This window comes from Micromonospora palomenae (assembly GCF_007829925.1).
In the GTDB taxonomy this organism is placed as follows: domain Bacteria; phylum Actinomycetota; class Actinomycetes; order Mycobacteriales; family Micromonosporaceae; genus Micromonospora; species Micromonospora purpureochromogenes.
Window position 1 is genome coordinate 284,964 of sequence record NZ_VIXA01000005.1, and the last position, 56,052, is coordinate 341,015.

55 protein-coding genes and 2 pseudogenes (2 of these 57 running past the window's edge) are annotated in these 56,052 nt (G+C 72.1%); 41 read left to right on the forward strand and 16 right to left on the reverse strand.

From position 1 onward, the window contains the following. From FHX75_RS32340 to FHX75_RS28285, 3 genes are all read right to left on the reverse strand, one after another. Positions 1-783, reverse strand: the 5' portion of a protein-coding gene (locus tag FHX75_RS32340) for an MFS transporter (RefSeq protein WP_484213869.1). The gene continues 21 nt to the left of window position 1, outside the view; 783 of the gene's 804 nt are visible here — the first part of the coding sequence; the start codon lies at positions 781-783; the stop codon falls past the left edge of the window. A 114-nt stretch (positions 784-897) separates the two neighbouring features. Beyond that, positions 898-1,335 (reverse strand): MarR family winged helix-turn-helix transcriptional regulator, encoded by a 438-nt coding sequence (locus FHX75_RS28280; RefSeq protein WP_246158765.1) that lies wholly within the window; start codon positions 1,333-1,335, stop codon positions 898-900. A gap of 23 nt (positions 1,336-1,358) precedes the next feature. Further along, positions 1,359-3,071, reverse strand: a complete 1,713-nt coding sequence (locus FHX75_RS28285; protein WP_154943415.1) for an alkaline phosphatase D family protein — start codon at positions 3,069-3,071, stop codon at positions 1,359-1,361. A gap of 152 nt (positions 3,072-3,223) precedes the next feature. On the opposite strand from FHX75_RS28285, the gene ftsY reads away from it, so the two are divergent. From ftsY to FHX75_RS28320, 7 genes are all read left to right on the forward strand, one after another. Then, positions 3,224-4,405, forward strand: coding sequence for a signal recognition particle-docking protein FtsY (gene ftsY / locus FHX75_RS28290; RefSeq protein WP_154943416.1), 1,182 nt, complete (start codon positions 3,224-3,226; stop codon positions 4,403-4,405). A gap of 7 nt (positions 4,406-4,412) precedes the next feature. Beyond that, positions 4,413-5,276, forward strand: coding sequence for a phosphotransferase (locus tag FHX75_RS28295; protein WP_179803565.1), 864 nt, complete (start codon positions 4,413-4,415; stop codon positions 5,274-5,276). A gap of 231 nt (positions 5,277-5,507) precedes the next feature. Continuing rightward, positions 5,508-6,905 carry an ammonium transporter gene (locus tag FHX75_RS28300; protein ID WP_154943418.1) on the forward strand — a complete coding sequence of 466 codons (1,398 nt, stop codon included), beginning with the start codon at positions 5,508-5,510 and terminating at the stop codon, positions 6,903-6,905. A gap of 25 nt (positions 6,906-6,930) precedes the next feature. Further along, entirely contained in the window at positions 6,931-7,269 is a 339-nt protein-coding gene (locus FHX75_RS28305) for a P-II family nitrogen regulator (protein WP_170285500.1), read from the forward strand. An 8-nt stretch (positions 7,270-7,277) separates the two neighbouring features. Then, the gene (locus FHX75_RS28310) at positions 7,278-9,596 is read left to right on the forward strand and encodes a [protein-PII] uridylyltransferase (RefSeq protein WP_154943419.1); all 2,319 of its coding nucleotides are present in this window, start codon (positions 7,278-7,280) and stop codon (positions 9,594-9,596) included. 95 nt (positions 9,597-9,691) lie between these two features. Then, on the forward strand, positions 9,692-10,816 hold the full coding sequence (locus FHX75_RS28315; RefSeq protein WP_154943420.1) for a sensor histidine kinase: 1,125 nt from the start codon (positions 9,692-9,694) through the stop codon (positions 10,814-10,816). After that, positions 10,813-11,469, forward strand: a complete 657-nt coding sequence (locus FHX75_RS28320) for a response regulator transcription factor (RefSeq protein ID WP_154943421.1) — start codon at positions 10,813-10,815, stop codon at positions 11,467-11,469. The genes FHX75_RS28315 and FHX75_RS28320 overlap by 4 nt, the downstream gene beginning before the upstream one ends. Before the next feature lie 261 nt (positions 11,470-11,730). Here the strand turns inward: FHX75_RS28320 and FHX75_RS28325 are convergent, their stop codons facing one another. After that, on the reverse strand, positions 11,731-11,967 hold the full coding sequence (locus FHX75_RS28325) for a GntR family transcriptional regulator (protein ID WP_154943422.1): 237 nt from the start codon (positions 11,965-11,967) through the stop codon (positions 11,731-11,733). A 190-nt stretch (positions 11,968-12,157) separates the two neighbouring features. On the opposite strand from FHX75_RS28325, the gene FHX75_RS28330 reads away from it, so the two are divergent. Together FHX75_RS28330 and FHX75_RS32060 are read left to right on the forward strand one after the other, a co-directional pair. Continuing rightward, positions 12,158-12,343 carry a hypothetical protein gene (locus tag FHX75_RS28330; protein ID WP_154943423.1) on the forward strand — a complete coding sequence of 62 codons (186 nt, stop codon included), beginning with the start codon at positions 12,158-12,160 and terminating at the stop codon, positions 12,341-12,343. Positions 12,344-12,352: 9 nt separating this feature from the next. After that, a complete protein-coding gene (locus FHX75_RS32060; protein WP_281290848.1) occupies positions 12,353-12,481 on the forward strand; it encodes a hypothetical protein in 129 nt (42 codons plus the stop codon). A gap of 24 nt (positions 12,482-12,505) precedes the next feature. Here the strand turns inward: FHX75_RS32060 and FHX75_RS28335 are convergent, their stop codons facing one another. Beyond that, positions 12,506-13,561, reverse strand: coding sequence for an LCP family protein (locus FHX75_RS28335; protein WP_154943424.1), 1,056 nt, complete (start codon positions 13,559-13,561; stop codon positions 12,506-12,508). A 527-nt stretch (positions 13,562-14,088) separates the two neighbouring features. Here FHX75_RS28335 and FHX75_RS28340 point away from each other — a divergent pair. The 8 genes from FHX75_RS28340 to FHX75_RS28375 all read left to right on the forward strand — a co-directional run bounded on the left by FHX75_RS28340 (position 14,089) and on the right by FHX75_RS28375 (position 24,288). Beyond that, positions 14,089-15,219, forward strand: coding sequence for a glycosyltransferase (locus FHX75_RS28340; RefSeq protein ID WP_154943425.1), 1,131 nt, complete (start codon positions 14,089-14,091; stop codon positions 15,217-15,219). Positions 15,220-15,232: 13 nt separating this feature from the next. After that, the gene (locus FHX75_RS28345; protein ID WP_154943427.1) at positions 15,233-16,435 is read left to right on the forward strand and encodes a glycosyltransferase; all 1,203 of its coding nucleotides are present in this window, start codon (positions 15,233-15,235) and stop codon (positions 16,433-16,435) included. Beyond that, a complete protein-coding gene (locus tag FHX75_RS28350) occupies positions 16,432-17,595 on the forward strand; it encodes a glycosyltransferase (protein ID WP_154943429.1) in 1,164 nt (387 codons plus the stop codon). Before FHX75_RS28345 ends, FHX75_RS28350 begins: the two co-directional genes overlap by 4 nt. 128 nt (positions 17,596-17,723) lie before the next feature. Then, positions 17,724-18,809: a glycosyltransferase gene (locus tag FHX75_RS28355; RefSeq protein WP_170285491.1), complete on the forward strand. Its 1,086-nt coding sequence runs from the start codon at positions 17,724-17,726 to the stop codon at positions 18,807-18,809. 4 nt (positions 18,810-18,813) lie between these two features. Then, positions 18,814-20,286, forward strand: coding sequence for an oligosaccharide flippase family protein (locus FHX75_RS28360; protein WP_170285492.1), 1,473 nt, complete (start codon positions 18,814-18,816; stop codon positions 20,284-20,286). Positions 20,287-20,432: 146 nt separating this feature from the next. After that, a complete protein-coding gene (locus tag FHX75_RS28365) occupies positions 20,433-21,809 on the forward strand; it encodes a tyrosine-protein kinase domain-containing protein (protein ID WP_154943435.1) in 1,377 nt (458 codons plus the stop codon). A gap of 14 nt (positions 21,810-21,823) precedes the next feature. Beyond that, positions 21,824-23,215, forward strand: a complete 1,392-nt coding sequence (locus FHX75_RS28370; protein ID WP_154943437.1) for an O-antigen ligase family protein — start codon at positions 21,824-21,826, stop codon at positions 23,213-23,215. Beyond that, positions 23,212-24,288 (forward strand): glycosyltransferase family 4 protein, encoded by a 1,077-nt coding sequence (locus FHX75_RS28375; RefSeq protein ID WP_170285493.1) that lies wholly within the window; start codon positions 23,212-23,214, stop codon positions 24,286-24,288. The genes FHX75_RS28370 and FHX75_RS28375 overlap by 4 nt, the downstream gene beginning before the upstream one ends. Positions 24,289-24,328: 40 nt before the next feature. On the opposite strand, the gene FHX75_RS28380 is transcribed toward FHX75_RS28375, so the two are convergent. Next, a complete protein-coding gene (locus tag FHX75_RS28380; RefSeq protein WP_154943441.1) occupies positions 24,329-25,042 on the reverse strand; it encodes an arsenate reductase/protein-tyrosine-phosphatase family protein in 714 nt (237 codons plus the stop codon). A 204-nt stretch (positions 25,043-25,246) separates the two neighbouring features. Between FHX75_RS28380 and FHX75_RS28385 the strand changes: the two genes are divergently transcribed. Together FHX75_RS28385 and ffh are read left to right on the forward strand one after the other, a co-directional pair. Continuing rightward, positions 25,247-26,770, forward strand: a complete 1,524-nt coding sequence (locus FHX75_RS28385; RefSeq protein WP_246158771.1) for a sugar transferase — start codon at positions 25,247-25,249, stop codon at positions 26,768-26,770. A gap of 252 nt (positions 26,771-27,022) precedes the next feature. Beyond that, positions 27,023-28,576, forward strand: a complete 1,554-nt coding sequence (gene ffh / locus FHX75_RS28390; RefSeq protein WP_154943443.1) for a signal recognition particle protein — start codon at positions 27,023-27,025, stop codon at positions 28,574-28,576. A gap of 93 nt (positions 28,577-28,669) precedes the next feature. Here ffh and FHX75_RS31040 read toward each other — a convergent pair whose 3' ends face one another. Then, the gene (locus FHX75_RS31040) at positions 28,670-28,831 is read right to left on the reverse strand and encodes a hypothetical protein (RefSeq protein ID WP_170285495.1); all 162 of its coding nucleotides are present in this window, start codon (positions 28,829-28,831) and stop codon (positions 28,670-28,672) included. Continuing rightward, positions 28,828-29,439 carry a 30S ribosomal protein S4 gene (rpsD, locus tag FHX75_RS28395; protein ID WP_170285496.1) on the reverse strand — a complete coding sequence of 204 codons (612 nt, stop codon included), beginning with the start codon at positions 29,437-29,439 and terminating at the stop codon, positions 28,828-28,830. Before rpsD ends, FHX75_RS31040 begins: the two co-directional genes overlap by 4 nt. A gap of 151 nt (positions 29,440-29,590) precedes the next feature. Between rpsD and FHX75_RS28400 the strand changes: the two genes are divergently transcribed. Continuing rightward, positions 29,591-30,670: an amidohydrolase family protein gene (locus tag FHX75_RS28400; RefSeq protein WP_154943447.1), complete on the forward strand. Its 1,080-nt coding sequence runs from the start codon at positions 29,591-29,593 to the stop codon at positions 30,668-30,670. A 118-nt stretch (positions 30,671-30,788) separates the two neighbouring features. Here FHX75_RS28400 and FHX75_RS28405 read toward each other — a convergent pair whose 3' ends face one another. Continuing rightward, positions 30,789-31,385, reverse strand: coding sequence for a TetR/AcrR family transcriptional regulator (locus FHX75_RS28405; RefSeq protein WP_154943449.1), 597 nt, complete (start codon positions 31,383-31,385; stop codon positions 30,789-30,791). 168 nt (positions 31,386-31,553) lie between these two features. On the opposite strand from FHX75_RS28405, the gene proS reads away from it, so the two are divergent. The 12 genes from proS (at position 31,554) to FHX75_RS28465 (ending at position 39,804) form a co-directional block, all read left to right on the forward strand. Further along, positions 31,554-32,960: a proline--tRNA ligase gene (gene proS / locus FHX75_RS28410; RefSeq protein ID WP_154943451.1), complete on the forward strand. Its 1,407-nt coding sequence runs from the start codon at positions 31,554-31,556 to the stop codon at positions 32,958-32,960. Between the two features lie 49 nt (positions 32,961-33,009). After that, on the forward strand, positions 33,010-33,630 hold the full coding sequence (locus FHX75_RS28415) for a ribonuclease FAU-1 family protein (RefSeq protein ID WP_154943453.1): 621 nt from the start codon (positions 33,010-33,012) through the stop codon (positions 33,628-33,630). Between the two features lie 239 nt (positions 33,631-33,869). Continuing rightward, positions 33,870-34,340, forward strand: coding sequence for a 30S ribosomal protein S16 (gene rpsP / locus FHX75_RS28420; protein ID WP_154943455.1), 471 nt, complete (start codon positions 33,870-33,872; stop codon positions 34,338-34,340). Then, positions 34,315-34,575, forward strand: coding sequence for an RNA-binding protein (locus FHX75_RS28425; RefSeq protein WP_172862164.1), 261 nt, complete (start codon positions 34,315-34,317; stop codon positions 34,573-34,575). Before rpsP ends, FHX75_RS28425 begins: the two co-directional genes overlap by 26 nt. A 2-nt stretch (positions 34,576-34,577) precedes the next feature. Then, entirely contained in the window at positions 34,578-35,132 is a 555-nt protein-coding gene (rimM, locus tag FHX75_RS28430) for a ribosome maturation factor RimM (RefSeq protein ID WP_211364632.1), read from the forward strand. Between the two features lie 16 nt (positions 35,133-35,148). Then, positions 35,149-35,937, forward strand: a complete 789-nt coding sequence (trmD, locus tag FHX75_RS28435; RefSeq protein WP_154943459.1) for a tRNA (guanosine(37)-N1)-methyltransferase TrmD — start codon at positions 35,149-35,151, stop codon at positions 35,935-35,937. A 144-nt stretch (positions 35,938-36,081) separates the two neighbouring features. After that, positions 36,082-36,438, forward strand: a complete 357-nt coding sequence (gene rplS / locus FHX75_RS28440) for a 50S ribosomal protein L19 (protein WP_030335223.1) — start codon at positions 36,082-36,084, stop codon at positions 36,436-36,438. Between the two features lie 190 nt (positions 36,439-36,628). Further along, the gene (gene lepB / locus FHX75_RS28445; RefSeq protein ID WP_154943461.1) at positions 36,629-37,510 is read left to right on the forward strand and encodes a signal peptidase I; all 882 of its coding nucleotides are present in this window, start codon (positions 36,629-36,631) and stop codon (positions 37,508-37,510) included. Continuing rightward, positions 37,507-38,139 carry a signal peptidase I gene (gene lepB / locus FHX75_RS28450; protein ID WP_154943462.1) on the forward strand — a complete coding sequence of 211 codons (633 nt, stop codon included), beginning with the start codon at positions 37,507-37,509 and terminating at the stop codon, positions 38,137-38,139. The genes lepB (FHX75_RS28445) and lepB (FHX75_RS28450) overlap by 4 nt, the downstream gene beginning before the upstream one ends. Positions 38,140-38,201: 62 nt before the next feature. Then, positions 38,202-38,678, forward strand: a complete 477-nt coding sequence (locus tag FHX75_RS28455) for an NUDIX hydrolase (protein ID WP_154943463.1) — start codon at positions 38,202-38,204, stop codon at positions 38,676-38,678. Continuing rightward, on the forward strand, positions 38,672-39,484 hold the full coding sequence (locus FHX75_RS28460) for a ribonuclease HII (protein ID WP_154943465.1): 813 nt from the start codon (positions 38,672-38,674) through the stop codon (positions 39,482-39,484). The genes FHX75_RS28455 and FHX75_RS28460 overlap by 7 nt, the downstream gene beginning before the upstream one ends. Next, on the forward strand, positions 39,481-39,804 hold the full coding sequence (locus tag FHX75_RS28465; protein ID WP_007075222.1) for a DUF2469 domain-containing protein: 324 nt from the start codon (positions 39,481-39,483) through the stop codon (positions 39,802-39,804). The genes FHX75_RS28460 and FHX75_RS28465 overlap by 4 nt, the downstream gene beginning before the upstream one ends. A 169-nt stretch (positions 39,805-39,973) precedes the next feature. Here FHX75_RS28465 and FHX75_RS28470 read toward each other — a convergent pair whose 3' ends face one another. Further along, positions 39,974-41,080, reverse strand: coding sequence for a sulfite oxidase (locus tag FHX75_RS28470; protein ID WP_154943467.1), 1,107 nt, complete (start codon positions 41,078-41,080; stop codon positions 39,974-39,976). Between the two features lie 250 nt (positions 41,081-41,330). Between FHX75_RS28470 and FHX75_RS32315 the strand changes: the two are divergent. Next, positions 41,331-41,984: pseudogene (locus tag FHX75_RS32315) on the forward strand (murein hydrolase activator EnvC family protein); the annotation flags it as partial. A 180-nt stretch (positions 41,985-42,164) separates the two neighbouring features. Here the strand turns inward: FHX75_RS32315 and FHX75_RS28480 are convergent. Together FHX75_RS28480 and FHX75_RS28485 are read right to left on the reverse strand one after the other, a co-directional pair. After that, on the reverse strand, positions 42,165-43,346 hold the full coding sequence (locus FHX75_RS28480) for an aminotransferase class V-fold PLP-dependent enzyme (RefSeq protein ID WP_154943469.1): 1,182 nt from the start codon (positions 43,344-43,346) through the stop codon (positions 42,165-42,167). Positions 43,347-43,532: 186 nt separating this feature from the next. Then, positions 43,533-44,696, reverse strand: a complete 1,164-nt coding sequence (locus FHX75_RS28485; RefSeq protein ID WP_154943470.1) for a tyrosine-type recombinase/integrase — start codon at positions 44,694-44,696, stop codon at positions 43,533-43,535. Between the two features lie 326 nt (positions 44,697-45,022). On the opposite strand from FHX75_RS28485, the gene FHX75_RS28490 reads away from it, so the two are divergent. Then, positions 45,023-45,361 (forward strand): hypothetical protein, encoded by a 339-nt coding sequence (locus FHX75_RS28490; protein WP_154943472.1) that lies wholly within the window; start codon positions 45,023-45,025, stop codon positions 45,359-45,361. A gap of 6 nt (positions 45,362-45,367) precedes the next feature. On the opposite strand, the gene FHX75_RS28495 is transcribed toward FHX75_RS28490, so the two are convergent. The 3 genes from FHX75_RS28495 to FHX75_RS28505 are packed head-to-tail and all read right to left on the reverse strand — an operon-like array spanning position 45,368 to position 48,481. Continuing rightward, positions 45,368-46,582 (reverse strand): DNA-processing protein DprA, encoded by a 1,215-nt coding sequence (locus FHX75_RS28495; protein ID WP_154943474.1) that lies wholly within the window; start codon positions 46,580-46,582, stop codon positions 45,368-45,370. Next, entirely contained in the window at positions 46,579-48,099 is a 1,521-nt protein-coding gene (locus FHX75_RS28500; RefSeq protein ID WP_154943476.1) for a YifB family Mg chelatase-like AAA ATPase, read from the reverse strand. The genes FHX75_RS28495 and FHX75_RS28500 overlap by 4 nt, the downstream gene beginning before the upstream one ends. A 22-nt stretch (positions 48,100-48,121) precedes the next feature. Next, a complete protein-coding gene (locus FHX75_RS28505; protein WP_154943478.1) occupies positions 48,122-48,481 on the reverse strand; it encodes a YraN family protein in 360 nt (119 codons plus the stop codon). A gap of 179 nt (positions 48,482-48,660) precedes the next feature. Between FHX75_RS28505 and FHX75_RS28510 the strand changes: the two are divergent. From FHX75_RS28510 to frr, 5 genes and pseudogenes are all read left to right on the forward strand, one after another. Further along, positions 48,661-49,663 (forward strand): annotated as a pseudogene (locus FHX75_RS28510) (hypothetical protein). A gap of 294 nt (positions 49,664-49,957) precedes the next feature. Further along, positions 49,958-50,818, forward strand: a complete 861-nt coding sequence (gene rpsB / locus FHX75_RS28515) for a 30S ribosomal protein S2 (RefSeq protein ID WP_154943482.1) — start codon at positions 49,958-49,960, stop codon at positions 50,816-50,818. A gap of 136 nt (positions 50,819-50,954) precedes the next feature. Further along, a complete protein-coding gene (tsf, locus tag FHX75_RS28520) occupies positions 50,955-51,782 on the forward strand; it encodes a translation elongation factor Ts (protein WP_154943484.1) in 828 nt (275 codons plus the stop codon). A gap of 163 nt (positions 51,783-51,945) precedes the next feature. After that, positions 51,946-52,713 (forward strand): UMP kinase, encoded by a 768-nt coding sequence (gene pyrH / locus FHX75_RS28525; protein ID WP_088963482.1) that lies wholly within the window; start codon positions 51,946-51,948, stop codon positions 52,711-52,713. An 83-nt stretch (positions 52,714-52,796) separates the two neighbouring features. Next, on the forward strand, positions 52,797-53,354 hold the full coding sequence (gene frr / locus FHX75_RS28530; RefSeq protein ID WP_154943486.1) for a ribosome recycling factor: 558 nt from the start codon (positions 52,797-52,799) through the stop codon (positions 53,352-53,354). A gap of 110 nt (positions 53,355-53,464) precedes the next feature. On the opposite strand, the gene FHX75_RS28535 is transcribed toward frr, so the two are convergent. Then, the gene (locus tag FHX75_RS28535; protein ID WP_154943488.1) at positions 53,465-53,704 is read right to left on the reverse strand and encodes a hypothetical protein; all 240 of its coding nucleotides are present in this window, start codon (positions 53,702-53,704) and stop codon (positions 53,465-53,467) included. A gap of 141 nt (positions 53,705-53,845) precedes the next feature. Between FHX75_RS28535 and FHX75_RS28540 the strand changes: the two genes are divergently transcribed. Beyond that, a complete protein-coding gene (locus tag FHX75_RS28540; protein ID WP_154943490.1) occupies positions 53,846-55,144 on the forward strand; it encodes a phosphatidate cytidylyltransferase in 1,299 nt (432 codons plus the stop codon). 104 nt (positions 55,145-55,248) lie between these two features. Then, on the forward strand, positions 55,249-56,052 hold the 5' portion of the coding sequence (gene rlmN, locus FHX75_RS28545; RefSeq protein ID WP_154943493.1) for a dual-specificity RNA methyltransferase RlmN. The gene runs 348 nt beyond the window's last position; the window shows 804 of its 1,152 coding nt (coding positions 1-804); the start codon lies at positions 55,249-55,251; its stop codon lies beyond the right edge, outside the window.

Here is a 56,052-nt window from a genome sequence, read left to right on the forward strand (position 1 = left end):
CTCGACCCGGACGGCGAGCACCGCCAGCAGCAGCGCGCCGGCCACCATGGCCGCGGTCTGCCAGGAGAGCCAGGCGTACCGGTCGCCGGCGAGGGTGACCCAGATCAGCAGCAGCGAGACGGCGGCGGTGATCAGGGTGGCGCCCCACCAGTCGATCTTCGCGGCCCGCTTGACCACCGGCAGGTGCAGCGTCTTCTGGAGCACGACCAGCGCGAGGATGGCGAACGGCACGCCGACGTAGAAGCACCAGCGCCAGCCGAGCCAGGAGGTGTCGACGATCACGCCGCCGATCAGCGGGCCGCCGATGGTGCCGACGGCCATCACCGCGCCGAGGTAGCCGCTGTAGCGGCCCCGCTCGCGCGGCGAGATCATCGTCGCCATGATCACCTGCGCCAGCGCGGTGAGACCACCGGCGCCCACGCCCTGGAGCACCCGGCAGGCGATCAGCTGCCCGGTGGACTGCGAGAGGCCGGCCAGCACGGAGCCCAGCACGAAGATGGTCAGGGAGAGCTGGACCAGGAGCTTCTTGCTGGTCAGGTCGGCCAGCTTGCCCCAGATCGGGGTGGTCGCGGTGGTCGCCAGCAGCGTCGAGGTGACCACCCACGTGTACGCGGACTGGCCACCCTTCAGCTCGGTGATGATCCGCGGCAGCGCGTTCGAGACGACCGTCGAGGAGAGGATGGCGACGAACATGCCCAGCAGCAGGCCGGAGAGAGCCTCCAGGATCTGCCGGTGGGTCATGTCGACGGCGGTCGCCCGGGTGGGCGCTGGCGCCTGGGTCATCGTGACTGCCTCCGGTGGGAGTCGAGAGAAGGAGTTGCCTCGGGCAACCGTGCGACTTGGTTGCCTCAAGCAACAACTTGGCGGACCGGCGCCGTATTCCGCCGGGCGGTCCGGTCAGAAGGTCTCGTTGAACCGGTGCAGCAGCCGGGCGAACTCCGCCACGTCTTTCCTCGGCCAGCTCTCCATCGTCCGGCGGATCTGCCCCAGCCGGGCCGCCCGCGCCGCGTCGAAGCGCCGGGTGCCCTCCTCGGTGAGGCTGATCAGCGCCGCCCGCCGATCGTCCGGGTCCGGGTCGCGGCGCACCAGGCCGAGCCCCTCCAGGCCGTGGATCTGCCGGCTGAGCGTGCCCTTGCCGATACCGAGCCGGACGGCCAGGTCGGTCAGCCGGATCGACCCGGAGCGCCGGAGCCAGAGCAGCAGCCCGTACGCGTTCGGCTCCAGGTTCGGGTGCACCTCCCGGGCGATCTCCCAGGACAGCGCGCGACCCCGGCGCAGCAGCGCGGTCAGCTCGTCCTCCACCGCGCGCAGGGTCTCCGGCAGATGCTCTTCCACGGCACAGAGCGTACGGGTCCGGCTCAGGCCGCCGGGGTGAGCCGCTGCCGGGCGACCTCGCGCAGGTGGCCGTCGCTGGTGGTGCCCTCGATCAGCACCTCGGCCTGCCGGCCGGTGTGCGCCAGCGTGGCCACCGCGTTGCCGAAGTACGGCCCGGCCAGCTTCCGCCAGCGGACGCTCGGCCGGCGTACCCCGGCGGAGCGGGCCAGCGCCCGGGTGGCCGCGGCCGGCCCCGGCGACCAGCCGAGCTTCATCAGCGGGCGCATCCCGGCCGGCACCTGGTTGTGGATCGGGGAACAGGTCAACTGGTGCACCGGGGTACGCACCGCCGGGTCGGCGAACCGGGCCCGGGCCACGTACGAGTGGTGCACGTCGCCGGAGAGCACGCTGATCGAGGCCGGCGGGGCGTACGCCGGACCGGCGCCGACCCGCTCGCCCGGGCTGCCCGGAGCGCCGCTGCCGAGCCGGGCGAAGAGCGCGCCGAGCGCGTCGAAGGAGCGGCTGAAGGCGGCCCAGTGCTCCAGGTCACAGGCGCGGCGGATCCGCTCGGCGAGCCCGGCCAGCCACGGCCGGCGGGAGTCGGCGAGCCGCTCGTTCCACGCCTCGACGTGGTGGATCCCCGGGGGCAGTAGCCAGGGCAGCGAGGAGCCGACCACCAGGTGGTCGTAGACCCCGTGCGCCCGGTCCAGGAACCAGGACCACTCGCCGGGCGGCAGCATGGCCCGGTTGCCCGGCTGCAGCACCCGACTGCACCGGTTGTCCAGCATGACCAGGCGGGTCCGCCCCAGGTCGAGGGCGTAGCTCCACTGGTACTGCACGGCCCGCCAGCGCTCCGTGTCGTGCGCCTCGTCGGCCTCGGCGTCCACCCGCTCGCCGAACTCGCGCAGCACGATCGTGGCGTCCTCGGCGGCGACCACCTTGGCGTAGAGCGGGTCGTCGGCGATCTCGTCCGGGGAGAGGTTGCCCAGGTGCTGGTAGACCCAGTAGGAGGCGAGGCCGCTGCGGATCCGCTCGGCCCACCAGGGCTGCGTGCGCATCTCCGCCCGCCACGACGCGGAGGTGTTCCAGTCGTCGATGACCTCGTGGTCGTCGAAGATCATCACGCTCGGCACGGTGGAGAGCAGCCAGCGGATCTCCGGGTCGCGCCACGACTCCAGGTAGAGCTTGGTGTACTCGTCGAAGCTCACCACCTGGTCGGTGGGGGCGTTCTTCGGGCGCCGGCGGCGCCGCTTGAGCAGCCGCTTCACCGTGGGCGAGGTCACGTCGGCGTAGACCTGGTCGCCGAGCAGCACCAGCAGGTCGGGCAGGCCGGCCGGGTCCGGGTCGGCCATCAACCGCCGGGCGTACGCGTCGAGCGCGTCCGGGGGCAGCCGCCGGGTGGTGGCGTGCTGGGTGGTCTCCCGGCACGAGCCGAAGAGCAGCCGCACCGGCTGGTCGAGGTCGTCGGCGGCCCGGGTACGGATCACGCTGGGCGGGAAGCCGTCGCGCGGCACCGGCCAGGCGACCTCGCCGTCGACCAGCACCTCGTAGCTGGTGGCGCTGTTCGGAGTGAGCCCCTCGACGACCACGAGCGCGTAGTGGTGGTCGTACGCGGAGAAGGTCGGCGCGGAGCCGGCGGCCCCGTCGGCCGTGCGGACGGTGACCACGGCGGGCGCGCTGGTCTCGACCCAGACGGTGGCCCGCGTGCCGACCACCCGCCGCAGCAGGGGGCCGATGAGCAGGCATGGGGCGGGCATGGCGGGACCTCCGAGGTGAGCGGACTTCATCTTTACTACCCCGCCGGCGGTCGCACCACTGCTGGCTGTGGCCGAGCCTACCGCCGGAGCCGGCCGACGCCACGGGGTGCGGTCGATGAGACGCCGCCGCCGCCATCTGACAGGATTTCGGCATGACGGAATACCTCCTCGTCGCGCTCGCCCTGCTCGCGGTGCTGATCCTCGGCGGCCTCAGCCTGGTGGTGCCCCGGCTGCGCCGGCGCCCCGAGCCGCCGCTGCCGAAGACCGAGGTCGACACCCGGGCCGAGGAGGACCTGGCGGGTCCGCCCGTCCAGGCACCCGAGGCCGAACTCTCCACCGGCATCCTGGTCGAGCCGCCGGTGATCGAGGCGCCCGCGCTGGAGGTGCCCGAGCCGACCGCCGGCCGGCTGGTCCGGCTGCGCTCCCGGCTGTCCCGCTCGCAGAACGCCTTCGGCAAGGGCCTGCTCGGCCTGCTCAGCCGCGACCACCTCGACGAGGACACCTGGGAGGAGATCGAGGACAGCCTGATCACCGCCGACGTCGGCATCGACGCCACCCGGGAGATCGTCGACCGGCTCCGCGAGCGGACCCGGGTGCTCGGCACCCGCTCGGCCAACGAGCTGCGCGCGCTGCTCGCCGCCGAGCTGGTCAACGCCCTCGACCCGACCCTGGACCGCGCCCTGCGGACCGCCCCCAAGGACGGCCGGCCGGCGGTGCTGATGGTGGTCGGCGTCAACGGCGCGGGCAAGACCACCACCTGCGGCAAGATCGCTCGGGTGCTGATCGCCGACGGCCGGACGGTCACCCTCGGCGCGGCCGACACCTTCCGGGCCGCCGCCGCCGACCAGCTGGAGACCTGGGGCAGCCGGGTGGGCGCCATCACCGTTCGCGGCGCGGAGCGCGCCGACCCGGCCAGTGTCGCCTTCGACGCCGTCCGCGAGGGCATCGAGGCCGGCACCGACACCGTCCTGATCGACACCGCCGGTCGCCTGCAGAACAAGATCGGCCTGATGGACGAGTTGGGCAAGGTCAAGCGGGTGGTGGAGAAGCACGGGCCGATCGACGAGACACTGCTCGTCCTGGACGCCACCACCGGCCAGAACGGCCTGGAGCAGGCCCGGGTCTTCACCGAGGTGGTCAACGTGACCGGGGTGGTGCTGAGCAAGCTCGACGGCACCGCCAAGGGCGGCATCGTGATCGCCGTGCAGCGCAAGCTCGGCATCCCGGTCAAGCTGGTCGGGCTGGGCGAGGGCGCGGACGACCTGGCTCCGTTCGACCCGGCGCAGTTCGTCGACGCGCTGCTCGGCACCGAGCCGCTCGCCCGGGACGCGTAATCTCGCAGTGACGACTGACGATCGCGCGTTCGCCGGGTGGCGTGACCCTCGCCACGCGCCGCCGGCCCTGGGGAGACCGTACGTGACCTCGCAGGAGATCCCGCTGCACGGCGGGAACGTGAGCACCGTGGTCCGGGTCGGCGACACCGTCCGGCGCAACGCCGGACCGTGGACGCCCTCGGTGCACGCCCTGCTGCGCCACCTGGAGTACGTCGGGTTCACCGGCGCGCCCCGCGCGCTCGGCATGGACGAGCGCAACCGGGAGGTCCTGTCGTACCTGGAGGGGGAGTGCGGGGAGTACCCGCTGGCCCCGCACTGGGTCACCGACGAGGCGCTGGTGACGGTGGCGACCATGCTGCGGATGTTCCACGACGCGCAGTACGGCTTCGCCCCGCCGCCCGGCGCGGTCTGGCGGTCGTTCGGCCCGCCCCCGCCGGACACCGAGGTCATCTGCCACCACGACGCCGCCCCGCACAACGTCATCTGGCGGCCGGACGGCACCCTCGGGCTGATCGACTTCGACCTCGCCTCGCCCGGCGCCCGGATCTACGACGTGGCGTACGCGGCCTGGACCTGGGTGCCGATCTTCTCCGACCGGGACTCGATCACCCTCGGCTGGAAGCACCCGGACCGGCCGCGCCGGCTGCGGCTCTTCGCCGACGCGTACGGGCTGATCCCGCGCGACCGGCACCGGCTGATCCGGACCATCCGCAAGCGGATCGTCGACCACGTCGAGGGCATCCGCCGGATGGCGGCGGCCGGCGAGCCGGCGTTCGTGCGGATCGTGCACAAGGGCCACCTGCGCCGCCCGATGCGCGACCTGCGGCTGCTCGACTACGAGCGGCACGCACTGGAGTACGCCCTGCGCTGACCCCTGTCGAAAACGACGAGAGTGGCCGTTGCGTGCGCGACGGCCACTCTCGTCGTTTCCGGGGCCATGATCGACGTTCTTCACACGCCCGAAACAACCCGTCACGCGTCGGAAATCGAGCGGTGTCGGTTGAGGAAACAGGCGGCGGCGAAGCTTCCCGCCAACCGGCTGACGGGCGATGCTGCCAGGTTCCAGTCGGATGGGAGGACTTCCACACCGAGAGGAGGCAGCGTGGAGATCAACACCGGCAACACCGCCTGGTTGCTCCTGTCGTCTGCGCTCGTGCTGCTCATGACGCCGGGGCTGGCCCTGTTCTACGGGGGGCTCAACCGGTCCAAGGGCGTACTCAACATGATGATGATGAGCTTCTCCGCGATCGGGCTCATCTCCGTTCTCTGGGTCATCTACGGCTTCACCCTCGCGTTCGGCACCAACGACAACGCGGGCGTCAACAACGTGATCGGCAGCTTCACCCAGTACCTCGGCACCGAGACCAGCTTCATCGGCGAGGAGTGGCTCTTCCTCGGCGCGGGGACCGGCATCCCCACGTACGTCTTCCTGGTCTTCCAGATGATGTTCGCCGTCATCACGGTGGCCCTGATCAGCGGCGCGGTCTCCGACCGGCTGAAGTTCTCCGGGTGGCTGCTGTTCGCCTTCGCCTGGTTCACGCTGGTCTACATCCCGGTCGCGCACTGGGTGTGGGGTGGCGGCTTCATCGGTGCCAAGATCAAGGCACTGGACTTCGCCGGTGGCACCGCGGTTCACATCAACGCCGGCGCCGCCGCGCTCGGCCTGGTGCTGGTGCTCGGCAAGCGGCTCGGCTGGCCCCGGGAGAGCTTCAAGCCGCACAACGTCCCGCTGGTCGCGCTCGGTGCCGGCCTGCTCTGGTTCGGCTGGTTCGGCTTCAACGCCGGCTCCGAGCTGACCGTCGACGGCACCACCGCGGTGGCCTTCGTCAACACCCAGGTCGCCACGGCCGCCGGCCTGGTCGGCTGGATCATCGTCGAGTGGCTGCGCAACGGGAAGCCGACCCTGGTCGGCGCCTCCTCCGGCGCCGTCGCCGGCCTGGTCGCCATCACCCCGGCCTGCGGCTTCATCGCCCCGCTGCCGGCGGTGCTGCTCGGCCTCGTCGCCGGCGCGGTCTGCGCGGTGGCCGTCGGCCTGAAGTACAAGCTCGGCTTCGACGACTCGCTCGACGTGGTCGGCGTGCACTTCGTCGCCGGCTGGATCGGCTCGCTCTCCATCGGCTTCTTCGCCACCCTCCAGGTCAACTCCGCCATCGAGGGCCTGGGCGGCAGCGAGGGCCTGTTCTACGGCGGCGGGCTGACCCAGCTCGGTCGTCAGGCGCTGGGCAGCGGCATCGTCTCGGTCTACTCCTTCGCGGTGGCCGTGGTGATCGCGCTCGCCGTCAAGGCGCTGATCGGGCTCCGCTCCGACGCCGAGGACGAGGTCGCCGGCATCGACGTGGCGGAGCACGCGGAGAGCGCGTACGACCAGTCGCCGACCACCGGCAGCGCCGGCGGTGGGGCGTTCGCGCTGGCCGGGCTGACCCCGGGCGCCGCGAAGCCGGCCTCGGACTCCGGCGGCGAACCGGCCACCGAGCCGGTCAGCGAGAAGGTCGCCGGTTAACGTTCCTGGGATGGAGGGGTTGGACATGAAGCTGGTGACCGCGGTCATCAAGCCGTACCAGCTGGACGCGGTGAAGGAGGCCCTGCACGCCCTCGGCGTGGCCGGCCTGACCGTCAGCGAGGTCCAGGGGTACGGGCGGCAGAAGGGGCACACCGAGGTCTACCGGGGTGCCGAGTACACGGTCGAGTTCCTGCCCAAGATCCGGGTCGAGGTGCTCACCGACGAGATGGACGTCGACAAGATCGTGGACGCGATCGTCGCCGCCGCCCGGACCGGCAAGATCGGCGACGGCAAGGTCTGGGTCACCGGGGTCGAGGAGGTCGTCCGGGTCCGTACCGGCGAACGCGGCCTCGACGCCCTCTAGGAGCCACCATGACCTCGTTGATCAAGAGGAATGCGTCAGGAAACACCGACCACGGTGACGCAAACCTCTTGATCAACGAGGTCGGTGGCATCGGGGAGGCGGCGCGGCGGGAGCGGGCGGCGGGGTTCGACGCCTGGCTGGGGTCGTTGGTGCCGGAGCGGGAGGGGATCGCGCTGGTCGCGGTCGGCGGGCTGGGGCGGCGGCAGTGCGCGCCGCACGGCGACCTCGACCTGGTGCTGCTGCACGCCGGGGTGCCCGGCGTCGACGAGCTCGCCGCGTCGCTGTGGTACCCCATCTGGGACGCCGGCGTGCGGCTCGACCACTCGGTGCGCACCCTCGCCGAGGCGCTCTCGGTGGCCCAGGACGACGTCAAGGTCGCCCTCGCGCTGCTCGACGCGCGCTTCGTCGCCGGCGACCGGGCGCTCGCCGACACGCTCATCCGCACCGCCGCCGACCACTGGCGGCGGACCGCCGTCCGCCGGCTCCCCGCCCTGCGGGAGATCACCGAGAGTCGCTGGCGTACCCATGGCGAGCTGGCCTTCCTGCTCGAGGGCGACCTCAAGGAGGCCGCCGGCGGGCTGCGCGACGTGGGCCTGCTGCGGGCCATCGCCACCGCCGGCATCACCGACGCGCTGCGCCCCGCCGTCCGGGCCGCGCACCTGCGCCTGCTGGACACCCGCGACGCCCTGCACCAGCAGGTCGGCCGCCGGGTCGACCGGCTCGTCGCGCAGGAGCGCGACGGCGTGGCCGGCCTGCTCGGCCTGCGACAGTCCCCGCCCGGCGGCTCCGACGACGCGCACCAGTCCGCCCCCGTGGCCAGCGACGGTGACGTGCTGCTGCGCCGGGTCGCCGGGGACGCCCGCACGGTCAGCCACGCCCTCGACGACGCCTGGCGCGCCGCCGACCGGTTGCGCTCCGGCCGCCGCCGGGGCGGCGACGGCCGCCCGGTGCGCCGGCCCGTCGCCCGGGACGTCGTCGAGCACGACGGGGAACTGGTGCTGGCCCGCACCGCCATCGGCGCCCGCCCCGACCCGAGCCTGTCGCTGCGGATCGCCGCCGCCGCGGCCACCACCCGGCTGCCGATCGCCCGGGCCACCTGCGAATGGCTGGCCGCATACTGCCCGCCGCTGCCCGCGCCCTGGCCGCCGGCCGCCCGCGCCGCGCTGATCACCCTGCTCGGGGCCGGTCCCGGTCTGGTGCCCGCCTGGGAGACCTGCGACCGGTACGGCCTGATCGACGGCTGGCTGCCGGAGTGGCCCCGGCTGCGCAGCCTGCCCCAGCACAACCCGGTGCACCGGTTCACCCTCGACCGGCATCTGGTGCAGACCGCGTACGAGGCGAGCCGGCACACCCGCGACGTGGACCGCCCCGACCTGCTGCTGCTCGGCGCGTTCCTGCACGACATCGGCAAGGGGCTGCCCGGCGACCACAGCACCGTGGGGGCACCGGTGGCCGAGGCGGTGGCCGCCCGGATCGGCCTGCCCGCGCCCGAGGCGGCGCTGATCGGCACGCTGGTCCGGCTGCACCTGCTCCTGCCCGACGTTGCCACCCGGCGGGACCTCGACGACCCGGTGACCATCGCCGGGGTCGCCGAGCGGGTCGGCGACACCACCACGCTGGACCTGCTGCACGCCCTGGTCCGCGCCGACGCGGCGGCCACCGGGCCGGCCGCCTGGTCGGACTGGAAGGGGCGGCTGGTCGCCGAACTGGTGGCCCGGGTGCGTACCGCGCTGGACACCGGCGCCCTGCCCGCGCCCCCGGCCCCCGACCCGGCGCTGGTGGCGGGGCCGCTGCCGGTCGTACACCTGACGGAGGACCGGGTGTCGGTGGCCGCGGCGGACCGGCGCGGCCTGCTCGCGACGGTGGCCGGCTGCCTGGCCCTGCACCGGCTGGAGGTGCTGGCTGCGGACGCCTCCACGGTCGACGGCCGGGCCCTGGTCGAGTGCCGGGTGCAGCCCCGCTACGGGCTCGCGCCGGACCCGATCGCGCTCAGCGCCGACCTGCGTCGCGCCGTCAACGGGGACGTCTCCGTCACCCAGCGGCTGCGCGGCCGGGCTCTCGCGGCGCGGGGGGAGGGGGCCGCGCCGCGAGTGGTCTGGCACCGGGAGGCGGCCACCGACGCGGTGCTGCTGGAGCTGCGCGCCGCCGACGCCGCCGGGCTGCTCTACCGGGTGACCTGCGCCCTCGACGAGGCCGGCGCCCAGGTCCGCGCGGCCCGGATCTCCACCCTCGGCGGCGACGTGGTGGACGCGTTCTACCTGGTCGGCGGCTGGCCCTCCGACGCCGACCGGGCCCGGCTCGAAGCCGCCGTGCTGGCCGCCGTCTGACCCGACCGCCGACCGCCGGATACGTCCGGCGGCGTAGCCGCGGTGCCGCGCGCGGGCGAACGACGCCCGCCCGCACCGGGGGCAGAATGACCGGCATGCGCCTGCGGGAACACTCCGGCGGCCGTCGCCAGGAGGCGGCGGCCGACCTGGCGCTGGCCGTGGTCCTGCTGCTGCTCGGCCTGCTCGCCACCGGCCCGGCCGGCCGCAACCAGCCCGGCACCACGCCGGTCGACGCCGGCTGCCTGGCCCTGGTCACGGTCGCCACCCTCGCGCTGACCGGGCGCCGCCTCGCCCCCCGCGCCACCCTCGCCGTGGTCACCGTCGCCGTCTCCAGCTACCTGGTGCTCGGCTACCCGTACGGGCCGGTGCTGCTGACCTTCCTGGTCGCCGTCTACACGGTGGCGGTCCGGCTGCCGATCCGGCCGGCCGCCGTCGCCGCGGCGGCGGCGCTCGCGGTGATCCTGGTGCACGTCTTCTGGTCCCGGGGCGCCTCGCCCGGCCTGCCCGGAGTGCTGCCCGGATCGGCCTGGGTCGTCGTACCGTTCGCGCTGGGGGTGGCGGTGCGGACCAACCGCGAGACCGTCGCCCGGGCGCGGGCCGAGCAGGCCCGCCGGCAGGCCGACGAGGAGCGGCTGCGGATCGCCCAGGAGGTGCACGACGTGGTGGGGCACGGGCTCGCGGCGATCAGCATGCAGGCCGACATCGCGCTGCACCTGATGCCCAAGCGGCCCGAGCAGGCCGAGGCGGCGCTGACCGCGATCAGCCGGACCAGCCGGGAGGCCCTGGACGAGCTGCGGGTCACCCTCGGGGCGGTCCGGCGCGGCACCGAGCGGGGGCCGGTGCCGGGGCTGGCCCGGCTCGACGCCCTGCGGGAGCGGTTGGCCGGGGCGGGCCTCGCCGTCGACCTGCGGGTGACCGGCGAGCCACGGCCGCTGCCCGGCGCGGTGGACCTGGCCGCGTACCGGGTGGTGCAGGAGGCGCTGACCAACGTGCTGCGGCACGCCCGGGTCGCCGCCGCGCGGGTGCGGGTCGACTACGGCCGGGAGGAGCTGGTGGTGGAGGTGACCGACCGGGGCGTGGGCGCGCCCGGCGCGGCGGGACACGGGCTGGCCGGGATGCGCGAGCGGGTCACCGCGCTGGGCGGCTCGCTGACCGCCGGCCCCGGCCCCGACGGCGGCTTCCGGGTGTCCGCCCGGCTGCCGGTGGAGGCGCGGCGGTGATCCGGGTGGTGGTCGCCGACGACCAGGACCTCGTCCGGATCGGGCTGCGCGCGCTGATCGAGAGCGAGGACGACCTCACCCTGGCCGGCGAGGCCGCCGACGGGCTGCGGGCGGTGGAGCTGGCCCGCCAGGTACGCCCCGACGTGGTGCTGATGGACGTCCGGATGCCCGGCGTGGACGGCATCGAGGCCACCCGCCGGATCGTCGCCGACCCGCAGCTGGCCGGTACCCGGGTGATCGTGCTGACCACCTTCGAGCTGGACGAGTACGTCTTCGACGCGCTGCGGCACGGGGCGAGCGGCTTCCTGACCAAGGACACCCCGCCGGCCGAGCTGCTGCGGGCGGTGCGCCTCGTCGCCGAGGGGGAGGCGCTGCTCTCGCCGTCGGTGACCCGGCGGGTGGTGCGGGAGTTCGCCACCCGGCCGGCCCGGGTGCCCCGCCCGCACCCCCGGCTGGACGCCCTCACCGAGCGGGAGCGGGAGGTGGTGGGGCTGGTCGGGGAGGGGCTCAGCAACGCCGAGATCGCCGACCGGCTGGTGGTGAGTCCGGCCACCGCGCGTACCCATGTCAGCCGGGCGATGGTGAAGCTGGGCGCCCGGGATCGGGCCCAGTTGGTGGTCTTCGCGTACCAGTCGGGGTTGGTCTCGGGCTAGCTGTACTGCCCGCCAGGCGTCCGGCGCCGACGGCGGGTAACGCCAACTCCTGCAGGTAGAGGGATCTGGCCTCGGCTGCCGTCACCAACACCTCGTCTACTCGGCTACTCGAGGAGGCGGCCAGGCGGAGCCGTGAGCGCGCCGCTCGGGTCCTGGGCGGGCTGGAGCGGAACACGGCCAAGGAGGGCAGGAGCAAGGCGCTTGCGGCTGCCTGAACCACCCCGGGCGAAGCGGCTCGGACCCCGTGAGGGTCCGGGCCTTTCAGCTCTCCGGCTGCCCGACGTACGTCCCGCGCTGCGGCACGGTGTAGACCAACCCGCGCTCGCGCAGCAAGGCCACCGCTCGCCGTGCCGTGCCCCGTGCGATGCCGTACTCCTGAACGATCGTGGACTCGCTCGGGATGGGCCGGTGGGGCGCAAGCTCGCCGCTGGAGATCCGAGCGGCCAGGAGATCCGCTACCTGCCGATAGACGGGCACGGGGCCGTCGGGATCGATCATGAGGCGACGTTAGCCAACCAGGAACGACTCGGATTCTTTAGCTACGTTCCTAGACGTCCATGCTCGTACAAGCCTACGATCCGTGGCAGAGCCCGAGACAGATGGTTCTTGCGGGCGCGGTGAGCGGTCCGGGTACTTGATCGGGGATCGGTGCCCGGACCTGCCCGTTTTCGGAGGTGGAGCGGTGCCCATGGACGACGGACCGATCACGCCGGCCCTGGTGCTCTGGACGGCCAAGCGGGTGATCACGGCGCACCGGGAGCAGCCGAGCGAGCACCGGGCCACGGGGGGCTGCGGGCAGTGCCGGGACGACGGGTGCGACATGCTGACGTGGGCCCGGGGCGTGGTGCGGGAGCACCGGCGTGACATCGGTTAGGGCGTCGGTGTGTGGGAACGGAAGGGCGGCGTGGAGCGGGACCGGCCCGGCTGGCGGGTGGGCGTCGCCGACGCCTCCCTCGCCGTGGCACTGCTCGCCTTCGGGCTGGCAGTCACCGTGGGTGCCGCGGACGGCTAGGCGCCTCTCTTCATGCGGCGAGGGTCAGCGACCGGGCGCCTTCTGCGGGTGGGCGGCGAGCCACTCCTGAATGGTGTCGTCACGCACCGCGGCGAACATCTCCTTCGCCTTGGCGTCGTCGAGCTTGACCGCCGATCCGGCGTGCGTCTTCAGGTTGGCGCTGGTGTACGGGACCGTGGCGAACTTGATGTTCGCGGGCTTGATGCCCTTGGCGGTGAGCGCCAGTTCCTTCAGGTCGAGGTTCTTGTCGATGGTCAGCGACTCGGCGGCCGTCAGCAGGAGTTCGTCCAGCTTCAACGGGTTGGTCAGCATGCCCTCGGCGGAGGCCTTCTCTGCGATGGCCTTGACGACCAGCTGCTGGTCGTGGATGCGTCCGAAGTCGCCGCCGGGCACGTTCTTGCGCTGGCGCATGAACTCCTCCGCCTCCGTCCCGTCGAGCTGGTGGCAACCCTTCTCCCAGACCTTCTCCGAGAAGGTCGACCGGACCGTGTACGGGATGCAGACCCGGACGCCGTCGACCGCGTCGACCATCTCGTTGATGCTGGCGAAGTTGGCGATCAGCGCACCGTCGAGCCGCACGCCGGTCAGCTTCGTGATGGTCTTCGCCGCGTGCGGCGCGCCGCCGAAGGCGAACGCGGCGTTGAGCTTGTTCATGCCACCGTTCCAGCCCTCCGCGGGAGGCACGTTGACGTAGCTGTCGCGGGGAATGGAGATGATGGTGGCGCGGTCCAGGTTCTTGCTGAGGTGCACCAGCATGATGGTGTCCGACCGCTGCCCCGCATAGCTTCCCTCGTCGGCCTCGCCCTCCCGCGAGTCGGAGCCGAGGAGCAGCAGGTTGAGCGGGCCGCTCTTCCAGCGCTGCTCGTCCTTGGGCTCGGCCGCCCCGCCGAGGAGGTCCTCCTGCTTGGCCTTGCCCTCGTAGCGGTTGACCAGGGCGAACGCTCCGACGCCGCCACACGCCCCGGCCACGAGCAGCACGGCGAGCAGGACGATCAGGGTCTTCTGCCAGCGCTTCAACGCGCGGAATCCCTTGGCCCGAGGAGGCTCGGGCGGGGTGGCTGCGGTCGACGCGTAGTACATCTGATCCTCAATGTGCTGCTGGGTGAAGCTTTTGATCCAACCGGCAATTACCGGTCTTCTCAAGCGCGGAGCCCAGTGGTGACCAGCACATTGGGCATGAACGGCTGATGGGCCGGCGCAGGAAGGGCCGAACGCTTTTTCTATTCAGCCGATCGGGCCATGGGCGTGGCGCTCGCCGAAGCCAATTAGAAACCCCATAAAAGCAGGTAAAACGGGCAGCAGATGTCCCTTTATGTCCCTGTATGTGCCTTACGCGGCCCCGATGTAACGCTTTACGGCGGTTGACATGCGTATCGCGATGAGATGTATTGGCCCGCGTTCGCAGGCGGTGATGATCACTGCCGCACGCCTCCGCGCATGGACTCTGCCGTGCCCCAAGGCGTGCCTCCAGACCGCCGAAACCGGAGGTGCCGGGTGAATTCCGCCACGCCACATGAGGGGACCGTCATCCCTTCCGCCCACTTTGGCGGGATGACGTCCGCAACGCTGGGCGGAGCCGGCACGGCAACGAGAACCGGCAAGCGCTCATGACGACGAACGCCCTGCCACATCAGGGGCTTCCGACCCCCACGGCGCTCGCCGGCAAGTCCGTCGCCCTCGTCCACGAGTGGTTCAGTGCGACGGGCGGCTCGGAGCAGGTCTACCTCCGCATGGCCGAGGTCGTTCCGCATGCCCGGCGGTTCGTGCTCTGGAAGGAGCACGACGTGGCTGAGGGTGGCGAGGACATGCAGGAGTCGTGGATGTCCCGGACCCCGCTGCGGCGGAGCAAGGCCCTCGCACTGCCGGTCATGCCGCTCACCTGGCGCACTCTCACGCGTGAGAGGTACGACGTGGTCATCTCGTCCAGCCACGCCTTCGCGCACACGGTCAAGCTGGGCGACTCGCTGGGGACTCGCTACCTGAGCTACGTGCACTCCCCGGCCCGGTACGTCTGGAGCCCGGAGCTGGACCAGCGCGGAGCGCAAGCGCTTCTCGCTCCAATGCGCCGAGTCCTGCAGGCGAGCGACCGGCGCCTGAGCCGTCACGTGCACAGTTACGCGGCGAACTCCCGTGAGGTCCAGGGCCGGATTCGCCGCTACTGGGGCCGGGAGGCGCGCGTCATCAATCCTCCCGTCGACGTCGACTACTTCGCCGACGCCCCGGAGGCCGTCAAGCAACAGGGGCGCGGCTACCTGCTCGGCGTCGGGCGGTGGATCAGCTACAAGCGATTCGATCTCATGCTGGAGATCGCGGCCGAAGTCCGGCTTCCCCTGGTTCTGGCCGGCTCGGGGCCGGAGGAGGCGGCGCTTCGCCGCCGGGCGGAGCGGCTGGATGTTCCGGTCACCTTCGAGATCCGGCCCACCAACGAACGACTGCGGGAGCTCTACTGGGGTGCCCTGTGCCTGCTCTATCCGGGGCACGAGGACTTTGGGATGATTCCGGTCGAAGCGCAGGCCTGTGGCACGCCGGTGGTCGGCCTCGCCCGCGGCGGGCTCCTCGAGACGGTGGAAGATGGCCAGACCGGTTATCTTGTCGATGGGTTCGAGCCGTCGGCCTATGCCGCGCGGGTACGCCGGGTGGCCGAGCTGTCCACCGAGACGGTTCTCGCCAACGCACAACGCTTTTCCGTGAGCGCCTTCCAGTCAAGTCTGGCGTCCTGGATCGCCGATAACGCCTGAAGGGCTTGGTTCTGTGTCACATTCCGCCGAAGGGCATTCGGCTGCGGTCAACGTCCTCGTGCTCGGCACCGCCGAGTGGGATTCGCCCATCGCTACCAACCAGCACTATGTGGTCCGGGAACTCGCCCGCGCCTTCGATGTGACGTTCGTCGAGTCGTTGGGGCTCCGCCGGCCGAAGCTGGAGCCCCGCGACCTGAAGCGGATGGCGCAGCGGTTGCACAGGTCCATGTCGAGCGTCCAGCGATCCGCCCGACCCAGGCCGGAGAACGTCCGGATCGTCTCACCCGTCGTGGTGCCCCTTCATCGCGCCCCGACCCGGCCCGTCAACCGGGCGCTGCTGCACCGCTCAGTCTCCGACTGGGTGAACAGCAGCGGCCCCCGCGTGCTCTGGACCTTCACCCCCGTGACGTACGGGCTGGAGGCCCTGGCCGAGCTGACGGTGTACCACTGCGTGGACCTGCTGGCCGAGTTCCCCGGCATCGACGGTGCGGCCGTCCGGCGAGGGGAGGAGAAGCTCTCCTCGCGGGCTGCTCTGGCGATCGGGACCAGTCACGCTGTGGCCGACCACCTCACCAAGGTGGGATTCCCGACGGTGCGTCTCTTGACCAACGTGGCCGACACCGTCGTGTTCGAGTCCGCGAGCCTGCCGGCGGAACAGCGGCGGCCCGCGGCGCTCTTCGCCGGGAACCTGTCGCCGCACAAGCTTGACTTCGACGTGCTGAAGTCCCTGGCCACGGCGCTCAAGGGGCGTGGCGAGCTGCTGCTCGCCGGTCCCATCGCCGCCGGCGGCGGGGGCTACGACCGGCAGGTCGAGGAGCTGACGAGTCTGGGAGCGCGGTACCTAGGCGTCCTCGACCTTCCGGCCCTCGCGGAGGTCGCTGGTCAGTGCACCGTCGGTCTGATCCCCTATGCCCTCAACGCATACACCCAGGGTGTCAGCCCGCTCAAGTGCTACGAATACCTGGCGTCGGGCATGGCGGTTGTCAGCACCCCCCTGCCTGAGGTCCGCAAGGTCGCCGACGGCAACCCGCATGTCTCGGCAGTCGAACCACAGGAATTCCTCGACCGGGTGCTCGCCGCGCTCGATCCCCCCACGGACAGTGCCCGCCTCGACAGGATGGTGCGTGCTCGGCAGGGAAGCTGGTCCGAACGCGGCCAGCTCCTGCGTGATCTCCTTGCGTCCCTGCTGACGCCCTCGACGAGGAAGTTGCCATGAGAGTCCTGTACGTGACGTGGCGGTTTCCAAAGCTGTCCGAGACCTTCGTGATGAACGAAGCGCGGGAGTTGTTGGCGAAGGGCGTGGACGTCCGTGTCGTATCGCTCCGGACGCCGGAATTCCCGCCGCCGCCTGACCTGGCGGAGCGCGTGCTGCAGGTGCCGGCGATCGATCTTGGGCGTGGCCTGCTGTCACCGCCATTGCGCGACATCTATGAGGACGACTACCGGGTGAGGCTGCTGGCGCCGGCCTACGCCAAGGCGATCGTCCGAGCCCTGGGTTCCTGGCGGCCGGACGTCGTGCACTGTCATTTCGTCAACCGACCTGCGCCCATCGCGCTGAAGGTCGCCCGAGACATGGGTGTTCCCTGCACGCTGGTCGCGCACGCGGGCGACTGGATCGTCGACTGCACCCCGCGCGCCTTGGCGAGCAAGGTGGAACACGCCGACCATGTTTTCACGATCAGCCATGTGACTTTGAAGTCGTTGGCCGAGAAGATCGGGGGCGCGGGCACCGAGAAGATGAGTGTCCTGCGAGCCAGCTACCGCTTCGCTCCCTCATCGACTGATCTTGACCTGCCTCCGCGATACGTGATCTCGGTGGCGCGGCTCGTTCCCAAGAAGGGGCTCGACATCGCGATCAAGGCGATAGCGCGGGCGAGGGCGAACGGTGCCGAGATACCGCTGGTGATCATCGGTGCTGGCTCGGAGCTGGAGGCACTGCGGGATCTGGCGGCCCGGCTGCATGTCGGCGACCTCGTCCGATTCCTCGGAGCACGGCAGACCGGTGAGACGCAGAAGGCAATTCTTGGCGCTCAGGCCATGCTCCTACCGTGTCGCGTGCTCCCTGACGGTGACGCCGACGGAATCCCCGTGGCGCTGATGGAGGCCGGCGCGGCTGGCATAAGTGTCATCACTACGCCGGTAGCCGGAATTGGTGAACTCATCCAGGACGGCGTCAGCGGTTGTCTCGTCGCACCAGAAGATGTCGACGCCGTGTCGGACAAGCTGATCGAGTTGTGGCGGGACGGCGCGAAGCGGGAGCGGATCGGCCGCGCGCTACAGGCAGCCGTACGTGAGGAGTTCGCGCCTGAATTGCAGGCGTCTCGGTTGATCAGCCAATGGTCGACGCTGGTCGAGAACCACGCGAGGCGTCCGTGACTAGTCGTCCCCTGCGGGTGTTAGCTGTATCTTCCTTCCTTCCCTACCCCGTCGATCGTGGCGATCCGCAGAGGGTCTTCAGGATTCTGCGAGGTCTGAGCGGGCTGCGGCTAGCCGACGGCACTCCCATGTTCGACGTCCGGCTGGCCAGCGTCCTCCGGCATGATTCCTCGCCCGGCGATGTCGACTCCCTGCACGAGGCGTTGGGGATTCCCGTGCACGCCGAGCCCTCATCGTGGCCGTCACCGAAGCGATCGGCCAGTCGCGCCGCGAGCTGGGTGTCGGGGGGAATCGTCGGCACTCCCAACTGGATTGTCGAACGCAGGTCGCAGCGGCTGGCTAGCCACCTCTCGTCCGCCTCCGCCGATGTCGGCCTGATCTTCGGTGAGGCTGCCGGCGTCTACGCAGGGCAACTGAGGGGGAGAATGCTGGTCGTCTGGGACAAGTCCAACGTTCTCGGCGCATCTTCCCGTGAATTGTGGGCTGGTCGGGCGATCCGCTCGCGCCTCGCCGAAAGTTCCGCTCTGCGCTTCGAGCGTCGGGTCCTTCCCACGGTGGACAGGGTGACCGTCACATCGGAGGTCGAGGCCCGCCGACTGCAAGCGGCGTACCAGCGGCAGGCGGATGCCATCGTCCCCTCCCCGATCGACGTCTTTCCGCCAGCATCGTGGGGGCGAAGCCGACGGATCGGATGGATGAGTTCGTTCTCCTACTCGGCCAATTCCGACGGCCTCATCAAGTTTCTCCGGGATGGCTGGCCGAAGCTGGCAGCCAACGGATTCACGCTCGAGATTGTCGGCGTGGGGAGGTGCTCGAGCGGCCTACGCGACGAAATCGCGAGGAGCGCAAACGTCTCCCTCCTGGGCTTCGTTGAGAATCTGCACGACTGGATGGACGGGCTGCAGGCGGCTGTCATACCGCTGTGGGCCGGTGCTGGTGTGAAGCTCAAGACCCTGCACTGGCTGATGTCCACAATCCCGACCGTCGGCACGAGCGTGGCCTTCGAGGGAATTCCGGTCGTCCCCGGCAAGCACGCCGCCGTCGCGGACGGCCCCGAGGAGATGGCGGCCGAGATACTTCGGCTCGATCAGTCGGAAACCGCAGTGGTGGAGACAAGGGGAGCGGCGGCTCGCAGGCTGATCCTTGAGGGCTTCAGCACGGAAACCGTCGTGGCCGAATACGGCCGTCATCTCCAGAAGTGGCACGCGGGGTGACACGTTGAACGTTGCGGTCAGTGCAGGGGGACGCAGAATAACCACCTCGGCCGTTCTACAGCTTGTCTCCCGATTGTCGGGTGCAGCTGCCGGCGCGGTGGCCAGTGCCTTTCTCGCACACGGCCTTGGGCGCACCGACTTCGGTTGGTTCGCCTCCACCCTCGCCATCGTCAGCCTGGTGAACCTCGCGGCCGATCTGGGCCTCACGCAGACGGTCACGCGGCAGATCGTGATCAACCCGGGCGGCGAACGTCGCATCATCGAGGCGGCACTTCTCGTCCGTCTGTCCCTGGCCGTGTTCATGCTGATCTTCGCCACATGGTGGGCGGTTCACGCGGACGGGGCGCCGAAGCTGTCGATGGCGCTTCTCCTCGCGGCTGTGCCCATCAGCGCTCTCAGCGTGTATCAGAGTGTGCTTCTCGCCAGGCTGAGGCCTGACGCGATCGCCCTCGGCAACATCGTCCAGAGCCTTGTCTGGACCGGTGGCTGCGCGGTCGCTCTCTTCCTCAACGCCTCCGCTGTCGCGTTCGCCGCGATCTTCGCCGGTGCGACGCTGCTGCAGATGGCCCTGGTGGCGCTCTTCGCGCGCCGGCATCTGGCCGACGCCGACGCCGACGCCGACGCCGACGCCCTACCGCGAGTCCGGATTCGGACCGCGACATCACTGCTCGCGGCGTCCTGGCTGGTCGGGGTCGGCTCGCTGGCCTGGGCCGCCTTCAACCGAGGACCACTGCTGATCGTGGTGTCCCTCGCCGGCCCGGATGCAGCAGCGGCCCTGGGCGCGGCCGCACGATTCGTGGACGCCGCCTACCTGCTGCCGACGATTCTCGCATCGATGCTGCTGCCGATAGCGACCAGCCGGTTCCGCGTGGGCGAGGAACTCGGAAGCATCATCCGAGCGTCGATCGGATGGATCACGATCGCTGGGACGCTCGTCGTGCAGTTCACGGCCGTCCTCGGTGAAGGGATCGCGGCGTGGCTGTTGGGGCCTGGGTTCTCGGACCTGGGCCTCATCCTGACGATCTGCTTGGCGGCCACCATCCCGTTCGGCTGGGATTGCGTCTGGGGGACGGCCCTCATCGCCGCCGGTCGGGGGAGCACGATGGCGTGGACCGGCCTCGTGGCCGTCGTGATCAGTCTCGGCGGATCCGCCCTCTTCGTTCGTGAGTACGGCGCGATCGCCGCAGCAGTCTCGATCCTGGTGGCCCAGGCGACGCGGGCACTATTGCTCGCCGTGGCCCAGGATGGTCTCGCGGCAGTGCGTTTCCCGTACTCGGGTGTGATCGGCCTGATGGTCTTGACGCTGGTGATCTGCTGGCTGGGGCTTGATGCCGTGGGCCCACGCGAGACCGTCGAGCGGGTGGCCATCGCGCTCACCGGTGCTCTGGGCACGCTGGGGATGGCGAAGGTCGCGGGTCTCTTGCCGGCCGGCGGTGTGGGGCGGTACCTCGGGAAGGGGACCCGGATTCCCTCATGAAAACCGCTGATCGTGTTCATCGGTGTACTCCGCTGGCCGATTCGACGGTGGCGGCGCCGACGGTAAGCTCAGCCGGTTGCGGGCACCCGACCTGTTCGTAATTGTGTGTGGGCGGCAGACTGCATCGCCCTGAGTCCAGGAGAAAAATGAGCCTCGCTGATTACATACGCCTGATTCGCGCGCATTGGATCATGGTTGTTCTGGCGACTGCCTCGGGGGTCACTCTTGCTGCGATCCATTCGGCTACCCAGAGTCCCGTGTACGAGGCGACCGTGCAGCTGTTCGTGTCGGCGAGCGGCAAGGAGGGAGACAACAGCCAGCTCAACCAGGGCGGAATCTTCAGTCAGCAGCGGGTGAAGTCCTATGCGGCTCTGGTCGCCAGCCCCGATGTCGCCCAGACCGTCATCACGTCACTCGACCTCCCTTACACGCCCGCGGAACTCGTCAAGAACATCGAGACGGAGACCCCGCCCGATACGGTACTGCTGGACATCACCGTCCGTGACGGTTCCCCTGAGCGTGCCCGAGACATCGCCAACGAGATCGCCGAGGAGTTTCCCCGCCTCGTCGACAAGATCGAGACGCCGAAGGGCGAGACGAACTCCCCGGTCAAGGTCTCCGTCACCCAGCAGGCCACCGCTTCCGACGAACCCGTCGCTCCGCGTACCAAACTGAACGTGGCGCTCGGCCTGATCCTCGGCCTCGGCCTCGGTCTGGGCGGTGCAATCCTGCGGGGGACATTTGACCGGACCATCCGCGGCAAGAGAGACGCGGAGCAGGCGGCCGGTGCCCCGGTCCTCGGTGCGGCGCCGCAGGATTCCAAGAAGAGCCGGAACCCGCTGATCGCGGATGAGCAGGCGACGGCACGAGCGGAGGCGTTCCGGCAGCTGCGTACCAACATCAGGTTCCTGTCCATCGACCGCCGAATCACCAGCTTCGTGGTCACCAGTTCACTGCCCGCCGAGGGCAAGACGACAACGGCGGCGAATCTGGCGATTGCCCTCGCTCAGGCCGGTCAGGCGGTCGTGCTCGTCGACGCTGATCTGCGACGGCCCAGCGTGGCCGACACCTTTGCGCTGTCGAACGGAGTTGGGCTCACCAATGTCCTGCTGGGTGATGTCGGTGTGAACCAGGCCATGCAGCAGTGGCGGGGGGATCTGCCGTTGTACATCCTCCCGGCCGGGCCGACGCCTCCCAACCCCAGTGAATTGCTGGGGTCTACCCGGTTGACCAAGGTGGTCGCCTCGCTGGAGTCAGCGGGCATGACCGTGATCTTCGATTCGCCGCCCCTGCTGCCGGTGACCGATGCGGCGATCATCGCCCGCATGACGGGGGGCGCCTTGGTGGTGGCCCGGGCAGGCTCGACCCGCACCGACCAGCTTGCCACCGCCGTGCAGTCGCTGCGCAGCGTGGGCGCGCCCGTGCTCGGTCTCGTGGTCAACCGGGTCAAGCCAGAGAAGGCCATCCTCCAGAACAGCTACTACAACACGCCCGCCCCTCGGCGTTCCCGCTCCAAGAGCTGAGTCACCAGCCCGCCATGACCTGGTCTGAGTTCGGTGCTCTGGTCGTAATCGGATGTGCCATTGTCCTTATAGGGCCATGGTTCTACCTGCGCGCCGGCGGCAAGAGGGCCACCGTCGCGATGCTCGCGTTCGCGCTGGTGGCCGTAGAGGAGTTGTTCGCCAGTGCGAGAAACGCTCAGGAGGGTGCCCTCGAAGCGCCTTCGATCGTTGCGGTGGGTCATCAACTGCACAGCGTCTCGGCATTCGGGTTTCCGCTCCTCGTCCTGATTGCGATCGCCGCCGCTCCGCTGCTCGTCGGGCTGTCCGCCGAGAAGAGGTTCCCGCTCGCATATCTCGTGCCCGTCGGCCTTCTCATGGCAGCCGCCGCTTTCTCGGGCCTCATCAACGGGGGCCCGACGTCCGCCGCTAAGGGCGCGAGTGTGGCCGTGCTCATTCTCGTCGGAATGGTCATCGGAAGGCACCTGCGGGACTTGGACGATCGGGCGGTGGCCCGAACGCTGCTGGCCGTGATGGCGGTCAAGGCGGTCGTTGCCGCACTCGTCACGGCCGGCGTCGGGGCAAGAAGCTCACGCTTCGTCCTGTATTACGACTCGGTGACCCCGGCTGTCGCCGCCGCGATCCTGCTGGCGGTATTCCTACGGCAGAAATGGGACCGGCTGCACATCTGGTTGGCATTGACGGCGAGCGTCGTACTGGTGCTCAGCCCGCGACGCACGCCCCTGCTCGCGCTGGTCGTGTCGAGCCTGCTACTGCTGGTCGTGGCCCGTGGAGTGCGCGTGATCAAACGGGCGCTGGTCGTGGGGGCGTTGATGGGTCTCGGCCTGGTGTTTTCGTCCTACCTGCCGGAAAGCCTGCGCCAGCGCATCGAAAGCGGTCTCGGCGTGCTGACCGGATCGGAACAGGAAGACTCAGCAACTGGCCACTTCAACGACCTGTACAGGGGATGGGAGTTGGGTGTCAACGCACCCTTCTTCGGACTCGGCCCGAACGCGCGGCAACCGCTGGGCCTGGCCGCCAACAAGGCTAACGCTCTCTACATCCACGACGAGTTCCTGCATATCTGGGTAGGTCTGGGCCTCCTGGCGGCGCTGGCCCTGTGCGCTCTGGTGATCCTGTCGACGGTCCAAGCGGCGCGCACGACCCGGCAGGCTGCTGCGGGCGGTGCGTCACTGGTCGAGTCGATTGCCGCCTGTTTTCTCCTGCAAATGCCCGTCGTGCTGGTCTTCTTCCCGTACCTCAGCACTACCACGAGATGGCCCATGCTATTCGGGCTTGCGGCAGTGGTCGTGGCGGGATTCTGGGCCGCCGCTCGGGGGCCGGCCCAATCCCCGGGAGCGACGACATCGGCAACCAGGGTGACTGCGGCGGTTGTTGTGCACCAAGCGAACGGCGAAGGAAAAGCATGACAGCGAAATTGAGTATCGGCATCGTCTCCGTGTCGGAAACCGCAGGCGGGGCGGAGGCGCACACGCTAGCCCTCGGTCAGGGCCTTGCCGAGCGCGGCCACACCGTCGTCCTCCACGGTCGCTGCCCTGGCTGGGAAAGCACCGCACTTCCCTGGACGGTGCCGAGCTTGGGCCCCAAGTGGTCACGTCGGACCCTCCTCCAAGGGATCCTGCGTGTTCCGTTGGAACAGCGGGCAGTGCAGGCCCTGCCTCCGTCCTCCACTTACTACATGCAGTTCAAGAGAGAACAGATCGCGCTGACCCGGACGCTCGCCCAAAGGGCTCCCGTCGTGTGGACGGAGCATGGGCGGTGGACGGGAGCCCTCGGTGGGAGGGCCCTTTTCGCCGCCTACGCCCGGGCGGCGCGGCACGTGTCTCGCATCGTCTGCGTAAGTGGCGAGGTGGCACAGGATCTTCACGACGTCGTGGATCCGGAGCGGCTGGTGATCATTCCGAACGCCATCGACACTGATCGGTGCACTCCCTGTCCCCCCGACCAGAAGCGCCATTTCCAGCAGCGGCTGCTTCCGGCGCACCTCCAGGACCGACCGGTTGCCGTACTCGCCTCACGGCTACATCCCGCGAAACGTCACGAGCGCGCCATCAAGGCGGCGATTGCCGGCGGCATCGCGCTCGTCGTGGTGGGCGACGGACCGGATCGGACTCGGCTGGAGGATATCGCCGGCGGCAGAGGTGACATCGTCTTCATGGGGTGGCGCGACGACACGGTCGATTTTCTCAGGGCCAGTGACCTCTACCTTTACTGCGGCGCCGACACCGACGGTACGTCCTTGGCCGTCCTGGAAGCCGCATCCTGTGGGCTTCCGGTAGTCGGCTTTGACGGAGACCCCGGAAGCGATCTGGTCTCCCGGTGCGGCGGCCTGCTGCTGACGGACACCGATGAGCTGACGCCGGATCGCGTCGACGAACTCCTGTCCACGCCCGGCGGCGGACGTGACTACGTCACCAGGATGCACGGAATTGACACCTGGCTCGATTCGTACGAGCGAATCTTCCTTGATGTCGCCGCATGAGCGCTGACGTCCCCGCCTAACTGAGCGGCGTCGGGGCTAGCTACACCACGCCGAGGATCGTCTCGATCGCCTCTTCGATCTGGTCCGCCGCGACGCGGTAGTCCTGTCTGGTGCCACCCATGGGATCGGCAATGTCGAAACTCTCGGGCGGTAGCGGCTGCAGGTAACCGCGTCGCTGCTTGGCCACCCGAGCCAGGTTGGCCGCCCGTTCGACCGCGTAGCGCCCGGGCACCTCGTCGGGTTTGAGCCCGCGCACCAGCCACGCCAGTTCTCGCCAGGTGAACGTGTAAGGGAGGGCCTGGGGCACCTGGGCGACAACCTCGTCACGATGCTTGCGAGTGGCGGTGAGGACGAGGTGCGCACGTGCCACAGCGTCTAGGTCGAGCAATTGGGAGAGGAAATGGTCCGCGGGCACACCGCGGCGTTCCAGCTCGGCAATGGCGAAGGGCTGCATCGGCCGGTCGGGCGGCCCCTGGGTACCGCCGCTCGTCACAAAGATCGAGTCGGCTGCCCGGCCGTATCGGTCCCGGAGGCCGGCCTCCATCAGCCGTAGGGCAATTGGTGACCGGGCCTGGTTCCCGGTGCACACGTGGATGATGCCCCCCATTGCAGACCTTCCCCCATCGCCACGGCCAGCAGGGAGAAGGATACCTACCGTGCGGGCCGCGGCCTCCGGGGTGTGAAGCCGGGCACGTGCATCTATCGCCGCAGGTGGTTTCAGGGACACTCTCCGTAATGGATCTCGCCGCACCATCGAAAGCGTGATTCAGATCCGCCTTCAGGGCGGATAACCGGTCCACCGAACAGCCCATGGGGTCCGCCTTTTCGCTGCTGGCGGCGGCTTCCGCCTGGGTTAAGATCACGAGCGCTGCATGCGGGGAGATTCGCATTTGGAGTAACGTGCACGTCCCCGGCGGCGCTCGTCACAATGACGCGTGGCTCAGGCCCGCGGATTGACGTGCCATTCGCGGGGGAGACGCGCAAGGTGGGTTCTGGACAGCAAAATTTGTCGACGACTGTGTTCATGCCTCCGGTTCAGATGAGCCGGGGCGCGGTCGATGCGGAGACTCTCGACCTGCGCATACCGCCCGGCGGGCTACGGGCAGGCGGCGTCCAGCCTCCACCGGCGGCGACTCCTGAGCGACCGACGATCGGCTATCTCCGGGCCTGGATGCTCGTGCTGCCCGTGGACCTCGTCCTCATGCTGGCTCCGGTGCCCTTCAACGCCGATCACTGGCGTGGCCTGACTGTCATGGGTCTCCTGACCATCGCCCTGCTGGCCTCCGGCGGCCTCTACCGATCCCGGCTGCACCTGTCGATCCTCGACGAGGCGCCGGTGATCCTCAGCCGTTTCCTCGTGGCAGCGGCGCTGGTCGCCTTCGTCGCGGCCCTTCGGCACGAGAGCTTCGCCAACTTCGGAAGTCTGCTACGCGCGGCCACGGTCATGGTCGTACTGCTGCTCGTCGGCCGAGGCCTGACGATGTGGACGATCATGATGGGCCGCCGGCGACGGATAGTCGGTCACGCGACCATCCTCGTCGGCAGCGGCCCCGTCGCGGCTGACCTGGCCGAGGTGCTGGCCCGCTACCCCCAGTACGGGCTGCGGGTCGTGGGTTTCGTCGACAACCCGCACCGCACCGGTCACGCGGTGCGCGACCTGACGCACCTCGGTGACCTGGACGACCTCACCGCGACGATGGCGCGGGCCAAGGCTGACGTGCTGCTCATCGCTGACCCGGACATCACCGACAGCCGATTTGCGGGGCTCCTCCGCCAGGCGATGGCCACTACGTACGACATCCTCGTCGTGCCGCGGATGCATCAGTTCCAGACCCAGACCGCGCGGCCGGACCACGTCGGGGCGATCCCGGTGATGCGGATCCGCCCGCCTCGGCTGAGCGGCTGGCGGTGGGCCCTCAAGCGATCGGTTGATGTCGTCTTCAGTGCGCTGGCGCTTCTCGCACTCGCTCCGGTGCTTGCCCTCTGTGCGGTGGCGGTGCGGATCGAAGGCGGGCCTGGGGTCCTCTTCCGTCAGCAGCGGGTGGGCCGGCACGGCAAGCTCTTCGAGGTCCTGAAGTTCCGTTCCATGCGTCCCGCCAGCGAGGCCGAGTCGCAGACCACCTGGTCGGTGGCGAACGACAGCCGGGTGGGGCCGGTGGGTCGCTTCCTGCGGCGGACGTCGCTCGACGAACTGCCCCAGCTGTGGAACATCCTGCGGGGCGACATGACGTTGGTCGGCCCGCGCCCGGAGCGGCCGCACTTCGTGGAAGTGTTCTCCGCCGCCCACAGCCACTACTCGTGGCGGCACCGGGTCCCCGCCGGTCTGACCGGGCTGGCTCAGGTCAGCGGACTGCGCGGCGACACCCCGATCTCCGATCGGGCGCGCTTCGACAACTACTACATCGAGAACTGGTCGCTGTGGTTGGACTTCAAGATCCTGCTGCGGACGATCCGCGAGGTCATGGTCGCCGGAGGCCGGTAGTCGGGCAGCCCGGCGTGATGCAGGGGCTTGATCATTCTCTCGATGTCGTGGCCTCGAGCCACGACGACAGCCACTGGCTCCGGGTCGTAGCGCCACGCTGCCCAAAGGCGGCGCGCGGGCGGGGCAGGCGTGGATCAGAGGCTGCCACGGTGCGGGGCGCGGGTGCGGGGCGGCGGGCTACCCTTGCGGTGGCCGGTTCCTGCACCCCGGCCGCGTTGTGCCCGCCGTAACACTGACAAACGGGATGTTCGCGTGTTTGACACCTTGAGTGACCGCCTGTCCGGGATCTTCACCAAGCTCCGCGGCAAGGGTCGGCTCACCGACGCCGACATCGACGCCACCGCGCGCGAGATCCGCATGGCGTTGCTGGAGGCGGACGTCGCGCTGCCCGTGGTCAAGGGCTTCATCGCCAACCTCAAGGAGCGGGCCCGCGGCGCGGAGGTCTCCGAGGCGCTCAACCCGGCGCAGCAGATCGTCAAGATCGTCAACGAGGAGCTGATCAACGTCCTCGGCGGCGAGGGGCGGCGACTCCAGTTCGCCAAGCAGCCGCCGACCGTGATCATGCTGGCCGGCCTCCAGGGTTCCGGTAAGACCACCCTCGCCGGCAAGCTGGCCCGCTGGCTCAAGGCCCAGGGTCACCAGCCGCTGCTGGTCGCCGCTGACCTCCAGCGCCCCAACGCCGTCGGGCAGCTCCAGGTGCTCGGTGGCCGCGCCGGCGTCGAGGTGTACGCCCCGGAGCCCGGCAACGGCGTCGGCGACCCGGTTCAGGTCGCGCGCGGCTCGATCGAGCACGCCAAGCGGGCCGCCCGGGACATCGTCATCGTCGACACCGCCGGTCGCCTCGGTATCGACGCCGAGATGATGCAGCAGGCCGCCGACATCCGCGACGTGGTCCAGCCCGACGAGGTCATCTTCGTTGTCGACGCCATGGTCGGTCAGGACGCCGTGCGCACCGCCGAGGCGTTCCGCGACGGCGTCGGCATCACCGGTGTCGTCCTGTCGAAGCTCGACGGCGACGCGCGCGGTGGCGCGGCGCTGTCGGTCCGGGAGATCACCGGGCAGCCGATCCTCTTCGCCTCCACCGGCGAGAAGCTGGAGGACTTCGACGTCTTCCACCCCGACCGGATGGCCAGCCGGATCCTCGGCATGGGCGACGTCCTCACTCTGATCGAGCAGGCCGAGCAGGCCTTCGACGCCGATCAGAAGGAAAAGATGACCGCCAAGCTGATGGGCGGCGAGCAGTTCACCCTGGAGGACTTCCTCGACCAGCTCATCGCGGTCCGCCGGATGGGCCCGATCGCCAACGTGCTGGCCATGATGCCCGGCATGGGGCAGATGAAGGACCAGCTCGCCGAGCTGGACGACAAGCACTTCGACCGGGTCACCGCGATCATCCGGTCGATGACCCCGGCCGAGCGCACCAACCCGAAGATCATCAACGGCTCCCGCCGGGCCCGCATCGCGACCGGCTCGGGTGTCACGGTGATGGACGTCAACCAGCTGCTCAACCGTTTCGCCGACGCGCAAAAGATGATGAAGCAGATGGGCGGCATGATGGGCCTGCCCGGCGCGGGCCGGCGCAAGGCGACCAAGTCGCCGAAGAACAAGCGCAAGGGCACCAAGGGCGGCGGTCGGCCGCGTACCGGGGCGGGCGCCGGGCTGCCGGGCGGCTTCCCGGGCGGCATGCCGCAGCTCCCGCCGGGGCTGGACCCGGGTGACCTGGCCGGCGGTCAGGGCCTGCCGCCGGGCTTCAAGCTCCCGAAGATCGACTTCAACAAGCTCGGCAAGGGCGACGGCAAGCGCTGACCCCGGGCGGCCGGCGCGCGTCGCCGGCACCCGGGTCGCCTCGGGCCGGTCAATTCGGCCGGGCGGCGGTCGGTACCGCCACCCGGCCCCGGGTCACCGGTCCCGCGACCGCTTCGGTGGACGCTGACCCAGAATGCTCTCCCGCCGTGCCTCCTTGTGCTCGGCGCGGCGCCGCTGCCGCGGCGTCAGCGACGGCCGGCCACTCTGCCGCAGGTAGTTGGGCACCCGTCGGTCGTTCGGAATCGGCATGCTCATCGCGCGACCTCCTTGTCGGGATGGACGGCGAGGGGGATGTCCCGCAGCGCGGGCACCTCCTGCCGTTGCGGCTCCCGGGTCAGGGTCGCGGTGAGCCGCTCGGAGCTGACCTCCAGGTACGGCGGCGCGTCGCCCTCGGCGTGCTCCGCCACGGCGATGGCGACCGGCGCGCGGCACTGCCGGTCCGGGCGCACCTCGATGGTCTGCCCCGGCTGGATCAGGTACGACGGCCGGTTGACCTTGCCACCGTCGACGGTGAAGGTGTTGTGGGCGACGAGATCCCGCGCCGCGTCGACCGAGGGCGCGAAACCGGCCCGGTGCACCAGCGCGTCGATCCGCTGTTCCAACTGCCCGACCAGGTTCTCCGTCGCGTCGCCCGGCCGCCGGCCGGCCGTCACCACCGCGCGGGCCAGCTGCCGCATGCGCAGCTCGTACGCCGCCCGGACCTGCCGCTGGTCGTTGTCGCTCAGCTGGAACCCGCGCGGAGCGCGCCGCGGCCCGCCGCGGACACCGATCGGGTGCCGCTGGCGGCGCATCATGTAGCCGTACGCCGGATGCAGCGGGACCTCGTCCGTGGGCGAGGGACGTACCTTCGTCCGGACAGCCATCTTTCCTCCCTGACCTCTCGGGGTCCGACCACCGTCCACCGGCACCGGGTGAGGCCGCCCCACCCCATACGGGTGAGCCTGCCGGGGTGACCGCCGGGGCGGCGCCGGCCCGGCGCGGCACGGCGGGGGGTGATCCGGTAGGACTGTGCACATGGCTCTGCATGTGCGCGGTGTGCTCCTGCCGGACGACGAGGTCCGGGATCTCTGGCTGGTCGGCGACCGGGTCACCTTCGAACCGGTGCCCGGCGCCGAGACCGTGGTGGACGGTGGGTACGTGCTGCCCGGCCTGGTCGACGCGCACTGCCACATCGGCATCGCCCGGGGCGGTTCCCCGATCACCTCGCTCGACCAGGCCCGGGAGCTGGCCCGGATCGACCGGGACGCCGGGGTGCTCGCCATCCGGGACGCCGGCTCGCCGTACCCGTACCCGGAACTCGACGACGAGCCGGACCTGCCGCGACTGGCCCGCGCCGGGCGGCACGTCGCCCCGCCGAAGCGCTACTTGCGCGACATCGGCGTGGAGGTCGGCGCGGCGGAGGTGGCCGCGACGGTGGCGGCCCAGGCCGCCGCCGGCAACGGCTGGGTCAAGCTGGTCGGCGACTGGATCGACCGGGGCGTCGGCGACCTGGCGCCGTCCTGGGACGCCGACACGATGACCGCGGCCGTCGCGGCCGCGCACGCCGCCGGGGCCCGGGCCGCCGTGCACACCTTCTCCGAGTCGGCCGTGGAGATCATGGTGCGCGCCGGGGTGGACTCGGTGGAGCACGGCACCGGCCTGAGCCTGGACCTGATCGACCTGATGGCCCGGCAGGGCACCGCGCTGATCCCCACGATGATCAACATTCGGACCTTCGGCGGCATCGCCGACCAGGCCCGGGCCAAGTTCCCCGGGTACGCCGACCACATGGTCACCCTGCGCGACCGCTTCCCCGAGGTGGTCCGGGCCGCGTACGAGGCCGGCGTGCCGATCTACGTCGGCACCGACGCGGGCGGCGGCATCGACCACGGGCTGGCCGCCGAGGAGATGCTGCTCCTGCACGAGCAGGCCGGCATGTCCGCCACGGACGTTCTCGCCGCCGCCTCCTGGGGCGCCCGCGCCTGGCTCGGTTTCCCCGGCCTGGTCGAGGGCGGCCTCGCCGACCTCACCGTCTACCCCGAGGACCCCCGCCGCGACCTGCGCGTGGTCCGCACCCCCTCCCACACCATCCTCCGCGGCCACCCCCTCCCCTGACCCCCGCCCGCCCCCGCCCTGGCGCGCACTTTCACGGAAAGCGTGGCTATTCCGCGGCGCTTAGCCACTCTTTCCGTGAAAGTGCGCGGATCTTGGAGGGGGAGGGGCGGGACGCCGGTCAGGGGGTTGCGGCGGTGACGAAGAGGTGGAGGGCCAGGTCGGCCAGGGAGGAGGCGGTCTGGTCGATGGGGGCGCGGGGCAGGACGATGTGGCTGACCACGAGGCGGACGACGGTGTCGGCGGCGAAGGCCAGGGCCGCCGGATCGGCGGCGGGCAGGTGGTCGCCCGCCCAGTCCAGCAGGGCGCCGGAGGCCTCGGTGAGCACCAGTTCGGCGCGGGTGGTCAGGTACGGCAGCAGCGCGTCGGAGCCGCCCCGGGCGCTGGTCAGGATCGCCTTGATCAGCGGGTTGCCGGCCGCCTCGGTCAGGGTGTGCCAGATGGCCGCGTACGCGCCGGTCCGCACGTCGGCGCCGTGCTCGCGGAGGGCCGCGCGGACGTCGGCGACGAACCGGTCCACCTCGCGCCGGGCGAGCGCCTCGGCCAGCCCCGCCTTGCTGCCGAACTCGTTGTAGACGGTCTGCCGGCTCACCCCGGCGGCGGCCGCCACCCCACCCATCCGTACCCCGTCCCAGCCGGACGCGACGGTCTGCGCGCGAGCGGCGTCGACGATCGTGTCGCGCAGCCGCTGCCGGGCGGAATCCCTCAGCTCACCCATGGTGGTCGAAGTCTACGATCGCCGACCCGCCCCGACCTCCGCCCCGCGGGCCCCGCGCCCGTGCGACCGGCCCCCGGGCCCGGGCCGTCCGGTCGTGCGGCGACGCGGACGCGGCGCGCCGCCTCCCGGGCGCAGCGGCGGGGCGGACGCCGCCTAGGATGTGCGGTCATGGCACGCGTGCTCACTCCCCGTGCGGAGGACTTTCCCCGCTGGTACCAGGACCTGATCGCCAAGGCGAAGCTGGCCGACAACGGCCCGGTCCGCGGCACCATGGTCATCCGACCGGCCGGCTACGCCATCTGGGAGCGGATGCAGGCCGAGATGGACGCCCGGATCAAGGCGGCCGGCGCGGAGAACGCGTACTTCCCGCTCTTCATCCCGGAGAGCTACCTCAAGCGCGAGGCCGAGCACGTCGAGGGCTTCTCGCCGGAGCTCGCCGTCGTCACCCACGGTGGCGGCAAGCAGCTCGCCGAGCCGGTGGTGGTGCGCCCCACCAGCGAGACGGTGATCGGCGAGTTCATGGCCAAGTGGATCGACTCGTACCGGGACCTGCCGCTGCTGCTGAACCAGTGGGCCAACGTGGTCCGCTGGGAGCTGCGCCCGCGGATCTTCCTGCGGACCAGCGAGTTCCTCTGGCAGGAGGGGCACACCGCGCACGCCACCCGCGAGGATGCCCGCGCCTACGCGCGGCGGATCCTGCACGAGGCGTACGAGGACCTGATGGTCAACGTGCTCGGCATCCCGGTGGTGGTCGGTCTGAAGACCACCCGGGAGCGCTTCGCCGGCGCGACCGCCACGTACACCTGCGAAGGCATGATGGGCGACGGCAAGGCCCTGCAGCTCGGCACCAGCCACGAGCTGGGGCAGAACTTCGCCAAGGCCTTCGACATCAGCTACTCCTCCGCCGAGGGCGGCCGGGAGCACGCCTGGACGACCTCCTGGGGCACCTCGACCCGGATGCTCGGCGGCCTGATCATGGCTCACGGCGACGACAACGGCCTGCGGGTGCCGCCGAAGCTGGCGCCGGTCCAGGCGTACGTGATGATCGTCAAGGACGGCGAGGGCGTCGCCGAGGCGGCGGCCAAGCTCCGTGACGGCCTGCGGGACGCCGGTGTCCGGGTCGCGCTGGACGACCGCACCGACACCGCGTTCGGCCGCCGGGCCGTCGACGCCGAGCTGCGCGGCTATCCGGTACGCGTCGAGGTCGGCCCCCGCGACCTGGCCGCCGGCAACGCGGTCGTGGTCCGGCGTACGGACGGCTCGAAGGCCCCCACCCCGGTGGCGGACGTGGTCGGCGCGGTGCTGGCCGCCCTGGAGGCCGACCAGCGGGTGCTGCACGACCAGGCGCTGGCCCACCGCGAGTCGCGCACAGTCGAGGTGTCGACGCTGGCCGAGGCGATCGAGGCGGCGGCCACCGGCTGGGCCAAGGTGCCGTGGTCGGCGGTCGGCGTGGCGGGTGAGGCCGAGGCGAACGGTCAGGGCGTCACGGTGCGCTGCCTGCTCCGCGCCGACGGCTCGGTGCCCGACTCGGAGGACGAGTCGGACCTCATCGCCATCCTCGCCCGCGCCTACTGAGGTGCGCCCGGGCGGTCCCGCCGACCGGTTCGCGCCGGGTCGTCTGATCATGCACCGCAACGTGCGGCACGGCCGGATCGGTTGGGTCCGGCCGGGCCGGGTGGTCAGCGACGACGAGCGCGGCCTGCTGATCTGGATCGCCCGGGACACTCCGGTCGCCCACGAGGTCACCGAGGCCGGCCTGGGCATGCGGGCGATGCCCTTCGCCGAGTGGATCTCCTCGTCGTACCGGCTGGCGCGCGGCCGATGGAGCGGCCCGCCGCTGCTGAAGTTCCTGCCCACCGGGGCGGCCCACTCGGTCTGGTGGTTCTCCGACGCGCGGGGCCGGTTCGCCAACTGGTACGTCAACCTGGAGGAGCCGGGCGTCCGCTGGGACGACGGCCAGGTCGCCGGGGTCGACGTGGTGGACCAGGACCTCGACGTGGTGGTCTACCCGGACCACAGCTGGCGGTGGAAGGACGAGGAGGAGTTCGCCGAGCGGCTCGCCTTCGGAGACGACTACTGGGTGGCCGACGAGGCGGCGGTGCGGGCCGAGGGGGAGCGGGTGATCGCCCGGGCCGAGGCGGGGGTGTTCCCGTTCGACGGCACCTGGTGCGACTTCGTTCCGCCGCCGGACTGGGACGTACCCGACGAACTGCCGCCCGGCTGGGACCGTCCGCCGGTCCGCTGACCGTGTTCCGCGTCACCAGTCACGCCGCGTCGGGTGACGTGTCCGGGTCCGGTGTGAGAGATCGGCGCCGGATCTGGCAGAATGGGTCGCTGGTATCCGGCGCGCGTCCGGCGCCCTCTAACCCGGGCGTGTCGCCAGTCCACCGAGCTGTCTCCGGCCCAACCCCACTGTGCCGGTCGGCGCTCACCCGTGCACCGCCCGTACCGGGCCGGTGAGATCGCAACAGGAGCGAAACAACTGTGGCCGTAAAGATCCGGCTCCTGCGGATGGGCAAGATCCGCAACCCGCAGTACCGCATCGTCATCGCCGACTCGCGCACCAAGCGCGACGGTCGCGCGATCGAGTTCGTCGGCGTGTACCAGCCGAAGGAAGACCCTTCGGTGATCGAGGTCAAGTCGGACCGGGTCCAGTACTGGCTCTCCGTCGGCGCGCAGCCGAGCGAGGCGGTGCAGCGTCTGCTGGAGCTGACCGGTGACTGGCAGAAGTTCAAGGGCCTGCCGGCCCCGCCGCCGCTGAAGGTCGCCCCCGAGCGCGCCGACCGCAAGGCGGCGTACGAGGCCGAGGCGAAGGCCGCCGCCGGCCTGGCTCCGGAGACTCCGGCCAAGCCGGCCAAGAAGGCCGCCAAGGCCGAGGCTCCGGCCGAGGCGCCGAAGACCGAGGCTCCGGCCGAGGCCCCGGCCGCTGCTGCCGACGCCGGTGAGCAGGCCTGACATGCCGCTGCGTCCCGCGCTGGAGCACCTGGTCAAGGGCATCGTGGACCACCCGGACGACGTGCGCGTCCGGATGGTCGACTCCCGTCGGGGCAAGCGGCTCGAGGTCCGCGTGCACCCCGAGGACCTCGGCACCGTGATCGGGCGGTCCGGCCGGACCGCCAAGGCACTGCGCCAGGTGATCGGCTCCATCGGTGGACGCGGAGTACGCGTCGACATCGTCGACTCGTACTGATGCTGCTCATCGTCGGCAGGATCGGCAAACCGCACGGCATCCGCGGTGAGGTCACCGTGGAGGTGCGGACCGACGAGCCCGAAGCGCGTTTCGCCCCTGGTTCGGTGCTGCGCACCGAGCCGGGGGCGACCGCTCCGGCCAACCCCGCCCCCGGTCCCGGCGTTCCGTTCAGGGTCCCCGCGGAGCTGACCATCGAGGCGGCCCGCTGGCACCAGGGCCGGATGCTGGTCGCCTTCGAGGGCATTCTCGACCGCGAGGTCGCCGAGGCGCTGCGCGGCACCCTGCTCGGCGTGGACAGCGCCGACGTCGCGCCGCCGGAGGACCCGGAGGAGTTCCACGACCACCAGCTGGTCGGTCTCGCCGCGGTCACCCCGGCCGGCGAGCACCTGGGCGAGGTGGCCCGGATCGACCACGCCCCCGCCTCGGACCTGTTGGTCCTGCGCCGCCCCGAGGGGCGTACCGCGCTGATCCCCTTCGTCAAGGCGATCGTCCCCGAGGTCGATCTCGCCGGCGGTCGCGTCGTGGTCGACCCGCCGGCCGGTCTGCTCGACATCTGAGACCGGAGCCACCCCCATGCGCGTCGACGTCGTGTCGATCTTCCCGGAGTACTTCGCCCCGCTGGACCTGTCGCTGATCGGCCGGGCCCGGGAGAACGGGACGCTGCGGCTGGCCGTACACGATCTGCGGAGCTGGACCCACGACGTGCACCGCACGGTCGACGACACGCCCTACGGCGGCGGCCCGGGCATGGTCATGCGGCCGGAGCCCTGGGGCGAGGCGCTCGACGCCCTCGCCCCCGACGAGCTCAGCCCCGACGGGCACACCCTGCCCCGGCTCCTGGTGCCCTCGCCGGCCGGCGTCCGGTTCACCCAGGCCATGGCCCACGAGCTGGCCGCCGAGTCGCACCTGCTCTTCGCCTGCGGCCGGTACGAGGGCATCGACCAGCGGGTGCTGGAACACGCCGCGACCCGGATGCGGGTCACCGAGGTCTCCCTCGGCGACTACGTGCTCTTCGGCGGCGAGGTGGCGGTGCTGGTGATCCTGGAGGCGGTCACCCGGCTGCTGCCCGGGGTGCTCGGCAACGCCGGCTCGCTGGACGAGGAGTCGCACGCGCACGGGCTGCTGGAGGCCCCGATGTACACCAAGCCGGCGACCTGGCGCGGGCACGAGGTGCCGGAGGTGCTCCGCTCCGGCGACCACGGGCGGATCGCCCGGTGGCGGCGCGACGAGGCGCTGACCCGCACCGCCGCCCGGCGGCCCGACATGATCGCCGCACTGCCCCCGGAGAGCCTGGACAAGCGGGACGTCGCCGCGTTGGACCGGGCCGGATTTCAACTGCCGCCGGGGGATGTGGCAAAGTAGAGGGGTTGCCGCATCCACCCGCGCCCGCGGGCGGCTGCGAGGATCCTCGACCGGGGTCGGCCCCGCCGATCACCACCCGGGGATCAGAATCACCCATCCGCGCACCGAGTGACGGTGCGCCGTGAGCCTCACGAGGACGCAGCGATGAACATCCTGGACGCCCTTGACGCCCAGTCGAAGCGGACCGACCTCCCCGACTTCCGTGCCGGTGACACCGTCAAGGTGCACGCGCGGGTCGTCGAGGGCAACCGGTCCCGTGTCCAGATCTTCCAGGGCGTCGTCATCCGCCGCCAGGGTGACGGTCTGCGCGAGACCTTCTCGGTCCGCAAGGTCAGCTTCGGCGTGGGTGTGGAGCGGACGTACCCGCTCAACGGCCCGGGCATCGACCGGATCGAGGTCGTGACCCGCGGTGACGTGCGTCGCGCCAAGCTCTACTACCTGCGTGAGCTGCGCGGCAAGAAGGCCAAGATCAAGGAGAAGCGGGAGAAGCAGCCCAGCTGACTTCCCGCTCGCCACGCCGCCTGAGCTGCGCGGGTGTCGTATCGACCAGATCGCATTACCCTGGTCGTACGGGCGCAGCGGGGCAGCGACGCCGCGACGCTGGTCACGGCGTGCGAATGTCCACTACCGCCCGTGGGGCCTCGACGAGGCTCCCGGGCGGTAGTGTCGTTTCTGCGGACCGGGGAGTGGCGTGGTGCAGGTGCTTGACGAGGACGGCACAGTCGATCCGTGGCGCCGGCGGAGCCGGCGCACCCGTCGGCAGATGCCGCTCTGGCAGGAGCTTCCGCTGCTGCTGGTCGTCGCCTTCTGTCTGGCCGTGCTGATCCGCACCTTCCTGCTCCAGGCCTTCTTCATCCCCTCCGGCTCGATGGAGGACACCCTCCTCATCGGCGACCGGGTGCTGGTCAACAAGGTCGTCTACGACGTGCGCGACCCGGTGCGCGGCGAGGTCGTGGTCTTCCGGGGCACCGACCGGTGGGTCCCGCAGGAGGTCCAGGAGCCCGAGCCCGGCTTCGCCGACAAGGTCGGGCGGACGTTCGGCGACCTGGTCGGGGTCAGCCGCCCGGGCGAGAAGGACTTCATCAAGCGGGTCATCGGTGTGCCCGGCGACCGGGTGAAGTGCTGTGACGACCAGGGGCGCGTGCTGGTCAACGGCACCCCCCTGGACGAGCCGTACGTGGTCCGCAACTCGCCGCTGGACGTGCCACCCAACGCCCGCGAGTGCCGGTCCCGGCGCTTCGAGGAGGTGGTCGTGCCGCCCGGCCAGATCTTCGTGATGGGCGACCACCGACTGGTCTCGCAGGACGCCCGCTGCCAGGGCCCGGTGCCGATCGACAACGTGGTCGGCCGGGCGTTCATGGTGGTCTGGCCGTCCCAGCGGTGGACCTCGTTGCCGGTGCCGGAGACCTTCGACGGGCTCTCCCGGCCGGCCGCCGCCCCGGCCGCCCCGCCGCCGGCCGAACCGGCCCCGGTGAGCGGCGTCGCTCTGGTCCTCCCGGCGGTGACCCTGATGTCCGTTGTCGCGCGTTCCGGACGATCGGCCCGCGCCCGGGGACGTAGGCTCCACCCGTGATTGACGAGCAGACCGACAAGCCCCGCAGTTCCTTCTGGAAGGAGCTGCCCATCCTCCTGGGCGTGGCGATCCTGGTGGCGGTGCTGGTCCGCTACTTCGTGTTGCAGACCTTCTTCATCCCGTCCCCGTCGATGGAGAACACCCTCCAGATCGACGATCGGGTGCTGGTCAACAAGTTGGTCTACGACTTCCGGTCACCGCACCGGGGCGAGGTCGTCGTCTTCAAGGCACCGACCGAGTGGAGCGGCAACCCCGACGGCGAGGACTTCATCAAGCGGGTGATCGGCGTCGGCGGCGATCACGTGGTCTGCTGCGACGACGACAAGCTGGTGATCAACGGCAAGCCGCTCTACGAGCCGTACATCTTCTCGGCCAACGGCGAGCGGGACAAGCCGGCCGACCAGGAGTTCGACATCACCGTGCCGGAGGGGCGGCTCTGGGTGATGGGCGACCACCGCTCCGCCTCCGGCGACTCGCTGGAGCACTGGCAGCAGTCCGGTCGGAACATCGACAGCGCCACCATCCCCGAGGACCAGGTCGTCGGGCGGGCCTTCACCGTGTTCTGGCCGGTGGACCGGGCCACCTGGCTCACCGTACCCGAGCAGTTCGACGCCATCCCCAACCCGTAGCGGACCCGCGGCCCGCCCCCCGGGCGTGGCAGTTCGTCACCGGCGTCTGGCAGGCTGGGGCGGTGACCGTCTACACCCCTCGCCGCGCGGCCCGGGTGCTGCTCGTCGACGCCGGCGGCCGGGTGCTGCTCTTCAGCGGCTGGGACCCGTCCCGTCCCGAGCACCGGTACTGGTTCACCCCCGGCGGTGGGCTCGACCCGGGGGAGATGCCCGCCCAGGCCGCCGCCCGGGAGCTGGCCGAGGAGACCGGGCTGCGGCTGGACCCGGGCGAGCTGGGCGCATCGGTCTGGTCCGAGACGGTCGAGTTCCCCTTCGACGGCGTCTGGTACCGGCAGGAGCAGGAGTTCTTCCTGGTCCGGGTGCCGGGCTGGGAGGTGGACACCACGGGCTTCACCGACATCGAGCGGGCCAGCGTCTCGGGGCACCGCTGGTGGTCGGCCGACGAGCTGACTGCGACCGGCGACCGCTACTACCCGGAGGACCTGCCCGCCGTGCTGACCCGGGCCCTGACCGACCCGAGCGGGGGCGCGCCGTGCTGACGCCCCCGCGCACGGTGGTGCGCCGCGAAGGTGGGCTCTACGCCCTGGAACGGGCCCTGCAACGGCGCGGCTTCCGGCACGTCGCCGGCGCCGACGAGGCCGGTCGGGGCGCCTGCGCCGGGCCGCTGGTCGCCGCCGCCGCGGTGCTGCCCGAGGGGCGGCGCGGTGAGATCGACGGGCTGGCCGACTCCAAGCTGCTCACCCCGGCCAGCCGGGAACGGGTGTACGAGGAGGTCGTCGCCCGCGCCCTGGCGTACGCGGTGGTGATCATTCCGGCGGAGGAGGTCGACGCCCGGGGCCTGCACGTGTGCAACCTCGCGGCGATGCGTCGGGCGCTGGCGTCGCTGACCACCCGACCGGAGTACGTGCTGACCGACGGCTTCGGCGTGGACGGGCTGGACGTCCCGGGGCTGGCGGTGTGGAAGGGCGACCGGGTGGCGGCCTGCGTGGCGGCGGCCAGCGTGCTGGCCAAGGTCACCCGGGACCGGCTGATGGTGGAGCTGGACGGGCAGTACCCGGGCTACGGCTTCGCCGAGCACAAGGGGTACATCACGCCCGAGCACAGCGAGGCGCTGCGCGAGCACGGCCCCTGCGTGGAGCACCGGTTCTCGTACGTCAACGTGGCCGCCGTGTCCGGCCGCGCCGGCCGTCCGCCGCGGTCCCGACGCCCCGCCGTCGGGCCCGCGCCCGAGCCGATGGAGCGCTTCGACGCGTCAGGGGGTACCGTCGGCGTGGCGTTGGGCGAGCAGCCTCGGCCCCCGGCGCCGGTGGGGGAAGATGTGGTCATGGAAGGCGGAGTGCGATGAGCGCGGAAGATCTCGAGAAGTACGAGACCGAGATGGAGCTGCAGCTCTACCGGGAGTACCGCGACATTGTCCGCCAATTCTCCTACGTGGTGGAGACGGAACGCCGGTTCTACCTCGCCAACCAGGTCGACCTGCACGTGCGCAACTCCGACGGCGAGGTCTACTTCGAGGTCGAGATGCACGACGCCTGGGTGTGGGACATGTACCGCCCTGCCCGGTTCGTGAAGAACGTCCGGGTGATGACCTTCAAGGACGTCAACGTCGAGGAGCTGGAGAAGCCCGACATCTCCCTCCCCGCCGACTCCGGCTTCGGCGGCTGACGCACCGCTCCTCCCGCCGGCATCCCCCACCCGCCGGCCCGCGCGACCTCTTCCCCCGACCCGCCGCCTGCCTGCTGGCGCGAACATTCCGGATTCCGCCCGGCACGGCTGCCCGCGTCGCCCGCGGCACTGCCGTGGCGCCGCGGTCGCCGGTGCACCGCCTCCCTGGTCAGTCCGCGAGGACGGCGACCTCGACCCGCTGGACCAGGTTGTTGGCGAACCCGCCCCGGTTCCACGGCTGCTCGACCGGCTGGGTCCGCCCCGACGCGTCGGTGGCCCGGGCGCCGAGGACGTACCGGCCCGGCTGCGGCGACCACTCGTACCGCCAGCGCCGCCAGGACCAGTCCCCGCCGCGCGGCGGGTCCACCGTGGCCGGTGCCCAGGTCGCCCCGCCGTCGGTGGTCACCTCGACCGAGGTGATCGGCGCGTGCCCGGACCAGGCCCGACCGTCCACCGTGCACGGCCCGGGACGCAGCACCCGGGTGCGGGTCATGAAGTCCGGGAACCCCGGCGGGCGGACCAGGGCGCGCGGCTCGATCCGGGTCACCGGCTCGCCCGGGTCGTCGGCGTCCCGGCGCAGCCGGTAGGCCACCGCGTTCTGGTAGCCGTCGAACGCCTCGGTCAGCACGGTGATGCCGCGCAGCCACTTCACGTGCGCCATGCCGTACCAGCCGGGCACGATCAGCCGCAGCGGCGCGCCGTGCTGCGGCAGCAGGGGAGCGCCGTTCATCTCGTACGCCAGCAGCACCTCCTCCCGCAGCGCGTCGGCGACCGGGAGGGCCCGCTGGTAGTCCTGCTCGACACCGCGCTCGACGCCGTGGTCGGCCCCGGTGAAGACGACGTCGACCGCCTCGGGCGCGATGCCGGCCTCACGCAGCAGTGGGGCGAGCGGCGTGCCGGTCCACTCGGCGTTGCCGACCGCCTCCACCAGCCAGGGCTGGCTCACCGGACGCGGGTGCAGCAGCGCCCGGCCGTTGCCGGCGCACTCCAGCGTGACCTGCCGGGTCACCCGGGGGCGCGAGCGCAGCTCGTCCAGCCCGAGGATGAGCGGCAGGCGTACCGCCCCGTCGACGGTCAGCGCGTGGCCGGCCGGGTCGACGTCCGGGATGTCGTAGTGGATCAGCAGGTAGTGCAGGCCGGCCGGGGTGACGTCGTAGCGCAACGCCTCCAGTGGGATGCCGTGGTTGCGGGCGGCCAGTTGCAGCTCCTCGGCGCTGATCGCCTCGTCCGGCCCGGCCACCCGGGAGGGGCGGCTCACATCGTCCACGCTGGTCACGGCGGCCTCCCCGGTCTCTGCCCTCGGCGCGTGGGCCCAGCCTAGTCGCCGCGCCGCTCCACCGGTCCGGTGCCGGCGCGGCTCGCGGCCGCTTCCCCGGCGCACGCCGGCCGGGTGCCGGCGCGGCCAACTCCGCCCCGTCGCCTAGCAGATCGACTCGATCGGTGGGCGTTGTCCACAGGGCGGCCCGTCGTCCACAGCGGACGCGCTGTCCGGGTCGGTCGCCGGTCGATGCGGGCATGCTGCGGACATGCGGAGAGCACTGCGGGCGGTGACGGTGTGGTGGGCGGTCCTGCTGGTCCTCGGCCCGCCGGGCACCGTCGACGCGGCGACCCCCGGACCGGGGGCGGACCGGGCGGGCGGCGCCCGGCCCGTCGCACCGCCGGCCGCCACGGCCAACCGCGCCGCGTCGCCCTTCCCGCCCGGACCAGCGGTCGACCGCCGACCGCCCCCGAAAGTCGCGGCGGCGCGGGCCACCCTCGGCGCGGCGGCCGGTACGCCGGCCTTCCGGTGGCCGCTCGACGGCACGCCCCGCCCGGTGCGGCGCTTCGACCCGCCGCCCCGACCGTGGCTGCCCGGTCATCGCGGGGTCGACCTGGCCGCCGCCTCGGGGGCGACCGTGCGCGCGGCCGGCGCCGGCACGGTGCTCTTCGCGGGTGTGATCGCCGGCCGGCCGGTGGTCACCGTGGGGCACGCGGCGGGCCTGCGGACCACCTACGAGCCGGTCCGACCCGAGGTACGCCCCGGCGACCCGGTCCGGCCCGGCGTGCCACTCGGCGTGCTGCTGGCCGGGCATCCCGGCTGTCCCACCCCGGCCTGCCTGCACTGGGGGCTGCGGCGCGGCGCGGACTACCTCGACCCGCTGGCCCTGCTCGGGCTCGGGCCGGTCCGGCTGCTCCCGGTGCGCGACCCGAGCGGCCCGCTCACCGAGCGGACGGCGAGTGGCCCGTTCACCGGGCGGACGGCGAGTGGCCCGCTCACCGAGCGGATCGCGAGTGGCCCGCTCATCGAGCGGACGGCGACCGGCCCGCTCACCGAGCGGACGGCGAGGGCCGCCTGCCGGTGTGGTCGGCGCGGGCCGGGGTCAGGGCCGGGCGAGCAGCGGGGGCAGCCGGACCGCCAGCCGTTCGTACTCCTCGGCCGTGTTGTAGACCTGCGCACAGAGCCGTAGCCAGCCCCGACCGTTCCAGGCCATCACCGCCACCTCGGCGGCGAGCCGCTCGGCGATCCGGCCGCCCAGGGCCCGCGCGGTGTCCAGGGTGGTGGCCACGCCGGGCGGCAGCGGCACGATCCGCATGGCGACCGCCGGTCCGCCCGGGTCCGGCAGCTCGGCCGGCGCCACGCCGAGGGCGTCCCCGACCACCCGTTGCCCGTACGCGGCCAGCGCCGCGTTGTGCGCCCGCACCCGGTCCAGGCCGAGGCTGCGCAGCGCGTAGAGCCCGGCCGGGGCGCTCAACCAGCCCGTGTAGTCGAGGGTGGCCTGCCACTCCACGTTGCCGGGGAAGCCGGCGCTCTGCTCCCAGGAGACCACCAGCGGCTCGATCCGCTCCCGCCACGGCGGAGCGACCACCAGCACGGCGGTGCCCCGCGGGGCGAACGCCCACTTGTGCAGGTTGCCCACCCAGAAGTCCGCGCCGACGGCGCCGACGTCGACCGGCAGCATGCCGGGCACGTGCGCCGCGTCCACCAGCACCGGTACGCCCCGCTCCCGGGCCACCTGGACGACGGCCGCGACCGGGAAGAGTCGGGCGGTGGGCGAGGTGAGCTGGTCGATGACGAGCAGTCGGGTGCGCCCGGGTCGCAGACCGGTCCGGACGATCTCGACGACCTCCTCGTCGGTGGCGGTCAGCGGCACCCGTAGCGCCCGGGTGCCCGCCCCGGTACGGCGGCACTCCCGCTCGATGCTGAAGCCGACCGCGCCGTACCCGTGATCGGTGGTGAGCACCTCGTCGCCGGCCCGCAGGCCAAGGGACTGCAGGACCAGCGCGACGCCGGTGGTGGCGTTGCCGACCAGCGCCGTACCGTCCGGATCGGCGCCCAGGAAGGTGGCCAGGTGCCGCCGGGTGTGGCCGATCCGGTCGGTCAGCCCCTGGGTGAAGAAGCGCAGCGGGTTCGACTCCATCTCGTCGCGCAACCGCTGCTGCGCCCGCTGCACGCTGATCGGTACCGCGCCGAACGCGCCGTGGTTGAGGTAGCTGACCGCCGGATCGAGCGAGAAGAGCAGTCGGGCCCCGGGAATCGGCTCGGGCGGCCGGGCGACGGTCACGTAGTGATCATATCCGTCGACGGATCAACCGTCGTCGGTTCGCCGTCCTCCGGCGGCAGCCGGCCTCGACCAGCAGTGCGCCGTGCTGCCGGCGGTCCGACCCGGTGCGGCGCCGATCGGGCGACCGCAGTCCGCGGTCGTTGGCCAGCGGCGCGTCGAGGCTGGGGGCGGTGTGCCGCGGGTGGGTCAGGCGCGCGGGTGTGCCTGCCGGTACGCGGCCCGCAGCCGCTCGACCGAGACGTGCGTGTAGATCTGGGTGCTGCCGAGTGAGGAGTGGCCGAGCAGCTCCTGCACGGCGCGCAGGTCCGCGCCGCCCTCCAGCAGGTGCGTCGCCGCCGAGTGCCGCAGCCCGTGCGGGCTGACCCGGGGCAGGCCGAGGGACTCGGCGTACCCGGCCACGATCCGGCGTGCCGTCGTCGGGTTCAGCCGCCCGCCGCGCGCGCCGAGCAGCAGCGCCTCCCCGGAGCCGGGCACCGCCAGGGCGGGCCGCCCGGAGCGCAGCCAGTCGTCGATCGCCCGCTGGGCCGGCACCCCGTACGGCACCGAGCGTTCCCGGCCGCCCTTGCCGAGGACACGGATCACCCGGCGACCGTGGTCCACGTCGGCGACGTCCAACCCGCACGCCTCGCTGACCCGTACCCCGGTGCCGTAGAGCAGTTCGAGCAGGACCCGGTCGCGCAGTCGCACCGGTTCGTCCTCCGGGCGGGCGGGGTCGGCTGGACCGTCCTGCCGGGCCCCGGTGGCCGCGTCGTCCCGGCGTCCGTCCGGGTCGGGCCCGGCCGGGTCGGTCACCTTGTGCCCGGTCGGGTCGGTGGGCCGAGTCGGATCGTCGTGTCGCGGTGCGCCGGTGCGTGCGGCCGCGTCGGGGCGGGTGCCGGCGGTGGGACCGGTCGCTTCGGCGGGCCGGGTGGCGCCGGGACGCCGGTCGGGCGCCTCGACGAGGGCGGCGGCCTGGTCGGCCCGGAGCACGGTGGGCAGGTCGCGGTGCGCCCGGGGGCTGGACAGCGGAGCCGCGACGTCGGTGGGGAGCACGCCCGCGCGGTGCGCCCAGGCGCTGAAGGTGCGCACCGCCGCCGCCCGCCGGGCCAGTGACGTCCGGGCCGCGCCCACGGTGCGCTGCCGGGCCAGCCAGCTGCGCAGCACCGTCAGGTCCAGCTCGGCGGGTCCGGAGCAGCCCATCCGTACCGCGTGGTCGAGCAGCGAGACCACATCGGCCACGTACGCCCGCACGGTGTGCGCGGATCGGTTGCGTACCCGGGCCAGGTGGTCGGCGAAGTCGTCCACGGCCTCCCGCATGGCCGGTGGCAGTGCCTCGTGGGTGGCCCGGGTGGCCCGGGTGCCGCCCGTCATCGCCCCGCCCCTGCCGTCGGCGGGCACGCCGGAGCGGGGAGGTGTGGCACCGCATGACGTCCGCCTGGCATGGGCTCAGCGTAAGCGCGTGCCGGGCGGTCGGCAGAACGCTGCGCATCGACACGATGCTGCGCGAGGACGCCCACCGGCCTCGCCGTTCCCTCCCCGGGGCGCGGCGTGGACAAAGTAGACCTGCGCTTGCGTGGCGGCGCGCCGTCGGTGCTGGCCGGTGGTGGCGTGGACGGGGAGACTGGAGGCAGGGACGGCGCGTGCGCCGTCGCCCGGTTGCCTCGGCGGGGGACGCCGACGGGAGGAGGGGACCGCTCATGGGCCTGGACGTCGTCCTCTACCGGCTGGTCCGTGGCGGCCCGGGCCGTCGGCCGTCCTCGGTCGCGGCGCAGGTGGTGCCCGACCCCGACGACCTGCTGCTCGATCTGCTGAAGCGGGGGCGGGGCGGCGGACGCACCCCGACGCTGGATCGGGTCGACCCGCTCGGTGAGCTGGTGGTCGGGGCGGAGCGGGCACCCCAGCTCCTGACCGAACTGGACTGCCTGGTCGAGGCCGCCCGCACTCCGGCCGAGACCGCGCAGGTGCGGCGGGTCGCGGTGCTGGTCCGCCGGTGCGCACACGAGCGTGACCTGGAGATCCGGTTCGAGGGGGACTGAGCCCGGTCACCGTCCGGCCCCTCGTCCCGGGCCGGCGGGGGCGCGCGCCGACGTGGCGGGCCGCGCCAGGGCGTACCCGCCGTCCCGGCGGAGCACCATCGCCAGCTCCTCCAGCAGGGAGAGCTTCCGCATCGCCGTCCGTACGTCGACCCCGGCCCGGGCGGCGAGCGCGTCGAGCCCGACCACCCCGCGCCGGGGCAGCGACTCCAGCACCATGGTCGCCTCGTCGTCGAGGAGGTCACCCGGGCGCTCCGGCCCTCGTGCCGGCGGGGCCAGGTCCGTCCCGATCCGGCCGACCTCCTCCAGCACGTGCGGGACCCCGGTCACCAGCCGCGCGGCCGGCTGGTCCCGCAGCACCTCGTGCGCCCCGACCGACATCGCCGAGGTGACCGGGCCCGGCACCACCATCGCCCGCCGGCCCATCGCGATCGCCCGGTTCACCGTCTGGGTCGCGCCGCTGCGGGCCGCCGCCTCCACCAGCACCGTCCCCCGGGTGGCGGCGGCGATCACCCGGTTGCGGATCAGGAACCTCGGCCGCAGCGGGTCGGCGCCGGGCATCCACTCGCTCACCAGCAGCCCGGCCTCGGCGATCCGGTCGAACAGGGCGGCGTTGCCCATCGGGTACGGCCGGTCGACGCCGCAGGCCAGCACGGCCACCGTCAGCCCGCCGGCGGTCAACGCGCCCCGGTGCGCCGCCGCGTCGATGCCGAACGCCCCGCCGGAGACCACCGTCCAGTCCCGCTCGGCCAACCCGTACCCGATCTCGGTGGCGACGTGCAGGCCGTACCCGGTGGCGGCCCGCGCGCCGACCACCGCGACGGAGCGGTCCAGCGCCTCACCGAGCGGCCAGCCGCCGCGTACCCAGAAGCAGAGCGGCGGGGCGGTCTCCAGATCGACCCGCCGGCTCGTTCCGGACAGCACCAGCCGGTGCAGGTCGTCGAGGCGGGCGGGCCACTCCTCGTCCTCCGGGGTGAGGACGCGGGCACCGATCCGCTCGGTACGGGCGAGCGCGTCGGCGGCGACGGCGCGGGCGTCCCCGGCCACCGTGCGCGCCGACACCGCCGTACCCAGGCTCGCCTCCGGCGCGCCCCCGTCGAGCAGCAGGTCCAGCGCCGCCACCGGGCCGAGCTGCTGAACCAGCCGGTGCACCGACCGGGTGCCCGGCTCGGTGAGCCAGGTCAGCGCCACCCGGGCCAGCAGTCGCTCCTCGCTGGTGCTCATGCTCCCTCTCCCGTCCTGAGTTGGATGGCCTCCAGCACGTCCTCGCGCTGCGGCCTGGGCCGCCCGTCGAGGTCCGCGATGGTCCAGGCCAGCCGGATGATCCGGTCGAAGCCACGGGCCGAGACGGCCCCCGAGTCCAGCCGGCCGCGCAGCTCGGCGGTGTCCCGGGCCGGCAGCCGCCAGGGCGGCCGCCGCAGGTACGGGCCGGGGATCTCGGCGTTGAGCCGGCGACCCACCGGAGCCCAGCGCACCGCCGCGGCCTGCCGGGCGGTGGCGACCCGGGCGGCCACGGTGGCCGAGGACTCGCTGGCCACGGCCGCCTCCATCAGCTCCGCCGCCCGCACCGGCAGCAGCTTCACCTGCACGTCGATCCGGTCCAGCAACGGCCCGGAGAGCCGGCCCAGGTAGCGCCGCCGGGCCAGCGGGCTGCACTCGCAGTACGCGTCGCCGGCCGGCTTCGCGCACGGGCACGGGTTGGCGGCCAGCACCAGTTGGCTGCGGGCCGGGTACTCGGTGCCGCCCCCGCTGCGGGCCAGCTGGATCCGGCCGTGCTCCAGCGGTTGCCGCAGCGCCTCCAGCGCGCCCTTGCTGAACTCGGGCGCCTCGTCGAGGAAGAGCACGCCCCGGTGGGCCAGCGAGACGGCCCCCGGCCGGGCCAGCCCGGACCCGCCCCCGACCAGGGAGGGAATGGTCGCCGTGTGGTGCGGGGCCTGGAACGGCGGCCGGCGCAGCAGCCGGCCGCCCGGCGGGAGCAGTCCGGCGATCGAGTGCAGCGCGGTGACCTCCAGCGCGGCGGCGTCGTCCAGCTCCGGCAGGATCGAGGGGAGCCGCTCGGCGAGCATGGTCTTGCCGGCGCCGGGCGGCCCCAGCAGGGCGAGGTGGTGGCCGCCCGCGGCGGCCACCTCCAGCGCCCGGCGGCCCAGCGCCTGCCCCGCCACCTCGGCCAGGTCCGGGCCGTCGACCGGGGGCGGCGCCGGCGTGGCCGGCGGCTCGATCAACGGGCTGCCGTCGCGGACGAAGCAGGCCAGCCGGTGCAGCGTGTCGACCGCCCGGACCCGGATCCCGGGGATGACCGCCGCCTCGGCGGCGTTCTCCACCGGCACGATCACCCGGTCCCGCCCGGCGCGGGCCGCGGCCGCCACCATCGGCAGCACCCCGCGTACCGGCCGGACCGTCCCGTCCAGGCCCAGTTCGCCGAGGATCACCACGCCGTCCAGCGGCACCAGGGGCAGCTCTCCGGAGCCGCCCAGCACCGCCGCCGCGATGGCCAGGTCGAAGGCGGAGCCGTACTTGGGCATCGTCGCGGGCAGCAGGTTGAGCGTGATCCGCCGGTTGGGCCAGCGCTGCCCCGAGTTGACGATGGCGGCCCGCACCCGGTCGCGCGCCTCGTGCAGGGCGCTGTCGGGCAGCCCCGAGATGACCACCGCCGGCAGCCCGGCGGCCAGGTCGGCCTCCACCTCGACCAGGTGGCCGGTGACCCCGACCAGCCCCACGCTGAACACCTTGGCGTAGCTCACGCCAGCACCCCCGGCGTACGCATCAGAACGCCCCCTTGAGGTGCTCGACGCGGGCCGCGCCGGCGGCGGGCAGCCGGACCGCCAGCACGTCGAAGCGCACCTCGTCGGCGTCGACCCCGCTCTCGGCCAGCCAGCGGGCGGCGAGCCCGCGCAACCGGCGGGCCTTGGCCGGCACGATCGCCTCGGCCGGGGTGCCGTAGTCGTCGGTGCGTCTGGTCTTCACCTCGCAGAAGGCGAGCACCCGGCCGTCCCAGGCGATGATGTCGATCTCCCCGTCCGGGCAGCGCCAGTTGCGGGCTACTGGCCGCAGCCCGGCCCCGATCAGGTGCCGGACGGCGCACCGCTCGCCGTACGCGCCGACCGCCTGGTTCCGCTTCGTCATGCCGGCCAGGGTGGTCCGGCCGGCGGCCGCGCTGGGGCCGGCGGCGGGGGGCCTGTGGACGACGAACCGGCCTGTGGACGAGCGGACGATCATGGGTGTTCCGTGCTAAGGGCCCGGCCGCCGCGGGCGGGGGAGGGCTCCGCCCGCCGAAGAGCCCGGACCTGTGCCGGGAGGGACGAATGGCGCCGGTGGGGTGGGTCGCATACGGTGCCGGACGTGGACGCACGACGGAGCTATCCCGAAGATCAGGAGTCGCGCTGGTATCCCGCCGGGCAGGAGCGCGGCTACGGCGAGCCGGACTGGCGCGGCGCGGGCGAGTCCCGCATCCGGGACGACGAGTACCCGACGCCCGAGCAGCGCGCCGCGGAGGAGGGCCGGTTCACCGATCCGGGCGCTCCGGGACGGTACGGCCAGACCGGGCGTTACGGCGCGGCGGATCCGCTCGGTGACTCCCGGGGCGAGTCCGATGGATACCGCCCGACCCGCTCACGCCGTGCCGACGACCCCGACGTCTCCGGCGAGCTGCCGGGCGACCGCCCCGGCTGGCGGGCGGCCCGGGAGAGCGCCGACCCCCTCACCACCACCGGCGCGGGTCCGCTGACCTCCGCCGACCGGCTCTCCACCACCGGTGCCGGGCCGCTGACCGGCGGACTCGACCGACTCGGCGGCCCCGGGTCGGCCGGCGTGGAGGCGGGGGAGCGGCCGGATCCGGTCCGGTCCGCCCCGCCGGGCGGGTACCCGATCGTCGAGCCGACCCGCCCCGCCGAGCCGGCGCACCCGCTGGAGATGCCGACCGGCCCGATGCCCCCGGTCATGCCCCGCTTGGACGGCGCGGTGGGCCCCGAGGCGGCGTACCGTCCGGCCGGCGGGCCCTCCGACGGCGTCTACCGGACCCGCCGGCCGGCGCTGGCGGTGATCCTCGTCGTGCTGGTGCTGGTCTTCGAGCTTCCCGCGCTGCGGGTGCTGCTGCACGGCCTGACCGGCGACCCGGTCTCGACGTCGCACGTCGTCGTCGGCACCTTCCTCGTCACCGGGCTGCCGATCTTCGCCGCCGGCCTGTACGGGCTGCGCACCGGCGGCCTGGCGATGGCCGACGGGGCGCGGGGCTGGCTGCGCCCGCCGACCGCCTACCTGACCGTCGGGCTGGTGCTCTTCCTCGCCGCCGCGCTCGCCGCCGGCTGATCCGCGGCGCGGGTGCCGGAGATCCCGGTCGGCGTGCCGCGTCCGAATTCGCGACCGGAGCATCGGGACCGGCGGGTTCGTGAACCCGCCAGCTCGGCGGCGCGACAGGCGCGTACACTGGTCGACTGGCGACCGCCTCGCGCGGTCGACCTCGCGCGCCCTCTCCACGGTTCGTCGTGGGGCGGCGGCCTCCCTGGTCCTGATCTTGGTCGGGTCCGTCATGGCCGACGACCGGGCGCCAGGCGTCCGGCCGCCGGCCGGACGGGACAACCAGGGACAATAGGAGTACCCACCATGGCCGTCGTGACCATGCGTCAGCTGCTGGAGAGCGGTGTCCACTTCGGGCACCAGACCCGGCGCTGGAACCCGAAGATGAAGCGCTTCATCTTCACCGAGCGCAACGGTATCTACATCATCGACCTGCGCCAGACCCTCGACTACATCGAGAAGGCCTACGAGTTCGTGCGCGGGACCGTCGCCGAGGGTGGCAGCATCCTCTTCGTCGGCACCAAGAAGCAGGCCCAGGAGGCCATCGCCGAGCAGGCGACCCGGGTCGGCCAGCCGTACGTCAACCACCGCTGGCTCGGTGGCATGCTGACCAACTTCCAGACGGTGTACAAGCGCCTTCAGCGGATGAAGGAGCTGGAGGCCCTTGGTGACCTGACCGGCACCGCCGCCGGTTACACCAAGAAGGAGACCCTGCAGCTGTTCCGCGAGAAGACCAAGCTCACCAAGACCCTCGGTGGTCTGCGGGACATGCAGAAGCTCCCGGCCGCGATCTGGGTGGTCGACACCAAGAAGGAGCACATCGCCGTCGACGAGGCCCGCAAGCTGGGCATCCCGGTGATCGCGGTGCTCGACACCAACTGCGACCCGGACGAGGTCGACTTCCCGATCCCGGGCAACGACGACGCGATCCGCTCGGCCGAGCTGCTGACCCGGGTCGTGGCCGCCGCCGTCGCGGACGGTCTGATTGCCCGCTCCGGCCGCCGCCGGGGCACCGACGAGAAGCCCGAGCCGGGCCAGGTCGGCGCCGACGAGCCGCTGGCCGAGTGGGAGCGCGAGCTGCTCGAGGAGCCGAAGAAGGCCGACGAGCAGCCGGCGCAGCAGGCTGAGCAGCCGGCCGAGCAGCCGGCGACCGCCGCCGCGGAGTGACCGCACCGCCGCTTCCCCACCGTCCGTTTTCACCGACGGTGGGGAGCGGCGGGTACGCCGGGCACATCCGGCCCGGATCCGGGTAACCGGCACCCAGACCATCCCACCCCGCAGTTCCGACATCGAAGAGAGAGTCATGTCCAACTTCACCGCCGCGGACGTCAAGAAGCTCCGCGACCTCACCGGCGCCGGCATGATGGACTGCAAGAAGGCGCTGACCGAGGCCGAGGGCGACTTCGACAAGGCCGTCGAGATCCTGCGTGTCAAGGGCGCCAAGGACGTGGGCAAGCGGGCCGGCCGTACCGCTGCCAACGGCCTGATCGCCCACTCCGGCAAGGCTCTGCTGGAGCTCAACTGCGAGACCGACTTCGTCGCCAAGACCGAGGCGTTCGTCGCCCTGGCCCAGCAGCTGGTCGAGCACGGCGAGCGCAGCGGCGTCAGCAACGCCGAGGAGCTGCTCGCCTCCGAGCTGGACGGCAAGACCGTCGCCGACCTGGTCCAGGAGCAGTCCGCCAAGATCGGCGAGAAGCTGGTGCTCAACCGCTTCGCCAAGCTGGACGGCAACGTCGCGGTCTACCTGCACCGCAAGAGCCAGGACCTGCCGCCGGCCGTCGGTGTGCTGGTGGAGTACGCCGGCCAGACCGACGAGGCCGGTGACGCCGACGCGCGCGGCGCCGCCATGCAGATCGCCGCCATGCGGCCGAAGTACCTCACCCGGGACGAGGTGCCGGCCGAGGTCGTCGAGTCCGAGCGGCGCATCGCCGAGCAGACCGCCCGCGAGGAGAACAAGCCCGAGGCGGCGCTGCCGAAGATCGTCGAGGGTCGGGTCAACGCCTTCTTCAAGGACTACGTCCTGGTCGAGCAGGCGTCGGTGGCCGACAACAAGAAGACCGTGAAGCAGGTGCTGGCCGAGGCCGGCATCGAGGTGACCCGCTTCCTGCGGTTCGAGGTCGGCCAGGCCTGAGCCGCCGGATCGGGCGTGTGACGCGCCCGAGGGCAGGGAACGTCGACGAGGAGGCCGCCGGTGTACGTGACAGGCACCGCGGCCTCCTCGTCACATAGGGTCGGCAACGGCAGTTGCGCGGTACGCGGCGCGCAGGACGTGCGCGCGGGGAAGGGCGGGGCGGATGACGCAGGTTGTGAGTGACCGGAGCCTGGGAGCGGACGACCCGACGGCGCCGCCGCCCGGGCGGGCCCGCCGGGTGGTGCTGAAGCTCTCCGGCGAGGTCTTCGGCGGCGGGGCGATCGGCGTCGACCCGGACGTCGTCCAGGCCATCGCCCGGCAGATCGCCACCGTGGTCCGCCGCGGCGTGCAGGTCTCCGTGGTGGTCGGCGGCGGCAACTTCTTCCGCGGCGCCGAGCTGCAGAAGCGCGGGATGGACCGGGCCCGGGCCGACTACATGGGCATGCTCGGCACCGTGATGAACTGCCTCGCCCTCCAGGACTTCCTGGAGAAGGAGGGCATCGAGACCCGCGTGCAGAGCGCGATCACGATGGCCCAGGTCGCCGAGCCGTACATCCCGCTGCGCGCCATCCGGCACCTGGAGAAGGGCCGCGTGGTCATCTTCGGCGCGGGCGCCGGCATGCCGTACTTCTCCACCGACACCGTCGCCGCCCAGCGCGCGCTGGAGATCCGCGCCGACGTGGTGCTGATGAGCAAGAACGGCGTCGACGGCGTCTACACCGCCGACCCCCGGATCGACCCCTCCGCCAGCAAGTTCGACTCGATCACCTTCTCCGAGGTGCTGCGCCGCAACCTGCGGGTGGCCGACGCCGCCGCGTTCAGCCTCTGCATGGAGAACGGCCTGCCGATGCTGGTCTTCGGCGCTCAGGGCGACGACACGATCATTCGCGCCGTCGGCGGCGACAAGATCGGTACCCTGATCACCGCCTGAACGGCCCGGCCGACCGCCTCGGCGGTCCTCCGACAGACAGCAGCAGAGCCCACCACGAGTAACAGAAGGAGGCGAGGAGACCGGTGATCGACGACACCCTCCTCGAGGCCGAGGAGAAGATGGACCGTGCCATCGAGCACGCCAAGGAAGAGTTCGGCGCCATCCGCACCGGCCGCGCCAACGCCGCCATGTTCTCCAAGGTCGTCATCGACTACTACGGCACCCCCACCCCGCTGCCCCAGATGGCCTCCATCGCGGTTCCCGAGCCGCGCATGGTGATCATCAAGCCGTACGACAACTCGCAGATCAACGCCATGGAGAAGGCGATCCGCGACTCCGACCTCGGCGTGAACCCGAACAACGAGGGCAACCAGCTGCGCATCCTGCTCCCCCAGATGACCGAGGAGCGCCGCCGCGAGATGATCAAGGTGGCCCGGCACAAGGGTGAGGAGGCCAAGGTGGCCATCCGCAACATCCGCCGCAAGGGCAAGGAAGAGCTGGACCGGCTCGTCAAGGACGGCGAGGTCGGCGAGGACGACGGACGCCGCGCCGAGAAGGAGCTCGACGACCTGACCCAGCGGTACGTCGCCAACGTCGACGAGCTGGTCAAGCACAAGGAGACCGAGCTGCTCGAGGTGTAGCCGCCCGGACGGGACGCCCCGTCCCGGACGCCACCGAGGCCCGCCCCCGCACCCGGGGAGCGGGCCTCGCCTCGTTCAGCGCGGGATCCGCACGCTCCGGGTCGTCTCGGTCAGCGTCGTCCCCTGGTACGCGTCGTGCAGCTCGAACCGCACGACGGCCCGCCCGGGTGCAGGACCGGGTCGGCCCGGTAGAAGCTCATCGACAGGCTCGTGGTGCCGCCGTCGCAGGTGATCTCGCCGGCGAGCCGGCGACCGTTCGGTGCCTGGTCGTACCGGGCCTGCGCCCGGGCGCCGGTGGCCGGCTGGCCTCGTCCGCCGCCCCCGGCCGCCCCGTGCAGTAGGCTCGGCACGATTCCCGGCCACCGCGCGGTGAACGGCGGGAATCGGCCGGCCGTCGGGCCGGTCAACCGGACGGAACAGTCACGCGTGTAGGGGATGGCCTTGGTCTTGCGGCATGTGGTGGAACTCGTACCGTTCCCGCTCGGTGCGTGATGTCCCACCCCGACCCCTACGGCGGCACCGAGCCTCGCGGCTGGGACCGACCCGAACGCCCGCCCGCGCTGCCCTGGCCGGAGCGTGACGTCGAGCCCACCGGCCCGTGGAACCGGCAGTCCGGCGCCGACCTGTACGCCGGGCCGCAGGCCCGCCCCCGGCCGACCGCCCGCCGGTACGACGAGCCCGCCCTCGACCCGTACGACGGACCCGGCGACCCGTACGACCGCCACGACGTCGACCGCTACGGGGCCTACGACGACGGGTACGACCGGCGCGGTCCCGGGCGCCCGCCGTACGACGACGACATGCCCACCTCCTCGCTCCCGCCGGTCCGCGACGACGACGTGCCGACCTCCCAGTTCCCCCCGGTGCGGGAGGCCGCCGAGCCGGAGCGTGACCCGCAGCGGCCCCCGGGCCGGCGGCAGCCCGGCCGGCGCCGGGCCAGCGCGGACCGGCCGGCGACCGGGCAGCCGACGGCCAGCCGGGCCGGCCGCAACCTGCCGGCCGCCATCGGGGTGGGCCTCGGGCTCGGCGCGCTGATCCTGATCCCGCTCTTCTTCTACCTGCCGGCGTTCCTCGCCGTGGTGGCCGGCGCGATCGGCGTGGGCATCTGGGAGATGGCCCGGGCGGTACGCCGCAGCGGCGCCCACCCGCCGCTGGTGCCGCTGATCGCCGGCGGCGTGCTGATGATCGGGCTGGCCTGGTACGCCGGGCCGGACGCGCTCAGCCTCGGTCTGCTGGTCACCGTGCTGGGCACGATGATCTGGCGGCTCGGCGACGGCCCGGGCGGCTTCCAGCGGGACCTCACCGCGGCCACCCTGATCGCGGTCTACGTGCCGTTCCTCGGCGGCTTCGCGGCGCTGCTCGCGGCGGCGCCCGACGACGGGCACCTGCGGGTGCTGGCGACCCTGGTCGCCGTGGTGCTCTCCGACACCGGCGGGTACGCGGCGGGGGTGTCCTTCGGCAAGCACCCGATGGCCCCCTCGATCAGCCCGAAGAAGTCCTGGGAGGGCTTCGCCGGGTCGGTCTCGGCGGCGGCGGTCGGCAGCGCCGTGCTGCTCTGGCTGCTCTTCGACGTGGCGCCGTGGTGGGGCGCGCTGTTCGGGGTCGCGGTCTCCGTCGCGGCGGTCCTCGGCGACCTCGGCGAGTCCATGATCAAGCGTGACCTGGGCGTCAAGGACATGAGCAACCTGTTGCCCGGGCACGGCGGCCTGATGGACCGACTCGACTCGATCCTTTTCGCCGTTCCCACCGCGTACCTGCTGCTGGCGGTCTTCGTGCCGTTGGTGGGCTGAGGCATGAATCACGTCCGGCAGACCGTGTCGCCCGCCCGGTGGGGGTCGATTCGGCACCTCCGGACGGGTGTGTTCCGCGGTCGGCGTGACAGACTGGACCGGCCATGACGAGCCTGCCTGTGATCCCCGTAGACCCCGACGCCCCCGGGCGCCGGCCCGCGATGCCGCCCCGCCACCTCGCCGACCTGGACCTGCCGGGCCGGCAGGCGCTGGTGACCGAGCTCGGCGAGCCGGCCTTCCGCGCGAAGCAGGTCTCCAACCACTACTTTGGCCGGCTGGTGCGCGACCCGGAGCAGATGACCGACCTGCCGGCGGCCACCCGGGAGCGGCTGGCCGGCGCGCTGCTGCCGACCCTGCTCAACCCGGTCCGCGAGCTGGCCTGCGACGACGGCGCCACCCGCAAGGCGCTCTGGCGGCTGCACGACGGCTCGCTGGTGGAGAGCGTGCTGATGGGCTACCCGGACCGGGTCACCGTCTGCATCTCCAGCCAGGCCGGCTGCGGCATGGCGTGCCCGTTCTGCGCCACCGGCCAGGCGGGGCTGACCCGCAACCTGTCCACGGCCGAGATCGTCGACCAGGCGGTCTACCTCGCCGGTGTGGCGGCCTCCGGCGCGGTGGCCGGGTCACCGCCGCGGCTGTCGCACGTCGTCTTCATGGGCATGGGCGAGCCGCTGGCGAACTACAACCGGGTGGTGGCGGCGATCCGTCGGCTGGTCGCGCCGGCCCCCGAGGGGCTGGGCCTGTCGCAGCGGCACATCACCGTTTCCACGGTCGGGCTGGTTCCGGCCATCCGCCGACTGGCCAGCGAAGACCTCTCAGTGACCCTTGCGCTGTCGCTGCACGCGCCCGATGATGATCTGCGCGACGAACTCGTGCCGGTCAACCAGCGCTGGAAGGTAGCCGAGGTG

Bases quoted from the DNA above. Each gene is read 5' to 3' on its own strand.
- FHX75_RS28340 (WP_154943425.1), top strand. From the start codon at position 14,089: ATGACGACGAACGCCCTGCCACATCAGGGGCTTCCGACCCCCACGGCG.
- pyrH (WP_088963482.1), top strand. From the start codon at position 51,946: ATGACGCAGGTTGTGAGTGACCGGAGCCTGGGAGCGGACGACCCGACG.
- rplS (WP_030335223.1), top strand. From the start codon at position 36,082: ATGAACATCCTGGACGCCCTTGACGCCCAGTCGAAGCGGACCGACCTC.
- FHX75_RS28350 (WP_154943429.1), top strand. From the start codon at position 16,432: ATGAGAGTCCTGTACGTGACGTGGCGGTTTCCAAAGCTGTCCGAGACC.
- FHX75_RS28485 (WP_154943470.1), bottom strand. From the start codon at position 44,696: ATGACGGGCGGCACCCGGGCCACCCGGGCCACCCACGAGGCACTGCCA.
- FHX75_RS28505 (WP_154943478.1), bottom strand. From the start codon at position 48,481: ATGACGAAGCGGAACCAGGCGGTCGGCGCGTACGGCGAGCGGTGCGCC.
- FHX75_RS28400 (WP_154943447.1), top strand. From the start codon at position 29,591: ATGGCTCTGCATGTGCGCGGTGTGCTCCTGCCGGACGACGAGGTCCGG.
- proS (WP_154943451.1), top strand. From the start codon at position 31,554: ATGGCACGCGTGCTCACTCCCCGTGCGGAGGACTTTCCCCGCTGGTAC.
- FHX75_RS28355 (WP_170285491.1), top strand. From the start codon at position 17,724: ATGTTCGACGTCCGGCTGGCCAGCGTCCTCCGGCATGATTCCTCGCCC.
- trmD (WP_154943459.1), top strand. From the start codon at position 35,149: ATGCGCGTCGACGTCGTGTCGATCTTCCCGGAGTACTTCGCCCCGCTG.
- FHX75_RS28310 (WP_154943419.1), top strand. From the start codon at position 7,278: ATGACCTCGTTGATCAAGAGGAATGCGTCAGGAAACACCGACCACGGT.
- FHX75_RS28490 (WP_154943472.1), top strand. From the start codon at position 45,023: ATGGGCCTGGACGTCGTCCTCTACCGGCTGGTCCGTGGCGGCCCGGGC.
- rpsD (WP_170285496.1), bottom strand. From the start codon at position 29,439: ATGGCTGTCCGGACGAAGGTACGTCCCTCGCCCACGGACGAGGTCCCG.
- FHX75_RS28305 (WP_170285500.1), top strand. From the start codon at position 6,931: ATGAAGCTGGTGACCGCGGTCATCAAGCCGTACCAGCTGGACGCGGTG.
- FHX75_RS28335 (WP_154943424.1), bottom strand. From the start codon at position 13,561: ATGTACTACGCGTCGACCGCAGCCACCCCGCCCGAGCCTCCTCGGGCC.
- tsf (WP_154943484.1), top strand. From the start codon at position 50,955: ATGTCCAACTTCACCGCCGCGGACGTCAAGAAGCTCCGCGACCTCACC.
- FHX75_RS28365 (WP_154943435.1), top strand. From the start codon at position 20,433: ATGAGCCTCGCTGATTACATACGCCTGATTCGCGCGCATTGGATCATG.
- FHX75_RS28380 (WP_154943441.1), bottom strand. From the start codon at position 25,042: ATGGTGCGGCGAGATCCATTACGGAGAGTGTCCCTGAAACCACCTGCG.
- FHX75_RS28330 (WP_154943423.1), top strand. From the start codon at position 12,158: ATGGACGACGGACCGATCACGCCGGCCCTGGTGCTCTGGACGGCCAAG.
- FHX75_RS28415 (WP_154943453.1), top strand. From the start codon at position 33,010: ATGCACCGCAACGTGCGGCACGGCCGGATCGGTTGGGTCCGGCCGGGC.
- FHX75_RS28325 (WP_154943422.1), bottom strand. From the start codon at position 11,967: ATGATCGATCCCGACGGCCCCGTGCCCGTCTATCGGCAGGTAGCGGAT.
- ftsY (WP_154943416.1), top strand. From the start codon at position 3,224: ATGACGGAATACCTCCTCGTCGCGCTCGCCCTGCTCGCGGTGCTGATC.
- FHX75_RS28405 (WP_154943449.1), bottom strand. From the start codon at position 31,385: ATGGGTGAGCTGAGGGATTCCGCCCGGCAGCGGCTGCGCGACACGATC.
- FHX75_RS28540 (WP_154943490.1), top strand. From the start codon at position 53,846: ATGTCCCACCCCGACCCCTACGGCGGCACCGAGCCTCGCGGCTGGGAC.
- FHX75_RS28315 (WP_154943420.1), top strand. From the start codon at position 9,692: ATGCGCCTGCGGGAACACTCCGGCGGCCGTCGCCAGGAGGCGGCGGCC.
- FHX75_RS28370 (WP_154943437.1), top strand. From the start codon at position 21,824: ATGACCTGGTCTGAGTTCGGTGCTCTGGTCGTAATCGGATGTGCCATT.
- rpsB (WP_154943482.1), top strand. From the start codon at position 49,958: ATGGCCGTCGTGACCATGCGTCAGCTGCTGGAGAGCGGTGTCCACTTC.
- FHX75_RS28495 (WP_154943474.1), bottom strand. From the start codon at position 46,582: ATGAGCACCAGCGAGGAGCGACTGCTGGCCCGGGTGGCGCTGACCTGG.
- FHX75_RS31040 (WP_170285495.1), bottom strand. From the start codon at position 28,831: ATGAGCATGCCGATTCCGAACGACCGACGGGTGCCCAACTACCTGCGG.
- FHX75_RS28375 (WP_170285493.1), top strand. From the start codon at position 23,212: ATGACAGCGAAATTGAGTATCGGCATCGTCTCCGTGTCGGAAACCGCA.
- FHX75_RS28465 (WP_007075222.1), top strand. From the start codon at position 39,481: ATGAGCGCGGAAGATCTCGAGAAGTACGAGACCGAGATGGAGCTGCAG.
- FHX75_RS28285 (WP_154943415.1), bottom strand. From the start codon at position 3,071: ATGCCCGCCCCATGCCTGCTCATCGGCCCCCTGCTGCGGCGGGTGGTC.